The 47,810-nt window shown below is 69.3% G+C and carries 43 protein-coding genes and 1 pseudogene (1 of these 44 only partly in view); 26 read left to right on the forward strand and 18 right to left on the reverse strand.

The features are described 5' to 3' along the window. Together AB0J16_RS14755 and AB0J16_RS14760 are read left to right on the forward strand one after the other, a co-directional pair. A protein-coding gene (locus AB0J16_RS14755) for a DUF4191 domain-containing protein (protein WP_357944837.1) crosses the window boundary here: on the forward strand, positions 1-178 show its 3' portion. It extends 503 nt beyond the left edge of the window; 178 of the gene's 681 nt are visible here — the last part of the coding sequence; its start codon lies off the left edge, out of view; the stop codon is at positions 176-178. 35 nt (positions 179-213) lie between these two features. Next, complete coding sequence (locus AB0J16_RS14760) at positions 214-978, forward strand: methyltransferase domain-containing protein (protein WP_358538736.1); 765 nt, start codon at positions 214-216, stop codon at positions 976-978. A gap of 15 nt (positions 979-993) precedes the next feature. On the opposite strand, the gene AB0J16_RS14765 is transcribed toward AB0J16_RS14760, so the two are convergent. The 4 genes from AB0J16_RS14765 to AB0J16_RS14780 all read right to left on the reverse strand — a co-directional run bounded on the left by AB0J16_RS14765 (position 994) and on the right by AB0J16_RS14780 (position 7,465). Continuing rightward, positions 994-1,932 (reverse strand): hypothetical protein, encoded by a 939-nt coding sequence (locus AB0J16_RS14765; RefSeq protein ID WP_358538739.1) that lies wholly within the window; start codon positions 1,930-1,932, stop codon positions 994-996. Between the two features lie 11 nt (positions 1,933-1,943). Continuing rightward, positions 1,944-2,564, reverse strand: a complete 621-nt coding sequence (locus AB0J16_RS14770; RefSeq protein ID WP_358538741.1) for a TetR family transcriptional regulator — start codon at positions 2,562-2,564, stop codon at positions 1,944-1,946. 59 nt (positions 2,565-2,623) lie between these two features. After that, positions 2,624-6,940, reverse strand: a complete 4,317-nt coding sequence (locus AB0J16_RS14775; RefSeq protein WP_358538743.1) for a GH92 family glycosyl hydrolase — start codon at positions 6,938-6,940, stop codon at positions 2,624-2,626. 63 nt (positions 6,941-7,003) lie between these two features. Then, positions 7,004-7,465, reverse strand: coding sequence for an RDD family protein (locus tag AB0J16_RS14780; protein WP_358538745.1), 462 nt, complete (start codon positions 7,463-7,465; stop codon positions 7,004-7,006). A gap of 87 nt (positions 7,466-7,552) precedes the next feature. Between AB0J16_RS14780 and AB0J16_RS14785 the strand changes: the two genes are divergently transcribed. The 7 genes from AB0J16_RS14785 to AB0J16_RS14815 all read left to right on the forward strand — a co-directional run bounded on the left by AB0J16_RS14785 (position 7,553) and on the right by AB0J16_RS14815 (position 13,414). Beyond that, positions 7,553-8,602, forward strand: a complete 1,050-nt coding sequence (locus AB0J16_RS14785; RefSeq protein WP_358538748.1) for a hypothetical protein — start codon at positions 7,553-7,555, stop codon at positions 8,600-8,602. Positions 8,603-8,697: 95 nt separating this feature from the next. Continuing rightward, positions 8,698-10,122 (forward strand): type I glutamate--ammonia ligase, encoded by a 1,425-nt coding sequence (glnA, locus tag AB0J16_RS14790; protein ID WP_225298326.1) that lies wholly within the window; start codon positions 8,698-8,700, stop codon positions 10,120-10,122. 120 nt (positions 10,123-10,242) lie between these two features. Continuing rightward, on the forward strand, positions 10,243-10,809 hold the full coding sequence (locus AB0J16_RS14795) for a sigma-70 family RNA polymerase sigma factor (RefSeq protein ID WP_358538750.1): 567 nt from the start codon (positions 10,243-10,245) through the stop codon (positions 10,807-10,809). 4 nt (positions 10,810-10,813) lie between these two features. Beyond that, a complete protein-coding gene (locus AB0J16_RS14800) occupies positions 10,814-11,173 on the forward strand; it encodes a hypothetical protein (protein WP_358538752.1) in 360 nt (119 codons plus the stop codon). A gap of 63 nt (positions 11,174-11,236) precedes the next feature. Continuing rightward, positions 11,237-11,983, forward strand: coding sequence for an SDR family oxidoreductase (locus AB0J16_RS14805; protein WP_358538754.1), 747 nt, complete (start codon positions 11,237-11,239; stop codon positions 11,981-11,983). Further along, a complete protein-coding gene (locus tag AB0J16_RS14810; RefSeq protein ID WP_358538757.1) occupies positions 11,980-12,399 on the forward strand; it encodes a hypothetical protein in 420 nt (139 codons plus the stop codon). The genes AB0J16_RS14805 and AB0J16_RS14810 overlap by 4 nt, the downstream gene beginning before the upstream one ends. A gap of 31 nt (positions 12,400-12,430) precedes the next feature. Next, positions 12,431-13,414: a hypothetical protein gene (locus tag AB0J16_RS14815; protein ID WP_358538759.1), complete on the forward strand. Its 984-nt coding sequence runs from the start codon at positions 12,431-12,433 to the stop codon at positions 13,412-13,414. Positions 13,415-13,463: 49 nt separating this feature from the next. Here the strand turns inward: AB0J16_RS14815 and AB0J16_RS14820 are convergent, their stop codons facing one another. Further along, positions 13,464-13,724, reverse strand: a complete 261-nt coding sequence (locus AB0J16_RS14820) for a winged helix-turn-helix domain-containing protein (protein ID WP_358538762.1) — start codon at positions 13,722-13,724, stop codon at positions 13,464-13,466. 93 nt (positions 13,725-13,817) lie between these two features. On the opposite strand from AB0J16_RS14820, the gene AB0J16_RS14825 reads away from it, so the two are divergent. Beyond that, positions 13,818-14,006, forward strand: a complete 189-nt coding sequence (locus AB0J16_RS14825; RefSeq protein ID WP_358538764.1) for a hypothetical protein — start codon at positions 13,818-13,820, stop codon at positions 14,004-14,006. 158 nt (positions 14,007-14,164) lie between these two features. After that, positions 14,165-14,500: a hypothetical protein gene (locus AB0J16_RS14830; RefSeq protein ID WP_358538766.1), complete on the forward strand. Its 336-nt coding sequence runs from the start codon at positions 14,165-14,167 to the stop codon at positions 14,498-14,500. A gap of 96 nt (positions 14,501-14,596) precedes the next feature. On the opposite strand, the gene AB0J16_RS14835 is transcribed toward AB0J16_RS14830, so the two are convergent. Both AB0J16_RS14835 and AB0J16_RS14840 read right to left on the reverse strand, forming a co-directional pair. Continuing rightward, positions 14,597-14,839 carry a hypothetical protein gene (locus AB0J16_RS14835; RefSeq protein WP_358538769.1) on the reverse strand — a complete coding sequence of 81 codons (243 nt, stop codon included), beginning with the start codon at positions 14,837-14,839 and terminating at the stop codon, positions 14,597-14,599. A gap of 1,570 nt (positions 14,840-16,409) precedes the next feature. Beyond that, positions 16,410-17,804, reverse strand: a complete 1,395-nt coding sequence (locus AB0J16_RS14840; protein WP_358538771.1) for an MFS transporter — start codon at positions 17,802-17,804, stop codon at positions 16,410-16,412. Positions 17,805-17,888: 84 nt separating this feature from the next. On the opposite strand from AB0J16_RS14840, the gene AB0J16_RS14845 reads away from it, so the two are divergent. Continuing rightward, a complete protein-coding gene (locus AB0J16_RS14845) occupies positions 17,889-18,836 on the forward strand; it encodes a LysR family transcriptional regulator (RefSeq protein WP_358538774.1) in 948 nt (315 codons plus the stop codon). 33 nt (positions 18,837-18,869) lie between these two features. Here the strand turns inward: AB0J16_RS14845 and AB0J16_RS14850 are convergent, their stop codons facing one another. The 3 genes from AB0J16_RS14850 to AB0J16_RS14860 all read right to left on the reverse strand — a co-directional run bounded on the left by AB0J16_RS14850 (position 18,870) and on the right by AB0J16_RS14860 (position 23,479). Further along, positions 18,870-19,412: a GNAT family N-acetyltransferase gene (locus AB0J16_RS14850; RefSeq protein ID WP_358538776.1), complete on the reverse strand. Its 543-nt coding sequence runs from the start codon at positions 19,410-19,412 to the stop codon at positions 18,870-18,872. Between the two features lie 21 nt (positions 19,413-19,433). Further along, the gene (locus AB0J16_RS14855) at positions 19,434-20,432 is read right to left on the reverse strand and encodes a hypothetical protein (RefSeq protein WP_358538779.1); all 999 of its coding nucleotides are present in this window, start codon (positions 20,430-20,432) and stop codon (positions 19,434-19,436) included. Positions 20,433-20,539: 107 nt separating this feature from the next. Then, positions 20,540-23,479 (reverse strand): bifunctional [glutamine synthetase] adenylyltransferase/[glutamine synthetase]-adenylyl-L-tyrosine phosphorylase, encoded by a 2,940-nt coding sequence (locus tag AB0J16_RS14860; RefSeq protein WP_358538781.1) that lies wholly within the window; start codon positions 23,477-23,479, stop codon positions 20,540-20,542. A gap of 75 nt (positions 23,480-23,554) precedes the next feature. On the opposite strand from AB0J16_RS14860, the gene AB0J16_RS14865 reads away from it, so the two are divergent. After that, positions 23,555-24,076 carry an HXXEE domain-containing protein gene (locus AB0J16_RS14865; protein ID WP_358538784.1) on the forward strand — a complete coding sequence of 174 codons (522 nt, stop codon included), beginning with the start codon at positions 23,555-23,557 and terminating at the stop codon, positions 24,074-24,076. A gap of 79 nt (positions 24,077-24,155) precedes the next feature. Here AB0J16_RS14865 and AB0J16_RS14870 read toward each other — a convergent pair whose 3' ends face one another. Continuing rightward, positions 24,156-24,866, reverse strand: coding sequence for a type 1 glutamine amidotransferase (locus tag AB0J16_RS14870; RefSeq protein WP_358538786.1), 711 nt, complete (start codon positions 24,864-24,866; stop codon positions 24,156-24,158). A gap of 54 nt (positions 24,867-24,920) precedes the next feature. On the opposite strand from AB0J16_RS14870, the gene AB0J16_RS14875 reads away from it, so the two are divergent. Both AB0J16_RS14875 and AB0J16_RS14880 read left to right on the forward strand, forming a co-directional pair. Continuing rightward, positions 24,921-28,337 (forward strand): serine/threonine-protein kinase, encoded by a 3,417-nt coding sequence (locus AB0J16_RS14875; protein WP_358538788.1) that lies wholly within the window; start codon positions 24,921-24,923, stop codon positions 28,335-28,337. A 9-nt stretch (positions 28,338-28,346) separates the two neighbouring features. Further along, complete coding sequence (locus AB0J16_RS14880; RefSeq protein ID WP_358538790.1) at positions 28,347-29,192, forward strand: alpha/beta hydrolase; 846 nt, start codon at positions 28,347-28,349, stop codon at positions 29,190-29,192. A gap of 24 nt (positions 29,193-29,216) precedes the next feature. Here AB0J16_RS14880 and AB0J16_RS14885 read toward each other — a convergent pair whose 3' ends face one another. Then, a complete protein-coding gene (locus tag AB0J16_RS14885) occupies positions 29,217-29,936 on the reverse strand; it encodes a hypothetical protein (protein WP_358444275.1) in 720 nt (239 codons plus the stop codon). Positions 29,937-30,169: 233 nt separating this feature from the next. Between AB0J16_RS14885 and AB0J16_RS14890 the strand changes: the two genes are divergently transcribed. From AB0J16_RS14890 to AB0J16_RS14900, 3 genes are all read left to right on the forward strand, one after another. Beyond that, positions 30,170-31,426 carry a serine hydrolase domain-containing protein gene (locus AB0J16_RS14890; RefSeq protein ID WP_358538855.1) on the forward strand — a complete coding sequence of 419 codons (1,257 nt, stop codon included), beginning with the start codon at positions 30,170-30,172 and terminating at the stop codon, positions 31,424-31,426. Between the two features lie 160 nt (positions 31,427-31,586). After that, positions 31,587-31,934: a hypothetical protein gene (locus AB0J16_RS14895; RefSeq protein ID WP_358538793.1), complete on the forward strand. Its 348-nt coding sequence runs from the start codon at positions 31,587-31,589 to the stop codon at positions 31,932-31,934. A gap of 183 nt (positions 31,935-32,117) precedes the next feature. After that, positions 32,118-34,451, forward strand: a complete 2,334-nt coding sequence (locus tag AB0J16_RS14900) for a hypothetical protein (protein ID WP_358538795.1) — start codon at positions 32,118-32,120, stop codon at positions 34,449-34,451. A gap of 97 nt (positions 34,452-34,548) precedes the next feature. Here AB0J16_RS14900 and AB0J16_RS14905 read toward each other — a convergent pair whose 3' ends face one another. Beyond that, a complete protein-coding gene (locus tag AB0J16_RS14905; RefSeq protein WP_358538797.1) occupies positions 34,549-35,028 on the reverse strand; it encodes a peptidoglycan-binding protein in 480 nt (159 codons plus the stop codon). Positions 35,029-35,282: 254 nt separating this feature from the next. Next, positions 35,283-36,644, reverse strand: coding sequence for a type I glutamate--ammonia ligase (gene glnA / locus AB0J16_RS14910; protein ID WP_358538799.1), 1,362 nt, complete (start codon positions 36,642-36,644; stop codon positions 35,283-35,285). A gap of 152 nt (positions 36,645-36,796) precedes the next feature. Here glnA (AB0J16_RS14910) and AB0J16_RS14915 point away from each other — a divergent pair, with 152 nt between their 5' ends. Next, complete coding sequence (locus tag AB0J16_RS14915; RefSeq protein ID WP_358538801.1) at positions 36,797-37,342, forward strand: hypothetical protein; 546 nt, start codon at positions 36,797-36,799, stop codon at positions 37,340-37,342. Continuing rightward, complete coding sequence (locus tag AB0J16_RS14920; RefSeq protein WP_358538803.1) at positions 37,339-38,319, forward strand: terpene synthase family protein; 981 nt, start codon at positions 37,339-37,341, stop codon at positions 38,317-38,319. Before AB0J16_RS14915 ends, AB0J16_RS14920 begins: the two co-directional genes overlap by 4 nt. Here the strand turns inward: AB0J16_RS14920 and AB0J16_RS14925 are convergent. Then, entirely contained in the window at positions 38,310-39,362 is a 1,053-nt protein-coding gene (locus tag AB0J16_RS14925) for a DUF5937 family protein (RefSeq protein WP_358538805.1), read from the reverse strand. The two genes, AB0J16_RS14920 and AB0J16_RS14925, sit on opposite strands and share 10 nt — an antisense overlap. A 61-nt stretch (positions 39,363-39,423) precedes the next feature. Between AB0J16_RS14925 and AB0J16_RS14930 the strand changes: the two genes are divergently transcribed. Next, positions 39,424-40,635 (forward strand): MFS transporter, encoded by a 1,212-nt coding sequence (locus AB0J16_RS14930; RefSeq protein WP_358538807.1) that lies wholly within the window; start codon positions 39,424-39,426, stop codon positions 40,633-40,635. A 58-nt stretch (positions 40,636-40,693) separates the two neighbouring features. Next, positions 40,694-42,466 carry an NAD+ synthase gene (locus tag AB0J16_RS14935; protein ID WP_358538810.1) on the forward strand — a complete coding sequence of 591 codons (1,773 nt, stop codon included), beginning with the start codon at positions 40,694-40,696 and terminating at the stop codon, positions 42,464-42,466. A 559-nt stretch (positions 42,467-43,025) separates the two neighbouring features. Here AB0J16_RS14935 and AB0J16_RS14940 read toward each other — a convergent pair. Both AB0J16_RS14940 and AB0J16_RS14945 read right to left on the reverse strand, forming a co-directional pair. Next, positions 43,026-43,916, reverse strand: a complete 891-nt coding sequence (locus tag AB0J16_RS14940) for an aldo/keto reductase (RefSeq protein WP_358538813.1) — start codon at positions 43,914-43,916, stop codon at positions 43,026-43,028. A gap of 170 nt (positions 43,917-44,086) precedes the next feature. Further along, positions 44,087-44,782, reverse strand: a complete 696-nt coding sequence (locus tag AB0J16_RS14945) for a hypothetical protein (RefSeq protein WP_358538815.1) — start codon at positions 44,780-44,782, stop codon at positions 44,087-44,089. Between the two features lie 399 nt (positions 44,783-45,181). Here AB0J16_RS14945 and AB0J16_RS14950 point away from each other — a divergent pair, with 399 nt between their 5' ends. Continuing rightward, complete coding sequence (locus tag AB0J16_RS14950; RefSeq protein WP_358538858.1) at positions 45,182-46,171, forward strand: S66 peptidase family protein; 990 nt, start codon at positions 45,182-45,184, stop codon at positions 46,169-46,171. Here the strand turns inward: AB0J16_RS14950 and AB0J16_RS14955 are convergent. Next, positions 46,125-46,592 carry an ATP-binding protein gene (locus tag AB0J16_RS14955; protein WP_358538819.1) on the reverse strand — a complete coding sequence of 156 codons (468 nt, stop codon included), beginning with the start codon at positions 46,590-46,592 and terminating at the stop codon, positions 46,125-46,127. The two genes, AB0J16_RS14950 and AB0J16_RS14955, sit on opposite strands and share 47 nt — an antisense overlap. A gap of 211 nt (positions 46,593-46,803) precedes the next feature. Between AB0J16_RS14955 and AB0J16_RS14960 the strand changes: the two are divergent. The 3 genes and pseudogenes from AB0J16_RS14960 to AB0J16_RS14970 all read left to right on the forward strand — a co-directional run. After that, positions 46,804-46,926 (forward strand): annotated as a pseudogene (locus AB0J16_RS14960) (helix-turn-helix transcriptional regulator); the annotation flags it as partial. Positions 46,927-47,038: 112 nt separating this feature from the next. Next, entirely contained in the window at positions 47,039-47,626 is a 588-nt protein-coding gene (locus tag AB0J16_RS14965; RefSeq protein ID WP_358538821.1) for a DUF5753 domain-containing protein, read from the forward strand. Next, positions 47,613-47,753: a DUF397 domain-containing protein gene (locus AB0J16_RS14970; protein ID WP_358538823.1), complete on the forward strand. Its 141-nt coding sequence runs from the start codon at positions 47,613-47,615 to the stop codon at positions 47,751-47,753. The genes AB0J16_RS14965 and AB0J16_RS14970 overlap by 14 nt, the downstream gene beginning before the upstream one ends. Positions 47,754-47,810 lie beyond the last annotated feature (57 nt).

Here is a 47,810-nt window from a genome sequence, read left to right on the forward strand (position 1 = left end):
GGGGCAGGTGCCGCTGGGCAAGCTCCAGCGCCACATCATGAAGCTGCCGCGCAACCTGAAGAAGCCCTCGGTCAACGAGGTCAAGGACCGCCTGCGCTCGCTCCCCAAGAACATGCCGATGCCCAAGGGCCCGATGCCCAAGGGTGCCCGGGTTCCGCGCGGCCCCAAGATGCGCTAGTGCCGTCAGGGAGCGCACTGTCCGGGGATGAGTCGATGATGTCGGACTCCTCGCGGGCCAACCGCGGCTGGTGGGACGGCAACGCCGACGACTACCAGGTCGAACACGGCGAATTCCTGCGCGACACCGGCTTCGTGTGGTGCCCGGAGGGCGTCGACGAGGCCGAGGCGCACCTGCTGGGCGACGTACGCGGCCGGCGGGTGCTGGAGATGGGCTGTGGCGCGGCTCAGTGCGCGCGGTGGCTGGTCGGGCAGGGGGCCGAGGTCGCCGCGTTCGACCTGTCGCACCGGCAGTTGCGCCACTCGCAGCGGATCGACCTCGACACCGGCCTGCACGTCCCTGTGGTGCAGGCCGACGCCGAGGTGCTCCCGTTCGCCGGCGGGTCGTTCGATCTGGCGTGCTCGGCGTTCGGGGCGCTGCCGTTCGTGGCCGATCCGCTGGCGGTCTTCCGTGAGGTGGGCCGGGTGCTGAGGCCGGGCGGGCGGTTCGTGTTCTCGGTCAGCCATCCGATCCGGTGGGCGTTCCCCGACGACCCGGGGCCGCGCGGGCTGACCTCTGACCGGTCCTACTTCGACCGTTCGCCCTATGTCGAGACGGACGAGTACGGCACAACCACCTACGTCGAGCACCATCGGACGATGGGCGACTGGATCGGCCTGATCGTCGCCTCAGGACTGACCGTGACGGGCCTGCTGGAGCCCGAATGGCCGGCGGGCCACGACCGGGTGTGGGGCGGCTGGAGCCCGCTGCGCGGCAACCACATACCGGGCACCGCCATCTTCACCTGCGCCCGCGACTGACTCACCGCACGGAGTTCAGTGGCGGGCGTACCGGGCCGCCATCGCGTGGAAGGCCGCCTTGGGCTCCCAGCGGGTGCCGTCGAGCATTCGGACCACCCCGTACGCGCCGAGGTCGGCGTCGCCGAGCCGGTTGTAGGAGGCGAAGGTGAACCACAGGGCCGTGTCGACCCCCTCCTGCTCGAAGACGTCGAGCAGCTCGTTCAGGTAGCGGACCTGCTCGCCCTCGTCGCGTTCCGAGCCGTCGGGCACGTCCCAGGCCATACCCCCGCGCTCCCCCGCCCCCGTATAGGCGCAGGTGCCGAACTCGGTCACCACGACGGGCTTGCCGTGCTTGAAGTGCCCGCGCAGCTCCTCCACGAAGCTCCCGGCGTTGTACGCGGCCCGGTAGGCGTCCACCCCGACCAGGTCGAACGGCGTCCAGTCGACGAACTCCCACGGTCCGGAGGCGTACGTGATCCGGCCCCCGAACAGCGGCCGCACCGTCTCGGCGGCCTCCCCCAGGAAGCCGTTGAAGCGCCCCATGATCGCTCCCAGCGACTGCCACCACTCCATGTCGGCCGACATCATCGCCCGCATGCGCTCCATGTAGTCGGCACCGGGCATGAACCCGTCGCAGAAGGCGCTGGTCTCGCAGCCGGCGACCAGCACCACCTCGGCGCCGCCGCGCCGGACGGCCTCGGCTCGTTCGGCGCAGTCGGCGTAGAGGGGGATCACCTGCTCCGGCGTGAGGTCGACGGGGAACGGCGCGAACCAGACCTCCAGCCCGGCCGCGGCGGCCTGCTCGGCCGCCACGCTCAGCCGCTCCGGGTCGCCGCCGGACACGCGTACGGCCGCGCAGTGCAGCTCGTCGGCGATCACCCGCATCTCGCGCCCGACCGTCTCGGCGTCGAACGCCGTCCGGGACAGGCTCTCGCCCGGCAGAAACCCGGTGTCATAGTTGATGCCTTTTTTCACGAAATATCCCCTTATTCTCCGGTGAAGCCGTGCTCTAGGAGGTCGAAGGCGAGCTCGACGTCGTCCGCCAGCCGGCCGGCCGCCTCGGCGATGGGCGTCCCCTCGACGAGCCGCTGAAAGAACCCCTCCTGCACCGTCGTGAGCACGGCCGTGACCTGCGCGGCCATGAGCTGGTCCCGCAGCTCGCACGCCCCGTCCGGCACTCCCCGCGCACTGGCCAGAGCGGCGGCCAGCTCGTATCGCTGCCCCGCCTGGGTCTGGTGCAGCCCCGCCATCAGCGCCGGGCTGGCCGAGATCACCCAGGCCCGGGTGAGCAGGCCCTCGACGTCGACCCCCTCCGTGTCCTCGGCGGCGAACGCCCGGTAGTGCTCGCGCAGCGCCTCGAGCGGCGCCTGTCCCGGCCGCCGCTCGTTGACGATCTTCGCCGTGTCCTCCTTGACCACGTCGAGGACGAGGCTCTCCTTAGTCGGGAAGTAGGTGAACAACGTGACCTTCGCGACCCCGGCCGCCTCAGCGATCTCGTTGACCGTCACGGCCTCGTAGCCCCGCTTGGCGAACATTCGCAGCGCCACCTCGGCGATGCGCCGCCGGGTCTGCTCCTTCTTCTTCTCCCTGAGTCCGGCCATCATCATGGGGACAGCATAAACCTTACCGGGTTCAATATCGAACCCGGTAAGGTTTTGTTATCGCGCTAGAGACCCTCGCACTGGCCGGCCGACGGTCCCAAGACCGTGTTGGACAGACCGTTCGCGGTCGGTGCCGGGGAATTGCCCGTGCAGGTCAGCGGCCCCTTGACCGTGCTGGCGGCGATCAGCGGCCCGCTGTCGCCGACCAGCGTCACCGGTCCGCCCACCACCGATTTCTCCACGGACAGTTCCTTCACCGAGGTCGCCGTGAGCGGCCCGCCCACGGAGGTGTCCACCAGGACCAGCCGCCCGGCGCCCACCGCGGTGACCGGTCCGCCGACCGTGGCGGCCCGCGCGATCAGCGAGGCGCCCTGCCGGAGGACGACGGGGCCGGTCACGTCCGCGCCCGCCGCCAGGCAGGTCACGCCGGAGCCGACCGTGAGGGGGCCGCTGTGGGTGCCGGTGACGGTTCGCGTGCAAGCCGGATCCGGTACTGCCAGCAGCTCCAGCTCGGCCAGCGTGCCGGAGACGGTGAGGCGGTACTGGGCGTACCGCCCGGGGCGGGCGATCTTGAACGGCCGGGTCTGCCTCGCCTGGTCGAACCTCTGGCCGTCCCGCTGGTCGATGACCGTCCAGGCCGTACCGTCGTAGGAGCCCTCAAGCTTCCACGACGTGGGTCCGGTGGCCGCCGAGGTGAGGGTGTAGAAGCTCACCTCGTCCCGCGCTCCCGCCTGAAGAGTGATATTTCCGGAAATGGTGGTTGTGGTTGCCGAGGTGTCGTCCGACAGCGCCGCCGGGCCCCCGGTGACCGGGATGTCGCGCATCGGGCGCGGCATCTCGCCGTCGGGCGTGATCGACTCCGGCGGCTCGCCCCACGTGGACGGCTTGGACCCCATCGCGAAGTCCAGTACGGCCCCACCGGCCAGCACGTCGTGCGGCAGCGCGGTCGACGTCCACGCCTTGCCGTTCACCTTGAGGCCCTGGATGTAGACGTTCTCGGCACTGTTGGCCGGGGCATTGATCACCAGGTCCTTGCCGCTGGGCAGATGCACGGTGGCCTTGGTGAACAGCGGCGAGCCGATCGCGTAGTCCTGGCTGCCGGCCTGGAGCGGGTAGAAGCCGAGGGCGCTGAAGACGTACCAGGCGGACATCTCGCCGTTGTCCTCGTCGCCCGGATAGCCCTGGCCGATCTCGCTGCCCAGATAGAGCCGCGACAGCGCCTCCCTGACCTTGGCCTGCGCCTTCCACGGCTGCCCCGCGTGGTCGTACATGTAAATGATGTGGTGCGAGGGCTGGTTGCTGTGGCCGTACTGGCCCATGCGGACGTCCCTGGCCTCGCGCATCTCGTGGATCACGCCGTTGTACGAACCGGGGAACGTGGCCGTCTCCTGGTCGGCGAAGAAGGCGTCGAGCTTCTTGGCCAGGCCCGCGCGCCCGCCGTACAGGGCGGCGAGTCCGGTGCCGTCCTGGGGCGCGTGGAAGGCCATGTTCCAGCCGTCGGTCTCGGTGTAGTCGTAGCCCCAGACGCGGGGGTCGTAGTCGGCCTTGGTACGGCGCCACTTGCCCGTGGAGTCGCGGCCCTGGAAGAAGCCCACCTCCGGGTCGAACATGTTGACGTAGTTCAGGGCCCTGTTACGGAAATATTCGGACTCCTCCAGGTAGCGGGCCTTCTCCGCGCCGGTGGCGTCCTTGGCCAGGGCCGCGGCCATGGTCGAGATGCCGAAGTCGTTGATATATCCGTCCATGGCCCAGGACAGGCCCTCGCCTACCTCGTTCAGGGCGGTGTACCCGCGGAAGATCGAGGTCTGCAGGCCCTTGCGCCCGACGGCCGGGTTCGCCGGCACCACGGTGGCGTTCTTCACCGCCGCCGCGTACGCCGACTTGGCGTCGAAGCCGCGCACACCCTTGCTGTAGGCGTCGGCGAACGCCACGTCCGAGCTGGTGCCCACCATGAGGTCGGCGTAGCCGGGCGAGGACCACCGGGCGATCCAGCCGGCGTCGCGATACTGCTGGACGAACCCGTCGATCAGCTCGCCCGCCTCGGGGGCCAGCAGCGAGTAGGCGGGCCAGGTCGTCCGGTAGGTGTCCCAGAAGCCGTTGTTGACGTAGATCTTGCCGTCCACGATCTTGGCCCCGGTCTGGGTGGGGGTGTCCGGGCCGCTCCTGGCCGATACCGGGCTGGCGTACTTGTAGGCGGGCGCGGCGGCCGTACCGGTGTTCTCGAAGCCCGAGTTCGGATAGAGGAACAGCCGGTACAGGTTCGAGTACAGCGTCGTGAGCTGGTCGGGCGTGGCGCCCTCGACCTCGACCGTGCCCAGCTTGTCCGCCCAGGCGCGCTGGGCCCGCGCCTTGACCTCCTCGAACGTGCCGTTCTCCAGCTCCAGGTTGCGCTTGGCCTGCGCCACGCCGAGGAAGGAGGTGGCGATGCGCATCGTGACCTGCTTGGCGGAGAAGGCGGCATAGCCCGTCACGTTGTCGCGGCCGGCGCCGGTCAGCTTGCCGCCGCCGGTGGGCTGCTGGTCGAAGACCGCGTAGACGTACATCCGGGTGGCGCCCGCTGACAGGCCGCTGCGCGTGTCGGTGAAGCCGGTGACGACGCCCTGGTCGATGGTCAGCCCGCCGTCGTTGTTGTAGTTGTCGAAGATCAGGCTGCCGCCGTCGCCGGGGAAGGTGAAGCGGAACACGGCCGCGTGGTCGGCGGGCGCGATCTCCGTACGGATGCCGTTGAGCAGGTCGACCCCGTAGTAGTACGGCCTGGCGGTCTCACCCGAGTGCAGGAACGGCGTGGCCCTGGCGACCCGGTCGGGGTTCGGCTTGGCCAGCAGCGACGGCATGACCTGGAAGGACTGCCGGTCCCCCATCCAAGGGCTCGGCTCGTGGCTGGCGGCGAACGCCTGGATGGTCGGGACGTTGTCGGCGTTGCCGTTGCGGTGATACTCGTACAGCCACGAGTTCGACCCGGAGCCGGTCATCGGCGTCCAGAAGTTGAACCCGTGCGGCACGGCCGTGGCCGGGAAGTTGTTGCCCCGCGAGAAGCCGCCGGTCGACTGGGTGCCGCGCGTCGTCACCACGTGGTCGGCCAGGCTCTTGACCTGCTGCGGCTTGGCGTTGACGAGCGTTATGTCGTCCACCCAGCCCTTGAACGGCAGCGGCCCGGCCGGCGCGTCGTAGGCGATCAGGATGCGCTTGATCCGCTTGCCCTTGGCGACGTCGCCGATGCGGGAGCGCTGGAAGTTCCACTGGTCGGCGTAGAGGGTCTTGGACTCGCCCTGCGCCCGTGGCGTCAGCCCGATCCCGTGCTGATCCTCGGCCTTGAGGTCACTGAGGTACGTGCCGTCGGCGAAGGCCAGGTCCACACTCGCGTACGTGCTGGGGTAGCTCAGCGCGGCACCGGTGAACTCGGGGAACAGCACGTACGACAGCTCGGTGTCGGCCGTGACCTCGATGTCGGTCTCGAACACCTTGTTGGCCGAGTGGCCGCCGCCGCTGGTGGTCGTGCTGCCGGAGTAGCGCAGCGCCTTGAGGCCCGTGTAGCCGGCGCGGGGCTTGGCGGTGTAGCCGCTGCCGGGGCCGGGGCCGATCAGGCTGCGCATGTCGGAGGGCGGCTTCGGGGCGGTGTCGCCGTCCGAGAGCTGCAGCTCGGCGAGCTGGACGATCGTGCCCGAGCCGATCCGCGTGACGTTGAGCCGGTAGTAGAGGTAGGAGGCCGGGTGCGCGACGTCGAACTCGCGGGTCTTCAGCCGGGCGTCGAACACCTCTCCCGCCCGCGTGTCCACGGCCGTCCAGCTCTGCCCGTCCGCCGAGCCCTCAAGCGCCCAGTCGCGCGGGTCGCGCTGGGCGGCGTCGTTGGCGGAGGCCATGGCGTACCGGGTGACCGCGATGGGCTTGGACAGCTTCACCGACACCCAGCCCGTGCCGGTGAACGCCAGCCACTTGGTGTTGACGTCCCCGTCGAACAGGTTCTCCTTCACCTCGCCCGAAGGGGTGTTCTCGCCGCTGGCCGCGATGTCGACGACCTCGTCGGTGACGTTGCCCGGGATGCCGCCGGTGGTGGCGCCGGTGATCCCCTCGGCCTTCCTGCCCTCGTCGACCGCGTTGAGCCAGGTCGGCTGCGGGTCGCCGGTCTCGAGGGAGGAGTAGAAGAGCGCCCCTGGCGGGGCGGTACGTACGGCGGCTTCCCGTTTGGCGCCCGGAGTCGGCGTCACCTCCTCGATGGGCGCCGGCTGCGTGGGCGCCGCCGAAGGCGCGTCCGACGGCAGCGGTGACGGAGCTGGATCGGTCACTGTTGGTGACGTCGGCGGATCGGCCGTCGCCACCCCGGATAACCCGGCGAATCCCAGTACAGCCGCGGTCGCCACGACCGCAAGACGTGCTCTCCGCATGTCGCCCTCCTGACAACGTTGTCAACAGCAGACTCCGCGAAGACAACGTTGTCAATGGACGTTTCACATACGCACGACGACCGTGTTGGAGGCGCGGTCGTGCAGCCCCCGGTGGTCGCGATCCCAGATGAGCGCGGGCACGGCCAGGCAGAGCAGCACCGTGCGTGCCAGCACGGGCACCAGCCGGGGGCTGCCGCCGTCCATCGCGGCCACCCTGATCCCCGCGAGCCGGTGCCCGAACGTCTGCCCCATGAACCCGACGAGCAGGATGTACTGGATCGCGAACACCGCCACGGGCGCCCACGGCGACTCCGCCGGGTTCATCCGCAGCACGAGCTGGACCACGACCCAGGTGCAGATCATCCAGTCGATGACCAGCCCGGCGATGCGCCGCCCCCACCCGGCGACGGCGCCGCTCCCCTGCTCCGGCAGCCCCAGGCGCTCACCCGGATAGCCGAGATCGACACCCGCCGCCCTCACACCGCCCAGCCAGGTCTGCGTCCACCGAGGCTCGTTCCCGCTCATACCTCAACGGTATCCGGCCAGGGGGTCGGTCGGGATCGTGACCCAACCGCGCCACAAAGATCACCTTTCTCCCTCATCATGTACGCCATGCCGAACGGGGATGACTTAGACGCGCGCTTCAACGAGCTCGTCGCGCAGATCGATGAGGACGAGCGGCGCAGGATGCGCGCGGCGGCCAGCAGGGGAGCCAGGGCGCCGCGCTCGGACAAGGCCACCCGGCCACGGCGAGCGGGGCGGGGCCTGCTCGCGGCCGGTCTGGTGGCCGCGGTGATCGGCGGCGCGACCGTGATCGTCGCCGCCCGGCCCGACCTGCTGACACCACAGGCGGGAAGCCCGGGACCGGTCCCGGAGGAGACCCAACCGGTCATGGCGGCCCCGGAGGCGACCGGCGCCGAGATCGCGGCCCCGAAGCCGACCGCGGTGGACCCGTTCACGGGCTCCCCCGCCGAGAAGTACGCGGAGGGGGCGGCCGGCTTCGTCCTGCCCAAGGCCAAGGCGCTCGGCGGGCTGTCGAAGAAGGACGTGGCGAAGGCGCTGGAACGTACCCGCAAGCTCATGACCGCGGCCTTCCTCGACCGCAAGACGCTCATGGGCGGCAAGCCGAAGGCGTTCATGAAGCTGCTCGATCGCGAGCAGCGCGTCTGGTTCCAGAAGTACCTGGACCAGAAGAAGAGGGGCAAGGACGACTTCGACAGCCGTGGCTGGGTGACCAGCTTCGCCCCGAAGACCGCCGAGCTCTCCACCGGCGTCATCAAGGTCAACGGCAAGACGACAGTGGCCAAGGCCAAGAAGTACGGCCAAAGAGGCGCCGAGGTGAAGCTGAACTACCTCGTGGTCTATGCCGTGAACCGCCCCGGCCAGCCCACCACGACGATCCGCCTCGTCACCCACCGCGTCGGCAGCGTGTTCGTCTACCGCGAGGCGGGAGAGCTCGTTCTGTGGTTGAAGGACTGGGTCAGGACCAGCACTCCCGCGCGATGCGACGTGAACGACTTCTTCATCCACCCCTCCTACGACGACTCCGCTCCGGACGCGGTGGAACCGAGCGGCCCGCCGTCAAACCCCTACGATCTGGACGAGGAAAAGCACGGCAAAAAAGACGGTGAGGACAGCTGCTGGGCTTCGGACCCGACCTGAGTCCGCTTAACATGTGCGAAACAATCGAGACACCGATCGGAAACGGCCGCGACCTAACCTCGGCCTGATAGTCATGTCCCCAGGGAGGTTCGAGAGTGTTCAACTCCGCCGACGACGTCCTGAAGTTCATCAGTGACGAAGGGGTGCAGTTCGTCGATGTCAGGTTCACCGACCTGCCGGGGACGACGCACCACTTCACCTTCCCGGTAGAGAACTTCGGCGCCAGTGTCTTCACCGACGGGCTCATGTTCGACGGCTCGTCGATCCGCGGCTTCCAGGCCATCCACGAGTCGGACATGCTGCTGCTGCCCGACCCGTCCAGCGCCGTGCTCGACCCGTTCCGCCAGCACAAGACGCTCAACATAAACTTCTTCGTGCACGACCCGCTGACCGGCGAGGCCTACAGCCGCGACCCGCGCAACGTCGCCCGCAAGGCGGAGGAATACCTCAAGGGCACCGGCATCGCCGACACCGTCTACTTCGGGCCCGAGGCGGAGTTCTACATCTTCGACGACGTCCGCTTCGAGACGCGGCAGAACGCCGGCTATTACTACATCGACTCCATCGAGGGCGCCTGGAACACCGGCAAGGCCACCGAAGGCGGCAACCTCGGCTACAAGCCCCGTTACAAGGGCGGATACTTCCCGGTCCCGCCGATGGACCACTTCACGGACCTGCGCTCGGAGATGGTGCGCAACCTCATCGAGGCCGGCATCGACGTCGAGATGCAGCACCACGAGGTCGGCACGGCAGGCCAGGCGGAGATCGACTTCAGGTTCGGCACGCTGCTCAAGACGGCCGACAACCTGATGCTCTACAAGTACGTCATCAAGAGCACCGCCCTCGAATACGGCCACACGGTCACGTTCATGCCCAAGCCGATCTTCGGCGACAACGGCTCCGGCATGCACTGCCACCAGTCGCTGTGGAAGGACGGCTCGCCGCTCTTCTACGACGAGGTCGGCTACGCGGGCCTGTCCGACACGGCCCGCTACTACATCGGCGGCCTGCTCAGGCACGCGCCGTCGCTGCTGGCCTTCACCAACCCGACGGTCAACTCCTACCACCGTCTGGTGCCCGGCTACGAGGCCCCGGTCAACCTGGTCTACTCCCAGCGCAACCGCTCGGCCTGCGTCCGCATCCCGATCACGGGCTCCAACCCGAAGGCCAAGCGCATCGAGTTCCGCGTGCCGGACCCGTCGTGCAACCCGTACTTCGCCTTCTCGGCGATGCTGATGGCCGGCCTCGACGGCATCCGCAACAAGATCGAGCCGCCGGAGCCCGTCGACAAGGACCTCTACGAGCTGCCTCCGGAGGAGGCCCGCCAGGTGCCGCAGGTGCCCGGCTCGCTCCCCGAGGTCCTGGCCGCGCTGGAGGCCGACCACGACTACCTGCTGGAGGGCGGCGTCTTCACGCCTGACCTGATCGAGACGTGGGTGGCCTACAAGCGCGAGAACGAGGTCGACCCGATCCGGCTGCGCCCGCACCCGCACGAGTTCGAGCTTTACTACGACATCTAGAAGCCCGACCAGAACAGCCCGGAACCGACAGTCGGTTCCGGGCTGTTCCGCGTACAGAGGCTGTTCCGCGTACAGAGGTCGAATATCGGCCCGGCTCGGTGGCCTGGAAGGCTGGCGGGCGTGACTGGTGACGCGGTTGAGGAGTTCGAGCGGCACCGCTCGAACCTGTTCGGGCTGGCCTACCGGATGCTGGGTTCGGCCGAGGAGGCCGAGGACGTGGTCCAGGACACCTTCCTTCGCTGGCACCACCGTGCGGCTGTCGAATCGCCGTGGGCCTGGCTGGCCAAGGTGGCGACCAACCTGTGCGTGAACCGGTTGACGTCGGCGCGTGCGCGCCGGGTGAGCTATGTCGGTCCGTGGCTGCCTGAGCCGGTGCTGACCGCGGACGGGGCTCTGGGACCGCTGGACAGTGCCGAACAGCGAGACTTCGTCTCACTGGCCTTCCTGACCTTGCTGGAACGGCTCAACCCCGTGGAGCGCGCGGTGTTCGTGCTCCGTGAGGCCTTCGACTACAGCCATCGCCAGGTGGCCGAGGTCATCGACTCCTCCGAGGCGAACTCCCGGCAGCTGTACCGGCGCGCTCGCCTGCGACTCGCCGACGCTCCTGGGAGCGCCGAGCGCTCGCCTGCGACTCGCCGACGCTCCTGGGAGCGCCGAGCGCCCGATGGACCGGGCTCACCACCGTGAGCTGGTGAAAGGCTTCCTGGCGGCCGCGGAGGAGGGGGATCTTCCAGAGCTGGAGAAGCTGCTGGCCCACGACGTGACCGTGTGGGTGGACGGCGGCGGCAGGATCAGCGCCGCCAGGCGACCTGTCTTCGGCGCCAACCGGGTGGCGCGCTATCTGGTCGGCGCATCGCGCACCACCGGTCAGCGGATCCGGCTGTCGATCGCGGAGCTGAACGGCGCTCCCGGCCTGCTGGCCCTGGCCGGTGAGGAGCTGATCGGCGTGCTGGTGCCGGAGACGGCGGGCGGCCTGATCAGCGAGATTCGCATCATCGCCAATCCCGCCAAACTTCGGTTGTCACGTCGGGAAGGTCTGTCCGGTTCTTAATGGGTGCACCTGACAGCCGCGCGCGGCCATCAGCCTCGCGCTCTTCCACGAGAGTTGCCACCCATGACAGATCCGATCCTGGTGACGGGCGGTACCGGCCGGCTCGGCCGTAGGTTGGTTCCACGACTTCTGGCCGCCGGCCACGCCGTACGCGTGCTGAGCCGCAAGCCGCCGCGCGACGAGATGATGTGCCGCGGCGACCTGATCACCGGTGAGGGACTTGAGGATGCGGTCTCCGATACCGGCACGATCATCCACTGCGCGACCGGTAATGGCCACGCGGATCAGGACGCCACCCGCAATCTCGTCCAGACTGCCATGCGAACCGGTCGCCCCCACCTGATCTACGTGTCCATCGTCGGCATCGATCGAGTTGATATCTCCTACTATCGGGCGAAGCTGGCGTGTGAGCGGCTCCTGGAAGAGTCCGGGCTCCCGTTGACGATCCAGCGCGCCACCCAGTTCCACGAGCTCATCGCCTGGATGTGCGCGATCCAACGACGGCTGCCGATGATCATGATGCCCGCCGGGGTCAGCTTTCAGCCCGTCGACACCGGCGAGGTGGCCGCCCGCTTGACCGACCTGGCCGAGGCCTCACCGGCGGGCCGGGCGCCGGACATGGGTGGGCCTGAGGTGCGTACCGCGGCCGATCTGGCCCGCGCCTATGCTCACGCGCGGTCCAGCCGCCGGCCGGTGGTGCCGATGCCGCTGCCGGGAATCGGTGGGTTGCGCGGCTTCCGGGAAGGGAGACACCTGGCTCCCGACCATGCCGTCGGGCAGATCACCTTCGAGCGGTTCCTCACCGCATGAGCGCGCGCATCTGGCTCCGCGCGGGCCTGGCGTTCCTGGCCGCGACACAGTTCGCCGTGGGCTGCTGGGCGCTGTTCTTCCCCCGCTCGTTCTTCGACATCCCGTTCGTGGGGATGCGCATGCCGTACAACGCGCATCTGATGATGGACTACGGCGCGATGAGCCTGGCGACGGCGGTGCCGCTGGGGGTGAGCTTCTTCGTCGTACGGCGCGGCATGGTGCGCACGGCGCTTGCCGTGTACGTGATGTTCGCCGTGCCGCACCTGGCGATCCACGTGCGACTGCTGCACCATCTGACGCCTGGAGAGCGCGTGCCGTTACTGCTCGCGCTTTCGGCGGCGGCCGTGATCCCGCTGGCCTTGTGGCCGCTCACCAACAGGCTCCAACCGGTGCGCGAAGCGCCGCATTCGACTTGAACCGATCACCGTATGCGATCATCGAACGCTTATGGGCAAACTGACATGGTTTCCACTGCCGTTCGGGCTCGTCGTGGTCGTCGTCAACTTCTTCGCCGTCCGCGATGTGAAGGGGCGCCTTCCCACCGGCCCCGTCGAGGCGAACGAGCACATAGTGCCCCAGGCGATCGACGCCTTCATCCCCTTCGCTCAGGGGCGGATCGCCCTGCTCGGGGCCTTCTTCATCGCCGCCACCATGCTGTTCGGCCTCGTCGAGTTCGGATTGAGCCGCCGGCCCGCGGGCCTCATGCTCGGGACAGGCCTGCTGAGCGCCGCCTACATGGCCGCGATGCCAGTCGTCTACGTCCTCAACCCGGTCACCGGCTACGACGCGGAGTTTCTCGACCCGTCGGGCGGATACGCCACGATGCCCTTCGACATGGGCGCGCTGTCGCCGCCGTGGTACCTGCCGCTGCTCGGCTTGATCCTCGTCACCGCCGCGATCGCCCAACTCCTCGCGGTGCGCGGCGTCGTGCGCCGCGACACGGCCCTTCCACCTTCTTCCCCCTGGAACGCGTGGCTCCTCATGCTCCCGTTGGCGTTCCTCCTGGCCTTCGCCGCGGCCAACCTCGTGTCCGACCAGATCGCCCGCAGCGCGGCCCATCCCGGGTCCTTCTGGGAGGCCGACTACGCGCTACGCCTCATGTTGCAGATGTGGGCCTTCGCCGTCGTGCCCGCCGCCGGTCTGGCCCTGCACGGGATCCTCCTGCGCAGGCACGGCGTTCGCCCGCGCTCCCTGCTGCTCGTCGGCGTCTTCACGGTCGTCTACCTGTTGACGCTGCCACTCGTGGCTTGGGGCAATCTGCTGATGTACGCGGACGAGCAGTCAGGCTTCTCCGAGCACCTTCCCGGCTGGCGGGAGGAGGTCACCAACGGCATCCTCGCCGCCGCCGCCCTGGTCCAGCTCGCCACCGTCCCGCTGCTGGCTCGGCGCGGGAAAACCCAGATGACCGGCGCAGCCGCCGCCAGTAAGTGATCACCGTGTTGCGATGAATGCGCCGCAGTAGTTCCGGGCCGTTTCACGCCTAATGAGCCAGGCGATCCTCTGGGCGCGTGATGTAGGTCCCCTTCGCGGGCAACGTGACCACGAGTCCACGATCAGGGAATTCCTGTACAGCCCGCCTGATCGTGCCGAGCGCGACGCCGTACTCCTCGGCGAGGTCGCGCTCTCCGGGCAGCCTCGCGCCCGGCGAGAGTTCACCGGCCGTGATACGCGCGGCGATGTGGTCGGCTACCTGGACGTAGACGTAGCTGGGCCCAGCCGCTTCGGGGTCGAAAGCGGGCACGTTGCTGCTCAGCCGATCACCATAGAACTGTCCTGAGCGCGACCAGACGAGCGCACCGGATCACGTCGCAAGAGATCACCGCGGGGCGTGTGCATGACGGTAGATGCCCGCACCCTCGACGAGCTGGCCGACGCGCTCGACGACCAGGCGGCTGGTGGTCTGGCGTGGGTGCGTGTCACCGATCGCCTTGGACGACACCCTGTCGTGAAGGGGACGCACCGATTCCGCACTTGTGAGGCCGAGGAGCTGTGGTTGAAGATCCTGCTCGGTCAGGCCCGATAGACCGGCACGGCGGACACCTGGCCCACTCTTCGAGGCCGCGTCCCGGCAACCCCCCAGATCACGGGGGATGTGGACGACCGGAATGCTGCCGACGATAGGAGTCAGCCGAACGAGTCGAAGCCGACTCGCCAAGAGCTCGTCAAGAGAAGGAACCCCCCATGTCCCAAGAGACCGTCGGCGCCATCCCGACCATCGAAGCCGACGCCCACGCACCCGCCGACCGGACGGGTATCGCCGCCGACGAGGCTCACGGCCGCAACGAACACTTCAGCGCCGCAGGGGAGGTCATCCTCCGCGCGGCGCTGGCCGGGGTCACGCCGTTCACCCCGGTCACCGTCTCCATCACCGAGATCGACGCCAACGGTCACCCCTTCATCGGCGGCGCCCGCATGACCGTGCACAACGTCCGCGCCTTCGAGGACGGCGTCGACACCCGGGTCAGCATCGAGTTCGACCGGCCGCTGCAGGTCAGACTCAGCTACCTCTGGTCCTGACCGCACTCAAACTCTGGGAAAGGCCATCGGCTGCCCCCTGCAGCCGATGGCCATGCCGTTCGATCCCGGTCGGTACCCGCGTTCCGAGCGGGGCCTTCAGCCGGTCGAGTTCCTGTCCGTGCCGCGCGATGATCGCCCGATGAGCGTCAGCGCGCACATCACGGTTCCGGTGAGCGCGCCGACGATCAGCAGGATCACCAGCGGGTTGACGTATCCGGGTACCAGATCGGTCGTGGTTCCATCCCACCAATGGCACAGATGCCTGAGCGGAAACCATGTCCATGAGATGGACGGATCACCCAAAGGCTTGCCGACACGGTATTCGCTGGTGGGAGCCAACTCGAGAAATCGCCCAGCCCAGAATCCGTGCGCTTGACGTGCTCCTCACCCTGAAGAGGCGAGGATTCCTGTGCTGCTTACGCAGCAGTCCATGCCGTAGGCAGCACGAGCTGTGGAACAGGATGCTTGACGCTTCACCGACCCGCCTACCGGCAAGTCTCCACGTCCTGTCACCGCCCGCCCGGCGGCCTCGTCGTACCGATGAATCCAGAAAGTGATCTCACAGCCAGCTTGGTTATCGCTTGCCCGTTCGATCACAGAAACCTTACTGTAAGTGATCGAGACACCGCAAGCAGTTCCGATCACTGCACGCTCACGCCCCAAAGGGCACTCACGCGCAGGCCCACACCATCCCGCCTGAAGACGGGAGCACTGGCCCGCATCTCAGTAGACGATGAGCGCGCCGACAGTGGAGAGGAAGGCGACAGCGAACCAACGGGAAGCTCTCACAAATGCCCAACTTTATCCAACGCATCTCGCAGAACTACTGGAAACGGGATTTATGATCCCGGCCGACCGACTTTCCCGGCGCCACTTCCCGCGCACCCCGTACTGTCAAGACATGGGCACGACAGACGACGATGACGAGCAGAAAGAACACAGGCGCCGCAGCGCCTGTTTCGGCGAGGGTGGTAACTGGGAAGAGCGGAACGGGAAAAGCGGCAAAGAGCGCAAGTGGACCAAATACCGCGCTTGCGGGGGGAGCCGTTGGCAATGACCCACCCCCTCACCTGCCCCGAATGTCAAGGCACCGGCGCAGATCGGAGCATTCCCGGGTATGTGCTCAAATGCATGTGCTGCTACGGCAGAGGCGTCGTAAGCAATCCTGACGATCCAAAAGACAACCCTCGACCCGCGCCGACGGCACCACTCCCCGCGTGGCTGCATCCGGCGCTGGAGGGAACAGGGTTGTGCGGCTACTGTGTCGGCTCCGGCCTGGTCGCCCACGTCAACAAGGAGACCAGCCGTCTCACAGAAACACCCTGCCCAGTATGCGCGCCGGCGACGCCGCCCATCACCTTCTGAGCCGGATCTCTCCGAGGTCCTCGCCCGCCGTGGAGGCCGACCACGACGACCTGCTTGAGGGCAGCGTCTTCACGCCCCCTGAGCAGTCATACATATGTGCATGTTATGGGTGTACATGATGACTGACCGCGTGGAACCCGAGGAGACCTCAGTCACCGTGTCCGAACTGACGCGCAATGTCGCAGCCCTGATACGGCGAATGGAGCCGCACTCATAGCATTGTTCGAAGAATATGGGCCGGACCCCCAATGGGCCGAGTTGATCGAGGAGAGCCGGGAAGTCGTGTGGGGTGGCCGATGAAGGCCGCAAAGGTCCCTTTGAGCGCAAATGTCCTCTTCTCCCTAGAAAAGGGATTGCCTCTGGCGAAGGTGGTCGATCCGGACGACGACGTCGCCGTTTGGGTCGTGACCATCGGAGAACTCCAGCTTGGCCTGGAACGATCCGCCCGGCGTCCTGCCTGCGGTTCAGCAGTGACGGGACGTTGCCGGCGTTGACCGGCAACGTCGGTGCCAAGGGCGTCGCCCTGGTGGATGCGTCCGACAGCTCACTGCGACGGGATCGGGACAGGTTGTCGCGCTCGATCTACCGTCTGTCGGGCGCGGGACGCGACACCGTAGCAGGCGCAGGTCAGTGCGGTCAGGATGGCGGCCACCGGCAGAGGGTGGGACAGGCCGCCGAGTACGGCCACGCCGAGCGTCGCGCCGACCTGGCGGGAGGCGTTGAGGACGCCGCCCGCCGTGCCCGCCGTACCGGCCGGTGCGCTGGTGAGGATGCCGGCCATCAGTGCGGGCAGTACGAACGACAGCCCGAAGCCCATCACGACCAGCCATGGCGCCAGGTAGTCGGTGAGCGAGACACCGGCCAGGCCGGTCGCCAGCAGGGCGAGGCCGCCGAGGATCGGGGAGCGGGGGCCGTAGCGGGCCACCAGACGGCCGGTGAGCAGCGGGTTCACCGTCATCGGTAGCGTGAGCGGCAGGAAGGCGAGCCCCGTGGCCAGCGGGGTCAGGTGGCGGGTGTCCTGCAGGAAGAGGGTCAGGACGAACAGGGCGCCGGAGAAGGCGAAGTTCGCCACCATGCCCGCGAGCAGTTCCGGCCAGGTCACCGCGAGCAAGCCGCCGGGCAGGACCGGAGGCAGGACGGGGGCGTGACTGCGGCGCCCTGCGAACAGCCCGCGGCGCCCCACGACGGGTGGGCGGCGGCCCGCGCGCACCTCTCCTCGCTCCACGAATGCCGGGCGGCGATCCGCGAGCACCTTTCGTCGCTCCACGATCACCAGCACGGCGAGGGCGACCACGGCCGACACCCCGGCGACAGGCGACGAGTCGATCAGGGCTTCGGCGAGCAGGCCGAGGACCACGCAGGCCAGCGCCTGCACCCACCAGTCGATGAGCCGATGCCCCCGGGGTGAGCGCACCCTTCGCATGGCCAGCAGGCTGATCAGGGCGATGGGCGGGTTGAGCAGGAAGACGGCCCGCCAGCCGTACTGGTCGACCAGGAGGCCGCCCAGCAGGGGGCCCGCGGCCAGGGCGGTGCCGGTGATGGCGGCCCACAGGCCGGTGGCGCGGGCGCGGGCGGCCGGGTCGGGGAAGAGTTCGGGCAGGAGGGCGAGTGAGCCGCCCGTACAGAGCGCTCCCGCCACGCCGAGCAGGGCGCGCGCCGCGACCAGCGCGCCGAGATGGGGCGCCGCGGCGCTCAGCAGTGAGATCACGCCGAAGACCGCCACACCGATCTTGAAGATCCGGGCGGCGCCGTACCGGTCGGCGACCGCTCCCCCGGTGAGCAGGGACGCGGCGAAGGCGACGGTGTAGGCGTTCACCACCCATTGCTGTCCGGCCAGTGAGCCGCCGAGGGAGGTACGGAGGTCGGGCAGGGCGATCGTGAGCACGGTCGTGTCGAGGATCACCAAGAAGTAGGCCAGGGAGAAACCGAACATCTTCATGCCCCGAAGCCTGCTAAAGCAGCATATTTCCCCTCAACAGGCGCGGCCGCAGGGGGCGTTCGGGAAAACCGTATGCTTGGCCGAATGGATCTGCGTCAGTTGCGGGGGTTTGTGGCGGTAGCGGGGGCGGGCACCGTCACCGGCGCCGCGAACAACCTCGGTCTCGCCCCTGCCTCGGTGTCCGAACAGGTGCGCAGGCTGGAAGACAGCCTCGGCGTCGCGCTCTTCGAGCGCACGCCCCAGGGCATGCGCCTGACCGGCCCAGGGGCCACCCTGCTCACCCGCGCGCAGGGCCTGCTCGACCATGCGGACGAGGTACGGCGGGCGGTGACGGGCGAACGCCGCCAGGTCCGGATCGGGGCGCTGGAGATGTTGGCCGCGGCCAAACTACCGGTCATCGTCCGCCGCCTGTCGCAGCGCCACCCCGACCTGGACGTGGAGGTGCGCTCATACACCAGGCAGGCGTTGCTTTCCGAGGTGGCCTGTGGCGAGCTGGACGCGGCGCTCCTGCTCGATTCCGGTCCGCGGATCGGCGGGCTGGGGTTCGCCCCGCCGCTCGACCTGGACTTTCTGGACGTGGACGAGGTCAAGCTGCTGCTGGTCGCGGCTCCGGATGGTGATCGGGAGACGCTGCTGGTGAGCGCGCCGGGGTGTTCGATCCGGCTGGCGGCCGATCAGCTCTTCGGCACGCAGGTGCCGCGCAGGGAGCTGACCAGCATCGCCATGGCACGTGAGTGGGCCAGGCAGGGGTTCGGCAGGGCGCTGCTGCCCGACTTCGCGCTGGAGGCGCACTTGACCGCCGGCACACTGGTCCCGCTCGACTTCGCGACAGAGACGGACCGCCCCTCCGGCACACTCACCCCGCTCGACTTCGCGTCGGAGACGGACCCCGCCCCTGGCACGCTGAGCCCGCTCGGCTCCGCGCCGGAGATGGGCCCCGCCTCCGACGCGCCGACCCTGGCTCTGCGGCTGGTCTGGCTGCGCAGCCGCGAGGCCGCCCTGCGCGACGTGCTCTACGCGATGAGCGCCTGACCCCCGACCAGACCACCCATAAGCCGGTACGTACTACGCCATGAGCGCCTGACCGCGCCTGAGCCGGTACAGGACGTGCGGCCGTTGCGGGCTGTCCGCCGGAACCCGCGGGTGATAGAAGTCGTCAGCTATGTCACGGGTCATGCCCAGCCGTTCCATGACCTTGCGCGAGCGGGTGTTCCCCACGGTCGTGATGGAGACGATCTCGTCCAGCCCCGCCACGTCGAACCCATACCGTACGGCCTCCCGGGCCGCCTCGATCGCGTACCCGTGCCCCCACGCCGCCTTGGCCAGCCGCCAGCCCACCTCGACCGCCGGGGTGAACGGCGCCTCGAACGTCTGCAGGACCAGCCCGGTGAACCCGATGAACTCGCCGCTCTCGCGCACCTCCAGCGCCCACAGCCCGTACCCGTGGGCCTCGAAGCCCGCCTCGATCCTGTCGACGAAGCCGTCGCTCTCCGACCTGGTCATCAGGGCCGGGAAGTGCTCCATGACCTCGGCGTCGGCGTTCATCGCCGCGAACGGTTCCCTGTCGTCGTCGCGCCATCTGCGCATGATGAGCCGTTCTGTCTCCATCGGCTCAACACTAGCCCAGATCTAACGACGGCCACGGAGGCCGGTGAGGCGGCGGAGCAGGTCCCACCAGAACGACGCGCCGAACAGCAACGCCACGAACGTCAGCGCATAGCCGGGCCAGTGGCTGAGCGTGGTGAGGCGGTCCCACCAGGCGGCGCCGTTCCAGTGGATGCTCGGGTCGCCCTCGGCCGGGATCGCGATGTTGACGATCGCATGGTCGAACACCATGACCAGCGCGGGCTGGCTCAGCGTCTCAGTGATGCACGGCATCGGGTTGGACTGCGCGCACCGCTCCTTGAGCTCGCTGTAGGCGTCGGGCCCCGCCTCGGCCACGGCCGTCACCGAGGCGCGGAAGGCGTTGTCGCGCAGCAGGGTCTTGGCGTACTCGAACCCGTCCATCGTGAACAGCAGCACCACCACCACGCCGAGCAGGGCGACCACCCACTTGACGTAGCGCTTGTAGAGCATCGACAGCCGCTGCATCTCGCCGTCGAACCACGTCTCCACACCCTGCCGGAAGCGGTCCATGTCGCGCTGCGCGGTGTCCCACACGCCCTTGAGATGGCCGTAGAGCGGGCTGCCCATCGCCTTGAGCTTGGCCAGCAGCCCCTCGACACCGTCCTTCTCGCCGGCGGCCATCTCCATCAGGGCCACCGCGAAGCGCTCCGGCGGGATGTTGGCGATGCTGGTGCGGCCCCGCTTCGGGTGGTCGATCTCCTGGACCCGCTGGTAGAGCAGCTGCGTCACGGCGTCGTCGGCCTTGGTCTCCTGCTCGGGCGCCTGGGCCGCCTCGACCGGGGCCGGCTGGTCGCTGTGGGCGGGCCGTGGATCACGGATGAACGGCAGCCGCGCGAACACGTCGGCCACCTTGGCCGGCAACCACGACTTCCCCTGCGCGTCGCTGCCGTCCATGGTGTCGCGCAGATAGGCCCACAGGAACTTGCTGCGGATGCCCAGCAGCCGTACGAAAGCCTCGTTCAGCCCGCTCACCAGCAGCGACAGCAGGAGGAACGCCAGCACCAGACCTAACGCGAGATCAACGTAAATGGAAAGCAAAATGGATCACCCCGCGCCTTGATACACCCGCCAGGGCCCGCCCGCACGGCCCGCAACCAACCTGTTACGGGTCAGGAACCGTAGAAGACCCGGTCGACCACTTGGCGGGCCCGCCGGGTCACCCGGCGGTAGTCGTCGAGGAAGTCCTCCGAGCCCTCCGGCGGATAACCGAGGATGCGCGCGATGAGCCTGCGCTCCCTGACGTCGGCCGGGACGCTGTCGCCGGGACGGCCCTTGACCAGCATGAGCGCGTCCCTGACGCGCGAGGCGAAGCGCCAGGCCGCCGCCAGTACGGCCGCGTCGGGGGCCGCGAGCAGGCCCTCCCCCTCAGCCGCGCGCAGCGCCTCCAAGGTACGGGTGGTCCGCAGCGCGGGGTGTCCGGCCGCGAAGCGGAGCTGCAGCAGCTGCGCCACCCACTCGACGTCCGACAGGCCACCGGGGCCCAGCTTGGTGTGCAGGGCGGGATCGGCGCCGCGTGGCAGCCGCTCCGCCTCCATGCGGGCCTTGAGCCGCCTGATCTCGCGTACGACGTCGTCGGACAGGCCTTCGGGCGGGTAACGCAGGTCGTCGATCACGGCGACGAACGCGGCGCCCAGCGCGGCGTCACCGGCCGAGAAGCGGGCCCGCAGCAGCGCCTGCGCCTCCCAAGGGGACGACCAGCGCGCGTAATAGGCCTGGTAGGAGGCCAGCGTACGGACGAGCGGGCCCTGCCTGCCCTCGGGGCGCAGGTCGGGGTCGATGAGCAGCGGCGGGTCGGGGGCGGGGAGGGCGAGCAGGCGGCGCAGCTCGTTGGCGACCGCGTACGCGGCGTCGGTGGCGTCGCGTTCGGAGGCGCCGGGCACGGGCGAGTGTACGAACATCACGTCGGCGTCGCTGGCGTAGGAGGACTCCATGCCGCCGAGCCGTCCCATGGCGATCACCGCGAACCTGGTCGGCAGCGCCCCCCGCCGCTCCACCTCGACCTTGCCGATCGCCACGTCCAGCGCGGCCTGGATGGTCACGTCGTTCAGCGACGACAGCGCCACCCCCACCTGCTCAATGCTCATAAGTCCGGAAATGTCGGCCACGGCCGTACGGAACAGCTCCCTGCGCCGCAGCGCACGTACCGCCGCCACCGCCGACTCCATGTCCGACCCGTGCCTCGACACGGCGGCCGAGGCCTCCTTCAGCAGCGCGTCCGGCGAGCGCGCGGCCAGGTCCTCGTCGGAGCCCAGCAGCCCGACGGCGTCGGGCGCGTTCAGCAGCAGCCCGGTCGCGTAGCGGCTGCTGCCGAGCACCCGCGCCATCCGCGCCGCCACGGCCGTCTCGTCGCGCAGCAGCCGCAGGTACCACGGCGTGGTGCCGAGCTTGTCGCTCACCTGGCGGAAGCCGAGCAGCCCGGCGTCCGGGTCGGGCGTGTCGGCGAACCAGCCGAGCATGACCGGCAGCAGCGTCCGCTGGATCGCCGCCCGCCGCGAGACGCCCGTGGTCAGTGCGGCGATGTGGCGCAGGGCGCCGTTGGGGTCGACGTAGCCGAGCGCCGCCAGCCGGGCGGCCGCCGCGATGGTGGACAGCCGGGCCTCCGACTCGGGCAGCCGGGCCACGGCCTGCAGCAGCGGCCGGTAGAACAGCTTCTCGTGCAGCCGCCGCGCCTCCCTCGCGTGGCGCCGCCACCTGGCGGTGAACTCCCCCACCGGGTCGGCGTGCATGCCGAGCGCGCGCCCCAGCCGCCGTAGGTCGTCGGGGTCCGACGGCAGGACGTGCGTACGGCGCAGCCGGTGCAGCTGCAGCAGGTGCTCGACCTGGCGCAGGAAGGTGTACGCCTCGGCCAGCCCGCGTGAGTCGTCACGGCCCACGTAGCCGCCGCGGGAGAGCGCGGCCAGGGCCGGCAGGGTGGCCTTGCGCCGCAGCAGCGGATCCTGCCGCCCGTGCACCAGCTGCAGCAGCTGCACCGCGAACTCGATGTCACGCAGCCCGCCGGGGCCGAGCTTGATCTGCCGCTCGCCCTCGGCCCGTACGTGGGACTCGACGCGGCGGCGCATGGCCTGCACGTCCTCGACGAAGTGCTCCCGGGTCGCGGCCGACCAGACGAACTCGTTGACCGCCTCGACATAGGCCGAGCCCAGCACCAGGTCGCCCGCCACCGGCCGCGCCTTGAGCAGCGCCTGGAACTCCCAGGTCTTGGCCCAGCGCCGGTAGTAGGCCAGATGGCTGGCCAGCGTGCGGACCAGCGGCCCCGCGCGGCCCTCGGGCCGCAGCCCGGCGTCGACCTCCCACAGCGCGCCCTCGGGAGTGGTCGCCGTGCAGGCCCGCATCATGGCCTGGGCCAGGCGGGTGGCACCGCGCAGGGCCGCCGTCTCGTCGGCGCCTTCGCGCGGCTCGGCCACGAAGATCACGTCAACGTCGCTGATGTAGTTGAGCTCCCTGGCGCCCTGCTTGCCCATGCCGACCACCGCCAGCCGTACGTCGCTCGCGTCGACCTCGGCCCGCGCGATGGCCAGCGCGGCCTCCAGCGCCGCGCCCGCGAGGTCGGACAGCTCGGCGGTGACGTCGGGCAGCCCGATCTGCCCGGTGAGGTCGCGGGCGGCCAGATGCAGCAGCCGCCCGCGGTAGGCGACCCGCAGCGCCACCAGCGCGCCGGGATCCGACGCGGTGGGCTCGTCCTGCTCCGGCTCGGCGCCGACGGCGCGCAGCAACTCGGCCCGCGCGTCTCCCAGCTCGGGCAGGGCCAGCAGCCCCACCTGCTCGGGATGGCGTACGAGGTGCTCCCCCAAGGCGGCGCTCACCCCGAGCACCGCGAGCACCCTGCCCTGGAGGTCTTCGTCGGCGCGCAGCGTGTCGAGCACGCGGGGCTCACGCTCGGCCAGGCGGGTCAGTGAGGCGAGCGCCAGATCGGGGTCGGACACGGCTACCAGTCCTTTGAGCAGGTCGTCCAGCTCTGCCCCCGACTGTCGTACCAGGGTCGCGGCCCGCGCGCCGTCGGCGAAGCCGAGCTTGGCCAGGCGGGCGGCGGTGGACTCGATCCTCGGCACCACCCCATCTTGACAGCCCGCCACCCCTGAAGCCTAAAGTGGAACGCAACGTTGCGTTGTGTTTTGGGGGTCGGAATGGACGGCGTGCCGGCGACGGTGACGTGGGGGCTGCTCGCGGCCTGGGCGGCGCACGACGCGGAGGAACTGGCCACGATGGCCCGCTGGACCCGCGAGCACCGGCCCGAGCTGGAGCGGCGCTACCCACGGGTCCCGTGGCAGCGGCTGGAGATGTCCCAGCGGCAGGTGAACGTGGCGATCGGGCTCATGGGCGGCGTCATGGCCGGGGCGTCGGCCATGGGGGCGCGCACCGGAGGACGCAGCCCGGTGTTCCAGGCGGTGCTGGCCGGGTTCGGGCTGCACGGGGTGGGGCATCTGGTGCAGTCGGCGCTCGCGCGCGGCTACACGCCCGGCGTGGTGACAGCGCCGGTGGTGGTGATCCCGTTCACGGTGTGGGCGTGGCGGCGACTCAAGGCGTCAGGGGTGCCGACGGCGGGCGCCGGGTCGGCCCTGGCCGGGCTGGCCGCGCTGCCGCTCGTCCTGGGCGGCGTCCACGCACTCGCCCACGCGCTCACCCGGCCCCGTACCGGCCGCCGGTAACCCATCCGGCACGGCGGCCGGTGCGCGCGGACGTCAGCCGACGCAGACCAGGAACAGCCAGCGCGCGTCAGGGAACGACTCAGGACATGCCCTGAACCGGCTCGAGGTCCGCCCCCGCCCTGTCGGCGACCAGGCGCCCGAACGCCTCGGCCAACGGCCGCCAGGTGGCGATGAGCGCCTCCTCGGCCGCGCCGACCGCCGCGTTCAGCTCGCCGGCCGCGCCGAGGCCCGAGGCCGTGGTCCACGAGGTGAAGATCTCCGGCGTGGCCTCGGGGTGGAACTGCACCGCCCAGGCCGCCGTGCCGAGCCGGTACGCCTGGTTCGGGTACGGTGTGCCCGTCATCAGCGGCACCGCCCCGTCGGGCAGCTGGGCTATCACGTCCTGGTGGAACTGGACGGCGACGGCCGTAGAGACACCGGACAGCAGCGGATCGGCGGCCGCGGCGGGCAGCGCGACCACCTCGCAGACGCCCACCTCCAGCCCCTCGCCGCCCCGCTCCACGGTGCCGCCGCAGGCCAGGGTCATCAGCTGCGCGCCGAGGCAGATGGCCAGCGTGGGCGTACCGTCCTCGACGGAGCGGGCCAGCAGGTCACGGGTGGCGGGCAGCCACGGGCAGCGATCGTCCTCCCACGCCGCCGTCTCCCCACCGAGCACGATCAGCCCGTCGGCGGCGCGCTCGGGAACCTCCTCGCCCAAGTACGGGCGTACGACGTCGCAGACCGGCCCCAGCCAGTCGCCCAGGTAGCCGAGAGTCGCGTCTGCCTCGTGCTCAATGACCGTAATCCTCATAAGGAGTAATTTATCCGCCCAAACTTTCTCCAAGCCGCATGCATCCAACTGCCCGTGGACAAGTTGATCGACGGGGATCCCCAGCGGCTGGGCAACTACTGGCTGGCCGGGCGGCTAGGCACGGGCGGCCAGGGCGTGGTCTACGAGGGCTACGCAGAGGACGGCCGCCGGGTGGCGATCAAGGTGCTGCACGGCGACCAGTCGGCGCAACTGGCCAGGGAGGCGACCGCGGCGCGCCGGGTGGCCGCGTTCTGCACCGCGAGCGTCCTGGAAGCCGAACTGGAGGGGCCCAGGCCGTACATCGTCAGCGAGTACGTCCAGGGCCCCAGCCTGCGCAAGGCCGTCACGGAGGGACGTCGCTTCGGCGGCGGCGAGCTGCACCGGCTGGCCACGGCCGTGGCGACCGCGCTGACCGCCATCCACGACGCCGGGGTGATCCACCGCGACCTGAAGCCCGACAACGTGCTGCTCGGTCCCGACGGGCCGCGGGTGATCGACTTCGGCGTGGCGCGGACCGCGGAGATGTCGCTCACCGCGACGGGCCTGGTGACGGGCACGCCCACGTACATGGCGCCCGAGGTATTCGGCGGGCAGCGGGCCGGGACGCCCGCCGACGTGTTCGCCTGGGGCGCGATCATGGTCTACGCGGCGAGCGGCACCGACCCGTTCGAAGCCGAGAACCTGGGCGCGGTCATGCATCGGGTGCTGTCGGCCCGGCCCGACCTGGGCGTCCTGCCCGCCACGCTGCGCCCGCTGGTGGCCGCGGCGCTCAGCAAGGACCCGCTGGAGCGCCCGTCCGCGCGCGAGCTGCTGCTGGCCCTGGTGAGCGCCGAGGGCGGCCTCGACACCGGCCTGCTGCTCGCCGCCGGCGGCAGGGAGGCCGCGCGGGTGGGCGCCCCCGCCCACGATCCCGCGCTGGGCACGCTGGCCGAGGAGGCGTACGCGCTGCTGTCCGCTGAGGAGCGCGAACTCGCGCCCGAGGTCTTCCTCCGGCTGATCACGGTGAGCGAGCAGGGCGGCCTCGCGGTACGGCGGGCCGAGCTGGCCGAACTCGTCGAGGGCCGGCCGCTGCCCGAGGTCTCGTCGGTCACCCGGATCCTGGAGGTGTTCGGCTACCTGCTGTCCAGGGAAGGCGAGGAGGTCTGGCTGGCCCGCCCCGCCCTGCCCCTCGCCTGGCCGCGCTTTCGCCGCTGGGTCGAGGCCAACCGGGACGGCCTGGCCGTACACAAGGAGATCCTGACCGCCGCGCAGCGGTGGGCTCGGGCCGGGCGCAGGGACGGCGACCTGTTGCAGGGCAGCAGTCTGGAGAACGCGCTGCGGTGGGCGGCCACCGCCCGCAGGAACATCACCCTGTCCACCGCCGAACGCGACTTCCTCGACGCGGGCGCCGGTCTGACCAGGCGCAGGAGCAGGCGGACCAGACTCGTCTCCATCAGCCTGGCGGCCCTGCTGGTGATCTCGCTGCTCGCGACCGGCCTGGCCGTCCAGCAGAGCGCGCTCGCCGATGAGCGGGCCGATCGGATCGCCGCGCAGCGCGACCAGGCGGAGGCGGCGCGGCTGGCGCAGTTCGCGGGCACGCTGCGCAAGAGCGACCCGAGGGCGGCGATGCTGCTGAGCGTGGCCGCCTGGCGGCTGGACCGAACCCCGCAGACCAGGGCCGCGCTGACCGCTTCGCTGGCGCAGCGCGAGGTCGCCGCCTTCAGGGACCCCGCCGCCTCGGGTGACGCGCTGCGGTTGCTGAGCCACGACGGCAGGACGCTGGCCAGCGTGAGCGACGACGCGGTCAGGCTCTGGGACGTACGCACCGGCAAGCGGAGCGGCGGCATCGGCCGGCTCGGCCTGGCGGGCGAGCGGCCGCTGACCGCCGCCCTCTCCCCCACCGGCCGGAACCTGCTGGTGGTCACCAACAAGCGGGCGCGGGTATGGGACCTGCGCACCGGCAAGGCCGCCGGGACGTGGACGTTCGGCCATGACGTGGGCGACGACACGGGCACACCGGTCGGCGTCCGGTACGGGACGACCGACCGGTACGCGCTGATCATCCTCGACCAGTACGAATACACCTGGGACCTGCGGACCGGCACCCGGGCGAAGAGCCCGCTCGCCACTCGCCCGGTCGTCTCACCCGACGGCAAGTCGGCGGTGCGGCTCGTGGGCGGAAAGCTGCGGATCACGTACCGCCCGGGCGGACAGACGGAGAATCTCGGGAACGAAGTGGACATCTGGAACGGCGGCGCGGTGACCTTCAGCGCCGACGGGCGGCTGCTCGCCTCGGCGACCGGGCAGGACATCCAGGTCTGGCGGGCATACGACCGGCTGCTCACCACGCTGACCCTGCCCGGCGGCACTGAGGACGATTCCGTGCCGCTGCCTCAGGTCGGCTTCGACGGCCACACCCTGCGCTATCTCAGCGAGGACCGCGTCCTCACCGTGGACCTGAGCGACTTCGCGGTGCGCGCGCCGAAACAGGCGCCCTCGTGGTCGTGGGCGAAGTTCGGTCCCGGCGCGCGGCAGGTCCTGAGCTCCGAGGACGGCTACCAGGTCTTCCTCGCCGACCCGCGCGGGTCACTCGGCGCCCCGGTGATGAAGAGGCCCGATTCCGACCCGGCGGACGCCGCGGCGATCAGCCCCGACGGGCGGCTGGCCGCGGTGGGCGGCATCAGCGGGTTCACGGTCCTCGACAGCGGCACGCGGCGCACGCTCGCGCAGGCGGCGCCCCGCGGCGACCTGGCGGAATACGAGACCACTTTCCTGGCCTTCAGCCCCGACGGCACGAAGCTGGCCACCGGGCTGGAGTACAGCGACCAGGACGTGTCCCGCCGCTACGCGGTGAGCGTCTGGGACTGGAAATCGAAGCGCCAGCTGTGGTCGGCGAAGGTGGGCAAGGTACGTGACGCCGACTTCTCCCCCGACGGCAAAGTACTGGCGGTGGGGTCCAGCGAGCAGTACCTGTTCGACGCGGCGTCGGGCCGGCGGCTGGGCAAGCCGTTCGGGGGCACCGGCCAGGGCACGACCGTCACCGACGTGGTCTTCACCCACGACGGCAGGTCACTGGCGGTGGCGGACTCCCGCGGTCGCGTGAGCGTCTACGACACCGCCACCGGGAAGCGGGCCCGCCAGGCCGCCCTGGGCCGGCTCGAGGGCGGGGACGTCGCGGTCAGGTCACCCAGCGAGGACGTGCTGGCGCTGGTCACGCGCGACCACCGTTTACGGCTCGTCGACCTGGCCGCCGGCGCGGACCTGGGCACTCTCGACGACGGCGACAGCAGCAACGGCGACCTTTACGGCCCGGCGTTCACCGTCGACGGCTCGGGAGTGCTCACCCTGGACGAGGCAGGAGCCCTACGCGAGCGGCCGGTCGAGCCGGGCAGGATGGTGGCCGCGATCTGCGCCCGCGCCGGCCGGTCGCTGAGCCCCGGCGAGTGGCGAAGCTTCGTGCCAGGACTGCCCTACCAGAAGGTTTGTCCTTAAGATCCGGCTATGAGACTCGACGAGGTCGACGGCCTGCGGGTCGCCACGTTCGGCACGGGACCACGCCTGATCATCGCGGTGCACGGGATCACCGCCTCGCTGATGGCCTGGGGCGCGGTGGCGCGGCTGCTGCCCGCCGACTGGTCTCTGGTCGCGATGGACCTGCGCGGTCGCGGGCACAGCGCCGCGCTGCCCGGCCCGTACGGGCTGACCCGGCACGCGGAAGACGTGCTGCGCGTGGCCGACCACGTGGGCGCGGGCCCCGAGGCCGTGCTGGCCGGGCACTCCATGGGCGCCTACGTCGCCGCGCTGGCCGGTGCCGAACGCGACTTCGCCCGCGTGGTGCTCGTCGACGGCGGCCTCCCGCTGCCGCTGCCCGAGGGCGCCGATCCTGACGAGGTCCTGGAGGCCACCCTGGGACCGGCCGTGGAACGGCTGCGCCGGACATTCCCGACACCGGAGGCGTACGTCGGCTTCTTCATGGCGCACCCGGCCTTCCTCGACAACTGGAACGCCGACGCCGAGGCGTACGTGCGCTATGACCTGACCGGCACCGAGGGCGCACTGCGCTCGCGCGTGGCCGGTGAGGCGGTGCGCGAGGACGGGCGGTGGATGCTCACCGAGTCCGAGCGCATCGGCGCGGCGCTGAGCGCGATCAAGGCACCGCTCTCGCTGATCAGGGCGCCGCGCGGGCTGCTCAACCAGGACACCGGCATGCTGCCCGACGCGCTGGCGGCCACGTGGACCGCCCGCCTGCCGGGGCTCGCCGACGAGGTGATCCCCGACTGCAACCACTACACGATCATGTTCGACGAGCGCTGCGCGTCGGTCGTCGCCGACCGGCTCACGTCCTGAACCCTCCCTGGGCAGGGATGCGTCTCAGGCTTCGCGGGGAGCGATCCAGGTGGCGCGGGCAGCGGCCACGAGGGTGCCGTCGACCTCGTAGATCGCGCTCTCGCCGAACAGCTTGCGCCCCTCGCGGCCGGTCGCGCGGGCCACGACGGAGTATGCCCCGCCCGCGTACAGCCGCCGATGGATCTGTACGGCCAGCCGCCCGAGCAGCGCCGACTCGCCGGGCCCGAAGTGGGCCCAGCCGGTGATGCAGTCGAGCGCCGCCCCCACCACGGAGGCGGGCACACCGTCCTCGTCGGCCACCGTGAACGGCACCCGCCACCCGGCGGCCACCAGGTCGGTCCCCTCGACCGGGCCGGGGAAGATCCGCAGCCCGTCACCCGGCTCGCGCAGCCCGCACGCGAAGCACTCGGGGAAGGCGTGGCCCCGCCAGCCGGGGAAGCCGGCCTCGGCGCGAGCGGCGTCGTTGAACGGCACGAACTCGGGCGCCGTCAGGTCCTCGGCCACCGGGATGGCCTCGACCAGCAGCTTGTCGCCTTCGTGGAGGGACACCGTGTTGGCGACGTGCTCCAGGCACAGGTCGGTCTCCAGCGGGGTGGGCGCGTGCAGCGTGACCTCGACCGCCGATCTGTCGCCGCCCAAGGCCTCCGCCATGGTGCCGGCTATCCAGCCGCCGTTGGCGACTCCAGCCGGGCCCCTGAAACGCTCAGGAACGGTCAGCACGGTCTGCAGGGCAGCCGTCGTCATGCCACACCCTCCAACATCGCCCAAATGGCGAAATATCCGAAAAGTCGTTTTGGAACGAGCCGATTTCAACGGACGATCAGTTTCCCACACCCTGACGGGGTCTTTGCCCACCGCATAACCCTCGCGGGGCCGTAGAACTTCCCAGCGGGAGACCCGGGCTGCGCCGGATCCTCCATGTCCGTAAGATACGGGCCCAACTTTGCACGGATGTTACCTAGGAGTCAGAAGTGACAATGCTCACTCGCCGGATGCTCACTCGTAGGAGCCTGCTCAAAGCGGGGGCCATTGCCGTACCCGCCGCCGCGATGACGGCTCGGCCGGCGCTCGCCGCACCCGTTCCGGTGGTGGAGACGTCGGGGACCGCTCCCGCGTCCTTGGCCGGGTTCGACAACGTGATCAAGACCTTTGTGAAGGAACGCGAGATCTCCTGCGCCCAGCTGGCGGTCATGAAGAGCGGAAAGATCGTCCTGGCCCGCGGTTATCGCTACAGCACCGGCGCCCAGGCGATCCCCGCCGTCACCCCGACGTCGTTGTTCCGCATCGCCAGCCTGAGCAAGAACATCACCTCCGCCGCCATCATGCGGCTGGTGCAGGACGGCAAACTGAGCCTTTCGGCCAAGGTGACCACGCTGCTCGGCCTCACCCCCGCCGACACCCGGATGAACCAGGTCACCGTGCTCCGGCTGATGCAGCACCTGGGCGGCTGGGACCGCGACACCTCCAAGCAGGACCAGCTCTGGCTGGACCACACGATCTCGGCCGCGCTGGACGTACCGCTGCCGATCGGCCACGCCGAGATCATCAAGTACGCCACGGGCCGGCAGCTCGACTTCGCCCCCGGCTCGAAGATGGTCTACAGCAACTACGGCTACATGCTGCTCGGCCGGATCATCGAGAAGGTGTCGGGCATGTCGTACGAGACGTACGTCAAGACGAAGCTGCTCAAGCCCCTCGGCATCACCCGGATGCGCCTCGGCAAGAGCCTCAGGACCGAGGCCGCGGCCGGCGAGGTGATGTACCAGTCCCAGTACACGAACAAGACCGTCATGGACGAGTCGGGCACCGTCGTGCCGTACCCGTACGGCGGCTTCAACATGCCCAACCAGGACGCCAACGGCGGCTGGCTGGCCTCGGCCGTGGACCTCGTCCGCTGGACGCTCGCCTTCGACCGGCCGGGCACGGTGCTGAGCACGGCGTCGATCGCCAAGCTGTTCGCCAAGCCGGAGACTGGCGTCACCTCCTCCGGCTCCTGGTACGGCGGCGGCTGGTGGGTCCGGCAGGTGACCGGGCACCTCAACACCTGGCACAACGGCTCGATGCCGGGCACGTTCTCGTACCTGGCGCGGCTGCAGAACGGCTGGAGCTACGCGGCGGTGTTCAACCGGCGCGAGGAGACGGGGACGCCGGACTTCGACGTGATCGACGGCCAGATGAACGCCGTCAAGATCACCACCTGGCCGACGACGGACCTGACCTCGAAGTACTTCTGACCTGACGACGCGGCGCCCCTCGGCCAATCGAGGGGGCCGCGGCCGGTCGGCCCCACGAGGCCGTGGCCTGCGACTGAAGTATCCAGACGGGGGTAGTTCAGCAGGTGATGTGGACTGCGACGTCTCCCCGCCAGTGCCTCGCGCGTGTTGGAGGGAAGCCATGAAATTCATCATCGCCGCCGCCGGGTTGTGGCTGCTCCCCATGTTCGGAACGATCCCCGCCTGGGACGGCGACCGCCACCAGGTCAGCGAATCCCAGTACGAGGTCCTGCTGCATCAATGCAGGTACGCCAACACATCGCAGGCACGTTCGGAGTGCCGCGCGGCGGTCAGGGCGAACTACCGCGTCGGGGAGGTCGATTCCTCGCTGGATTGCCGCACCTATTCCAGCGTGACGGTGTGCGGCATGTTGCGGCTGAGCGCGAACGAACGCGCGTGCGTGCGGGACTCCGTGGCCAAGCACCTGTCCTATCGCCGAGCCGAAGTGGAGTGCTACGCGTTCCAGTGACCGCCGCGCCATCCACCCGGGCCGACGCTCGGGACTCAGTGATGCGCCGGTTCCGCGAGGGAGAGGAGATGTCCGCCGCGTAGATGATCACGATTTGGCGAAGCCCGCCGTACCTTGGCGATCACGATCATTAGATTCTGATCGAGCGCGAGAGGATCGAGCGCAAGAGGAGGGACAGCGACGATGCCGCTCGATCTCACCTCGTTGACCGAGGCCGGTCCGACGCTCCCGCACGGCCCGCTCGACGGGTCATGGCCGCCGGCACTGCTGCGGGCCTGCCGCCGGGCACTCCCGCGGCTCCGCACGCTGCCCGGCCCCGAACGGCTCGAGTTCCTGCGCGCGACCGCCGCCGCCGAGGAACCGGAGGCCCTGGCGGCATTGGACTCGGCAGAGCTGGGGACACGGACCCTGGAGCCGGGGACTTGGACCCTGGCGTGGGAGACCGGCGAACGACCCACGGCCTTCCACGTGTGCCCGGCCCGGCACGACGGCCCGGTCTGGGCGGTGGCGGTGGGCGAGTTCGAGGACCGCACGTTCGTGGCCAGCGGCGGCGACGACCACGTGGTACGACTTCGCGCCATGTTCGACCGGCCCAGGCCGAACCTGAAGAGCCAGCCCAGGCCGAACCTGGAGGGCCGTTCCGAGCTGGACCTGGAGGGTCATACGGCGAGCGTCCGCGCCCTGGCGTTCGGCGTGGTGGACGGCCGCCCAATACTTGCCGGCGGCGACGACGGCGGCACGATCCGTACCTGGAATCCGCTCACCGGCGCGAGCGGATTCACCCGCGACCTGATCGGCGGTTACCCGACAGCCCTGACCTTCGTCGAGGCCGAGGGCGGGCGGACGCTGCTCGCCGTGGCCATCGGCTTCCACAACCGCGGCTACCCGGAGGACGACGAGGACGGGCGCGTCGACCTGCTGGATCCGGCCACCGGCGAGCTCGTGCGCGCACTGCGCGCGGAGGAGCGGGACGCGGTACTCGACCTCGGTGTGGCGAAGCTGGGTGAGCGGACGGTGCTGGCCGCTCTGTCCCCGTACGAGCTGCACGTGTGGGACGTCGCCACCGGCGAGCGACTGGCGACGGCCGAACTGGACGACATCTGGGCGGACATGGAGCAGGACGGCCTCACTCCGCCCCTACTGATGGGCGAGTCGAACGGGCGGCCCGAAGCCGGTGTGGTGGTCCGCGTCGAACACCCGCCGGGCTACACGGTGCAAAGCCGCGAGCTGGTCTACCTGAAACTGGACGACCTCCGCGACAAATCCCGCGACCGAGGGTTCGACCGCGACCAGGGACCGGTGGCCATGACCACCCACGCCGGGCGGAACGTCATGCTCGTGGCGAACCACACCGACACCGGCAAGGAGTGGGAACGGCCCGCGAAGGCGGTGATCAGGCACCCGGGCCACAAGACGGACATCGACCTGGACGCCGACACCCGCCTGATCACGACCGCCGCCTTCGGGAGCCTGGCGGGACGTCTCTGCCTGGCCACGGGTGGGCTCGACGGGACGGTGCAGGTGTGGGACGCGCAGACGCCGCATCAGCACCGGCGGACCGGCTACGGCGGGTCGGGGCTGGCGCTGTTCACCACGGCGCGGGGCGCGCCCGCCCTGGCCGTCGGCACGCACAGCGACACCGTGCTCCTGGTGGACGCGACGAATGGGAAGAAGATCGGCTCGTTGGGCTGCCGCCAGAGCGGCCGTGGCCACGACTGCGACATATCGCCCTACGACCACTGCTGCCGAGGCTTGGCGGCCGGGCAGGTGACCGGTCGGCCGTACATCGCGAGCAGTGGCTGTGCCGCGTACGGCACCATGCTGTGGCAGCCGCTGAGCAAGATCCGCGGGATCGCGCGGAAGGACGACGCCGAGGGCGGCCGGGTCACCTTCGGCGGCCTGGACCACTCCTCACCCACCGCTCTGGCCTTCGGCGAGGTCGACGGCCGGGCGCTGCTCGCCGCCGGCGCCGAGGTGTGGGACCCGGTCACGCAGGAGTGCGTGGCCAAGCTGCCCAGGTGGGGGTTCGCGCTGAGCGAGAGTGCCTTCGGCCGGGCCGGGGATCAGCCGGTGCTGGCCACGCGGCGCGACAGCGAGGTGGACCTGTGGAACCCGCTGACCGGCCGGCACATCCGGACGCTCGGCGTGGACGACGCCGGTGCGGGCCTGGCCATGGGCCGGATCGCCGACCGCGATGTACTCGCCGTCGGCAGCGGGAGGTATGTGCACCTATGGGATGCTGCCGCCGGCGAGCGCCGGGAGTGGATCGCGCACACCTCGACCGTCACCTGCCTGAGCCTGGTCGAGCACGACGATCGGGTCCTGCTGGTGACCGGGACCGAGGACGGCACGGTGACGCTGTGGGACGCCGCCGCCCCGCGGCGCCGGGTGGCGGTGCTGGGCGCGTTCGCCCGCCCGGTACGCTCCGTGGCCGTGGCGACCATCCGCGGAAAACCGCACGTGTACGGCCAGTCCCACTACGGCCGCGTACTCGCCTGGCGCGTCGACACCGTTTGACAATGCGAGCGGCCCCTCACCGCATTTTGCCGGTGAGGGGCCGCCTTACCAGGACGAGGTCCGAACTAAACGAAGCTCCGACTTTCGGCAAGCGAGTTCAGATCGTCTCTACCCAGGTATTGGTCCAGGTGTTCCGCCCGACGCGACCGTCGACCACGAGCGCGTGCTCTTTCTGGAATTGGCGGCAGATTTCTTCGCTCTTTGGCCCGTAGCTCCCGTCGACCATGAGGGGCCAGCCGCGCTTGTTAATCTCGTCCTGCCACTGCCGCACATCCTCGCCGTTCATGATCGGCGGCTGCTTGAGGACGCGACCGGGGAACGGCGGAGCCACCGCGCTCGGGGCCGTCCACGTCTTGTCCCACGTCGTCTCGTCGACGACGCCGGTGACCTGGAGGTGCTTCTCGGCCTGGAAGTTCTTGCAGAGACGCTCGCTTTCCGTTCCATAGATCCCGTCTACTTTGATGTGCCAGCCGCGGTCCTGCATCCGCTGCTGCCATTTCTTTACGGCTTCGCCCTGCTGAGGCTTTTTGATGACGCCGGGAAATGGCGGTGCCTGCAAAGTCGGCGTAATGGTCACGAGTCGTCCTCCGTCGAGTCGTCGGCAAGGGCGGCGTTGGCCCAGCTTTCCGGGACAGGGTCATGACCCGTAATTCGCCGCCCTGATCCAGGTTTCCGGCAGGTGGATACCCGGCACCCTCGGCGGTACTCTGGGGAAGCCGACGATTTAACTCGTTCTGGAAAATGTCGATACGACCTGTTGACGCCAGGCACAGATACCGTCTGGCTCGAAGCTCGGGCGGCGCGTGTCACGAGGCACCCGCCGCCCCGCGCTTACAGGACCGGCAGGTAGCGGCCAAGCTCGAACTCGGTGACGTGGCGGCGGTATTCGCGCCACTCCGTCCGCTTGTTGCGCAGGAAGAAGTCGAAGACGTGCTCGCCCAGCGTCTCGGCCACCAGCTCGCTCTGCTCCATGACCGCGATGGCCTCGTCCAGCGACTGCGGCAGCGGCTGGATGCCCAGGGCGCGCCGCTCGGCGCTGGTGAGCGTCCACACGTTGTCCTCGGCGGCGGCCGGGAGCTCGTAGCCCTCCTCGATGCCCTTCAGGCCGGCCGAGAGGATCAGCGCGAAGGCCAGGTAGGGGTTGCAGGCCGAGTCGAGCGAGCGGAACTCGATGCGCGTCGAGCCGCCCTTGTGCGGCTTGTACATCGGCACGCGCACCAGCGCGGACCGGTTGTTGTGGCCCCAGCAGACGTAGGACGGCGCCTCGCCGCCCTGGCCCGCGATGGCCTCCGCGCCGCCCCAGAGACGCTTGTAGGAGTTGACCCACTGGTTGGTGATGGCCGTGATCTCGGCGGCGTGCTTGAGCAGCCCGGCGATGAACGAGCGGCCGGTCTTGGAGAGCTGGTAGTCGGCACCGGCCTCGTAGAAGGCGTTGCGGTCGCCCTCGAACAGCGACATGTGGGTGTGCATGCCGGAGCCCGGGTGCTCGGTGAACGGCTTGGGCATGAAGGAGGCCCAGATGCCCTGCTCCAGCGCCACCTCCTTCATCACCAGCCGGAAGGTCATGATGTTGTCGGCCGTCGTTAGCGCGTCGGCGTAGCGCAGGTCGATCTCCTGCTGGCCGGGCGCGCCCTCGTGGTGGCTGAACTCGACCGAGATGCCCATCGACTCCAGCATCATGATCGCCTGGCGCCTGAAGTCGTGGCCCGAACTGTGCGGGGTGTGGTCGAAGTAGCCGCCGGAGTCGATCGGCTCGGGGCGCTGACCCGGCTCGGGCCGGTTCTTCAGCAGGAAGAACTCGATCTCCGGGTGGGTGTAGAAGGTGAAGCCCATGTCGGCGCACTTGGCGAGCGTGCGCTTGAGCACCCAGCGCGGGTCGGCGTGCGACGGCGAGCCGTCCGGCATGAGGATGTCGCAGAAGATGCGGCCCGCGCCCGGCGTCTCGCTGCGCCACGGCAGGATCTGGAACGTCGCCGGGTCCGGCTTGGCCAGCATGTCGGCCTCGTAGACCCGGGCGAAGCCCTCGATGGCCGAGCCGTCGAAGCCGATGCCCTCGGCGAAGGCGCCTTCGAGCTCGGCCGGGGCTATCGCCACCGACTTCAGGAAGCCGAGAACGTCGGTGAACCAGAGCCGGATGAACCGGATGTCGCGTTCCTCGAGCGTGCGGAGCACGAACTCCTGCTGGCGGTCCAAAGCATCCCCTAGCGAAGACAGTACTGAGTTCCCTATCAGGATGCCGTGTCCGTGTTTCGCACACGTTACGTGGGGTCTCGGTGCGAGCCTCGCTGACAAAGAGCCCGGCCGGACCTATCGTGATCACGCAGTCAGTCTCGGGGGAGGCATTGGTGGCTATCGACCTGCTCAATCACAAGCTTGACAGGGCTTTCGACCACATCGACGCGGGCGGCGAGGGCGTCATCGAGCGGGTGGACCTGCTGGGGTTGGGTGCACGGCTCCTGGTGGGATTCGGAGAGTCCCCAACCTCGGTCACCGGCAGCGATCTCGTCGCCGGTTTCGATGGGATCTGGTCGACTCTGTCCGAAGTGCTCGGCCGGGACGCCGACTGCCAGATCTTGCGGGAGGAGTTCCGCGAAGGCATGACGGCGGCGTTCGTCGAGGGCGACCTGTACGACCCGGTGTTCCGGCCCGCCACGGCGGCCGTGGCCAGCCTCTGCGACGACGACGGCGACGGCCTGATCGGGCCCCGCGAGTTCCGTATGCTGCTGAGCGCCTTCGGCACCGCCTACGACGACGTGGACGAGGCGTTCGACCGGCTCGACCGGGTGGGCAGGGGTGTGCTGACCGTGGACGAGCTGATCGTGGCCGCCCGGCAGTATTACGTCAGCGACGACCCGAGCGCCGCGGGCAACTGGCTCTTTGGTCCCCTATGAGTACCGACGTGATCACCTCGGTACGCACCGCCCTGAGGTCCATGCTCCAGTGGAAGCCGCTGGCTCCCGGGCCGCGCCGCGGGGCGCCCGCCGCCACCACGCTGCTGGTGCTCACCGAGCGGGTGCCCGCCATGGCGGAGCCCTGCCGCATGCATCCGGCCGTGTACGCGATCGAGGCGGCCGTCCTTGACTGGGCCCGGCGGACCGATCTCCACGCCGGTCCCGGTGTGGGGTTCCACCGCATGGCGGGCCGCGCGTTCGCCGAGTTCGACGCTGCCGCGGCGGCGCTGTTCGCGCAGTGGCTGACCTGGCTGTTCAACCTCGACGACGAGCTCGACGAGGGGCCGGGCCGGCTGGAGGTCTTCCAGGGCCTGCTGGCGGGCGGCGCGGCCCACCCGCTGGAGGCGGCCTTCGCCGACCTGTGGCGGGTGACCAGCGCCCGGATGAGCGACCTGTGGCGGACCAGGTTCGCGGCCAATCTGCGGCGTCAGCACGACGCCTGCCGCATCGAGGCCGAGAACCGCGCCACGGGCCGCGTACCGACCCTGGAGCAGTATCCGGCGCTGCGCAGGGGGACCGTCGGCCCGTACCTCTACGACCTCGTGGAGCCGTGCTTGCGCGTGGAGGTGCCCGCGTGGGTGCACGCCTGCGAGCCGTGGCAGCGGCTCGTCGACGCCTGCACCGACGTGACCGCCTGGTGCAACGACGTGGCCTCACTGCCCAAGGAACGCGGCGACGGGCACAACCTCGTCGTGGTCGTGATGCACCAGCTCGGCCTGGACCAGCCGGAGGCCACGGCCTGGGTGCTCGACCGGATCGCCGAGCGCTGCCAGGACATGCGCGAGGCGGCCCGGAGCCTGCCGCTCGACACGCTCACGCCCAGGCTGGCGCGCGACGTGAGCAAGGTGGCGTGCGCCTACCTGGCCGCGCCGCGTGCCCACCTCGACTGGCTCCTGGAGTCGACCCGCTACACCTGACGACCGGCCATGGCGGGCATGGGGACGGGCGTCACCGGCATCGCGGGCATGGGAGCAAGCGTGGGGGCGGGCGTGCTCGCGGCCAGCGTGTCGCCCGCGGCGGTGCGGCGGTAGACGACCTGCTTGCCGACGCGCATCCCGACGGCCAGCCCGCCACCGCTGAGCACGCCGAGGTGCTGGCTGACCGCGCCGGGCGTGAGCGACATGCGCCCGGCCAGCGCCGAGGTCGTGCTGGGCTCGGCCAGCGCGAGCAGGATCCGCGCCCGGCTGCGCCCGATGAGCGCCGCCAGCGCCTCGGGCGCGGGCGGCGGCCCCTGCTCCCACAGCGTCCCGACGCCCAGCACCGGATAGACCAGCATCGACTGGTACGGAGCCGACATCACGGCCACCGACGGCCAGTAGAACGCGCTCGGCACCAGCACCAGCCCGTCGCCGTGCAGCCCGTCGCCGTGCCTGTCCATCGAGCACCACGGCCGGTCGATGTGCAGCCGCTCCCCCGTCCACGCCACGGCCGGATCGAGCGCCGCGAACAGCTCGCGGGCACCGCCCTGGGCCAGCTGCCGCGACCTGCGCAGCACGTCGCGCTCCAGCAGCCCGTAGACGCGCGGCCAGAACTCGGCGAAGCACGCCTCCCAGTAAGCCCGCAGCGCGTCGGCGACCCGGGCCACGCCCGCCGCCGGATCATCCATGAACCGTTCGATCACCGCCCGGTCCGTTCCCCGTACCTGGGCCGCCTCGGCGCGGGCCCGTTCCGGCGGGGTGAGCCGTACGCGATCCAGCTCGGCGGTGAAGTCCGGCAGCGGTGTGTCGGGCGGCGGTGTGATGAAGTCGGCGAGATAGCCGCTCGGCGGGACGAGCGCGAACAACTCGGTCAGATCCAGTTCCGCGAGGCGGGAGCGCACGCACTTGATCCACGGCAGGTGGATCGACTGCCTGGCCGGGTCCTGCAGCGTACGCAGGCTGGCGACCAGCTCCCACATCGGCGAGAACGCGAACCTGATCCGCGCGACGTCCTCCGGCCGCATCACCCACATCACCGACATACCTTTTAGTGTGCCCTAAATCGTTCGCGGCCACCAAAGGCGAAAGATCAGGCTTAGTCCCGTGACTAGCACTGTGATTGAGAAGCAATCGTTCCTGAGGTCCCAGGTGGGCGGACTCCCCCGGCCGTTCTGGGCCCTGTGGAGCGGCACGCTGGTGAACCGCCTGGGCACCATGGTGATGCCGTTCACCGGCGTCTATCTGACACAGGCCAGAGGCGTCTCGGTGGCGGGCGCGGGGCTCGTGATGGCCGTGTTCGGCGCGGGGTCGCTGATCTCGCAGTTGCTCGGCGGGTGGCTGACCGACCGGATCGGGCGGCGGGCCACGCTGTCCGGCAGCATGATCGCCACCGCGGCCGCGATGCTGGCCCTGGGATACAGCACCTCCCTGGCCGCGATCACGACCTCGATGTTCGTGCTGGGGCTGGTGGTCGACGCCTACCGGCCCGCGTCCAACGCGCTGGTGGCGGACCTGGTCTCGCCGGTGGAGCGGCCCAGGGCGTACGGGCTGCTGTTCTGGGCCATCAACCTCGGCTACGCGGTCGGGATGACGGCGGGCGGGTGGCTGGCCCAGCTCGGATTCGGCTGGCTGTTCTGGATCGACGCCGTCAGCAGCGTGATCTTCGCCGTACTGGTCTGGCGGGCGGTCCCCGAGACCCGCACGGCCGAACGCGAGTCGACGGGCGGGTTCGGCGTGGTGCTGCGCGACCGGGTGATGGTCGCCTTCACGCTCGTCGTGCTGGGACAGGCGCTGGTGTACATGCAGACCGTGACCATGCTGCCGGTCGCGATGGTCAAGCAGGCAGGACTGTCCACCGGGGAGTTCGGGGTGGCGATGGCGCTGAACGGGGTGCTGATCGTCATCGTGCAGCCGCTGGTGTCCGGCTGGATCGGCCGCCTGGACGCCGCCAGGACGCTCGCGCTGGGGCTGGCCATCACGGGGGCCGGGTTCGCGCTGACCGCCTTCGTCACCGATGCCGTCTGGCTGGGCGTCACCATCGCCGTCTGGACGGCCGGCGAGATCATGACGGCGGGCATCGCGGGGACCATCGTCGCGGCGCTGGCGCCCGCGCACCTGCGGGGGCGGTATTCGGGGCTGTTCGGGTTCGCGTGGTCGGTCGCCTCGGTGCTGGCGCCGCTGGCCGGTGGGGCGCTGCTGGACGTGGGGCCGCAGGCCCTGTGGTTCACGGTGGGCGGCGTCGGGCTGCTGTCGGCGGTGGCCATGCTGGCGCTCGGCCCGGCGATCAGGCGGCGCGCCCTCCAGCCGGCTCTGTGAGCGAGCCCACTTTTCGTCGCTTGGACGATAAAAACGGCACCGTACTAGGCTGACCTTTGTGGCACATCTCCGTATCGCGCTGGCACAGACCAACCCGACCGTAGGCGACCTCTCCGGCAACGCCGACCGACTGCTCACGTGGACCCGCGACGCCGCGGACCGCGGCGCGCACCTGGTCGTGTTCACGGAGATGTTCTTGACCGGCTATCCGGTGGAGGACCTGGTCCTGCGCACGTCCTTCGTGGACGCCAGCATCAGGACGCTGGGCGAGGTCGCGCTCAGACTGCGGGAGGAGGGGCTGGGCGAGCTGCCCGTGGTCGTCGGCTACGTCGACCGGGCGGGGCTCGCGCCGCGCATCGGCCAGCCCAAGGGCGCCTCACTCGACGCCGCCGCGGTGCTCTACCGGGGCGAGGTCGTCGTCCGCACGGCCAAGCACCACCTGCCCAACTACGGGGTGTTCGACGAATACCGCTACTTCGTGCGCGGCGACCGGCTGCCGATCTTCCGGCTGCACGGGGTCGACGTGGCGATCGCGGTCTGCGAGGACCTGTGGCAGGAGGGCGGCCCGGTGGCCGTGGTCGGCCAGGCCGGTGCCGGTCTGCTGGTCGCGCCCAACGCCTCGCCGTACGAGAAGGAGAAGGACGACGTACGCCTGGAGCTGTGCGCGCGCCGGGCGCGTGAGGCCGGGTGCGCGCTCGTCTACGTCAACCAGGTCGGCGGTCAGGACGAGCTGGTCTTCGACGGCGACTCGATCGTGGTGGACGCGGCGGGCGAGCTGGTGGCGCGCGCCGGGCAGTTCCGCGAGGAACTGCTCGTGGTGGACCTGGACCTCCCGGTCTCCACCGCCGAGACCGGGTCGTTCCCGTACGACACGGGCGACGGCTCCACCATCACCGTGGACCGCCTGGTGCTGTCGTCCGACCCGGTCGAGCCGCGCGAGCCCGTGCCCGCGCCGGTGGCCGAGCGCCTGGACCCGCACGCGGAGGTCTACTCGGCGCTGGTGCTGGCCGTACGCGACTACGTGGTCAAGAACGGCTTCCAGTCGGTGATCCTGGGCCTGTCCGGCGGCATCGACTCGGCACTGACCGCGACCATCGCCTCCGACGCGATCGGGCCCGATCGCGTCCACGTGGTGCTGATGCCCTCGCGCTACTCCTCCGACCACTCCCTCGGCGACGCCGAGGAGCTGGTACGCAGGCAGGGCATCAACGCCCAGGTGGTGCCGATCGGCGAGATCGTCGACGCCTTCGAGAAGGAGATCGACCTGTCCGGGCTGGCCGCCGAGAACCTTCAGGCCCGCGTCCGCGGCACGATCCTGATGGGCCTGTCCAACGAGCACGGCCATCTGGTGCTGACGACCGGCAACAAGAGCGAGCTGGCGACGGGCTACTCCACACTGTACGGCGACTCGGCGGGCGGCTTCGCCCCGATCAAGGACGTACCGAAGACGATGGTGTGGGAGCTGTCCCGCTGGCGCAACGCCCACGGCGACCCATCGTTCCGCCTCGACGCCGAGCGGCCCATCCCGGAGAACTCGATCACCAAGGAGCCGAGCGCCGAACTGCGGCCCGACCAGCGCGACACCGACTCGCTGCCGCCGTACGAGGTGCTGGACCGGCTGCTGGACGACTACGTCGAGAAGGACATGGGCGTACAGGAGCTCATCACGGCCGGCCACGACCCCGCCCTGGTGACGCGCATCATCCGGCTGGTGGACACGGCGGAGTACAAGCGCCGCCAGTACCCGCCGGGCCCGAAGATCACCCCGAAGAACTTCGGCCGCGACCGCCGCCTCCCCATCACCAACAGGTGGCGCGAAACCACCTCCTAAGGCAAGGTCCTCGTCACGGGGGCGCTGCGCGCTCATGGGCTCGGGCAGCGCCTCCCAGGGGGCTGCCGCCCCCTTCGACCCCCGACAGGCATGGTCCTCGCTGCGCTCGGGCAGCCTCACTGGGGGCTTCGCCCCTTAGCGAGGGGGCTTGCCAGCCCCCTCGCGCTCCCCCGGCCCCAGGCCAGTTGGACACCTCTTTCCACCACCCAGAGCCGTCATGAACGCGCGCTAGTGGACTTCATCGACCTGGTGCGCGACCTCCATCTGGCCAACGCCGGCACCTGATCACCCGCAGCCCCATCAGCCCCGAAAGACTCCTGGGCGGACCCCACTACGCTCTGCGGCTCGCTCACCTCCCGACTCATGCTCACTTTTCGTGATTGCAGTAGCGCCGAGAGCAACGACATGTTGTCATTGGTCTCGCCCCTTCCCTCCGGACGAGAACCCCCGATGCCACCACGTTCCCGTGCCCGCGCCGCCGCACGCCCTCGGACACAGAAAGAGCCGCAGAAAAAGAAGCCAGCCCGAGAAGAGGAGCGCCCACGAAGTAGCCCAGCGCTTACGCCTCCGGGATGACGATCCCCAGGCTGATCGGGTCCCGCTCGTCGGGGTCCGGACCGCTGCGCACACCGGTGTCGAGCGCGTCGACGCGTGCGATCTCCTCTGCTGACAGTTCGAAGTCGAACACATCGAAATTCTCGGCGATGCGGGCGGGGTTGACGGACTTCGGGATGGCGGAACGCCCCTGCTGCAAGTGCCAGCGAAGCATGACCTGCGCCGGCGTCTTCCCATGCGCGACGGCGATCTGGCCCAGCACCGGATCGGAAAGCACGCTTCTGCGATGCTCACCCCAGCCGGGATAGAAGGTGATGCCGCCGATGGGCGACCACGCCTGGGTGAGGATGCCGTGCTCCGCGTCGGCCCGCTGCACCTCCGGCTGAGTGAAGTAGGGATGCAGCTCGATCTGGTTCACCGCGGGCACGACATCGGTGCGTTCGATCAGCTCGGCCAGGTGCCGGGGCATGAAGTTGCTGATCCCGATGGAGCGGACCTTCCCGTCGGACAAGAGCTTCTCCAGCGCTCGATAGGCGGCGATGGTCGCCTCGAATCCCTTCGGCGCCGGTTGATGCAGGATCAGCAGGTCGATCTGCTCCATACCGAGCTTCCCGGCGGCCTTGTCGAAGGCATGCAGAGTCTGGTCGTACCCGTAGTCGCTCACCCAGACCTTGGTCTCGATGAACACCTCCGAGCGGTCCAGCCCTGAACGGCGAATGCCCTCGCCCACCTCACGCTCGTTGCCGTACGCGGCAGCGGTGTCGATGTGCCGGTAGCCCGTCTTCAGCGCGGTCTCGACCGCCGCGGCGGTCTCTTCCGGAGACGACTGGAAGACGCCGAAGCCGAGAGCCGGCATCACGACGCCGTTATTCAGCTGGAGAGAAATAGTGGTCATGTCATCCACCGTAGGAAGCCTCGGCCGCGTGAGGGAGAGCACGCCAGTACCTCCCAGGCCAGGAATAGATGGAGCGCCGAGCTGACAGCTTCTGGCACCACCGGTCACGCCGGGCCCTTTCGCGGCCGTTGGGCCAGGGGCGTAAGGACGCGAAGAGTTCAGCGAGGCAGCTAGTGGAGTGCCGCCTCCGCCTTTTCATAGGCCTCCTGGGCGATCTGGGGGAGCAGTTTGGCGGGATTAGCGCGAGGGCGCGGTTCCTGATTCGGGATCCGGATCTCCAGCAGATAGCGCGAGGTCTGGATCACCTCCACCCAGTGCCAGATGGGGACCTTCCCGCTGCCGGTGATGCGATAGGCCCAGGCTCGTTCGCCCAGCTGTGGAACATCCATCGGCTGGATGTCTCCGGATCCGACGTCCGCATCGGACAGGTGGCGGCATCGCGCGGGCAGACTCGGATCCCCAAGTCGGTTCAGCATGTCCGGGGAGCCGGTGATGATCGCCTCGCTGAAGCCCGCGCCCTCGGGCCGTCGCAGGTGCTGCGTCCCTGGCTTCGGGATGGGCTCGCTGATCATGGTGACGGCCATCTGCACACCTGCGGTGTTGTACTTTTGCAGCACCTCGAACCACATTCCGGCGGTCCACTTGTCACACTCCTCCGGCCCCACGAAAGGGCTGCTGATCTGGCGCTGTGGAATGAAAGTGGACTCCAGGTCGGCGACGGGCAACGCAACGACGGCACCCGGCACGTACGACCATTCCCGCACATCTCGGAAGCGAGTGAGCAGGGCCGCGGCCAGCCGTGGGTCGCCTGCGCCCGAATCAGGGTTGGGAGTTTTGTCGTCCTGCCCTCGTTTCATGATCCGCACATCCAGCCACGCCGACGCGGACGCACTCGGCGAAGGAGACACGGATAACGACGCCGACGCGGTCGCACTCGGCGGAGGAGACGCGGATGTAGCGGTCCGGGCTGCGATGTTGGCCGGTTGTACGCCACACCCAGAGGCGGCCACGCCCAATACTGCGGCGACCCACCTCACCGCCCTGTGACGTGTCATACTCCACCTCCCGAAGCCAGGCGCTCGAAAGGTCGAGGCCGAAGATCAATTATCAACCCTTTCCGGGCTGCGTCCGCGAAAGCGTTGATCTCCTGACCCCCGCTGGCCGACGACGGGCACGCCTCCCGACTGGCCCACCCAATACGAGGCAGAGGCAGCCAACAAATGGGAGCGCCAGATTGCCCCCGCCCCCGTTACACTCCGGCAATGATGGATGTGATCTTCCCTCCCAAGCTGACCGACGGCGACGTCGTACGAGTGGTGGCGCCGGCCGTGTCCCGCGCGTTCGTGATGGAACACGACCACACCGACATCATCAACTCCCGCTTCGCCGAACTCGGCCTGACACTCTCCTATGGCAGCCATGTCGACGAGCGAGACGCGTTCAATTCCTCCAGCATCGCCTCACGCGTCACCGACCTGCACGAGGCATTCGCGGACCCATCGGTAGCGGGGATTCTGACGGTCATCGGCGGCTACAACTCCAATGAGCTGCTGCCGTACCTGGACTGGCAATTGATCCGCGCCAACCCGAAAATCTTGTGCGGATACTCCGATATCACGGCGCTCCAGAACGCCATCCTCGCCCGCACCGGGTTGGTCACCTACTCCGGCCCGCACTGGTCGACATTCGGAATGCGAGACCACCTCGAGCAGACCTTGCGCTGGTTCACCTCGGTCATGTTCGACACCGCTCCGATCAGCCTGACCCCGGCAACCCACTGGAGCGACGATCTCTGGTTCCTCGACCAGGACAAGCGCGAGCTGACACCCAACGAGGGATGGTGGGCGATCCGGCCCGGCGTCGCCGAGGGGCGAATCGTCGGCGGCAATCTGTGCACCCTCAACCTGCTGCAAGGCACCGCCTTCATGCCGTCTCTCGACGACGCGATACTGATCATCGAGGACGACTTCGAGTCGCAGCCGGCGGCCTTCGCCCGCAATCTGACCTCGCTGCTACAACTTCCCGACGCTCCAGGGATTCGAGGACTGGCGATCGGACGGTTCCAGCGCGCCAGCAATATGACCCGCCCATTGCTGGAACAGATCATCGACGCCCAGCCGACACTGACCGGCATCCCCGTCCTCGCCAACATCGACGTCGGCCATACCAACCCCTTGGCCACCTTTCCGGTCGGCGGCCAGGCCCAGCTCACCGTCGCCAACGGCCAGACAAGCCTGACGCTCCTACGTCACTGACCGGGGGCTGGCCGAGGTCGGTCCACACGACACGATGGCCGGCCGTGGTGACGTACGTCCCCCAGCGCCCACCGGACAACTCCTGCACGATGCGCATCCCACGCCCGGACTCGCCATCAAGGGCCAGGTTCTCGGGAAGGTGCGGTTCAGAGGCGAGAGCTCCAGGATCGGCGACCTCGATACGGAGGCAGTCCACGCCCCGGCCGATGCTCTCCGTCACCCACTCGCGGTGCGGTCCCCCCTCCACGTGCGTGCAGGCGTTGGCGACCAGCTCGGTGACGACCTGTTGCGCGTCACCGAGCACCGGATGATCGGCTGCCAGCCACCAGGCGACGGCCGCTCGTGCGTGCCGTGGCGCTTCGAGGCTGCGGCGCAGCCTGGTCGCTCCGATGAGATTTGCGCCTTCTATTCGTACGAGCATGCAAATCACCGACTTTGTCCGTCGTCGCATTGGCTTTCGACATTACAAGATCGAGAGCCTTCCGTATTCGGAATACAGCCCAATCTCTGAATTCGCTTTCCAGAATGCCGCCCGCCAGCTACGTTATGCAGTTGACAATGTGCACACCTAACTCCCACCTCCCAGCCGGGATTGTGTGTGCACCCGTGAACATGAAGGTGGTGATGCGTTCATGGCCGCCGGCGAACTAACCCCAGGAGCGAGTGCGCTCACGCTTTTTGGCGCCGAACTACGAAGATTGCGCCACGAAAAGGGCATAACTCAGGAGCAAATCGCCGACGCGATCCACGTCAGCAAGAGCCTGGTGCCAGATCGAGAACGCCAACCGGACGCCGAGCCGCGAGTTCACCGAGGAAGTAGAGAGATTTCTGGGGCTCACGGGGGAATTGCTCCGGATCTGGCCATTGGTGACGAAGACGGCGAGCCCGGCATGGTTTCGCGAATGGCCGAAGATCGAGGCCGAGGCGCGCACCCTACGGACCTGGCAACCGCTGGTCATTCCCGGGCTTCTGCAGACTCGCGAGTACGCACGGGCTGTCCTGCGGGGGCAGCCGGGTATCTCCGAGGACCAGATCAACGAGACAATGGGAGCTCGCATGGCGCGCCAAGCGGTGTTCGAACGTCCCACCCCTCCCCTCTACTCGGCCCTCATTGACGAGGGCGTTCTCGCCAGGCCTATCGGCGGGCCGGAGGTGATGCGGGAACAACTCGAACATCTGGTGAAACTGTTGAGTCACCCGTGCATCACGCTGCAAGTGGTTCCGATGGCCGTGGTGCCCACGATCGGGCTGCTGGGCGGCTTCGTCATCGCCCAGCTACCCAAAGGGGCAGATGTCCTTTACCTGGACTCAGCAGCTGATGGCGAGGTAACGGATCGCGAAGACAAGGTGCGCACGGTTAGTGTCAGATATGACGCGATCCGGTCATGGGCTCAACCGGTGAACGAGACAGAAGCCGCAATACGCGAGAAGATGGTGACTTATGAACGTCCATGATGACTTGGCCGCTGAACTGGCAGCCGCCACCTGGCGCAAGGCCACCAAGTCCGGCGCCAATGGAGGCGACTGCATCGAGATCGCCCCTCTAGCCTCGATCTTTCTCGACCTTGAGCTGGTCGGTTGAGGGATTCGGCTTGAGGTCGATTGCCCGGCTGTGGTCAGCGTGAGTGCCCGGCTGTCG

The sequence above is a fragment of the Nonomuraea sp. NPDC049750 genome (assembly GCF_040659625.1).
Taxonomy (GTDB): Bacteria; Actinomycetota; Actinomycetes; order Streptosporangiales; family Streptosporangiaceae; genus Nonomuraea.

Bases quoted from the DNA above. Each gene is read 5' to 3' on its own strand.
- AB0J16_RS14845 (WP_358538774.1), top strand. From the start codon at position 17,889: ATGGATCTGCGTCAGTTGCGGGGGTTTGTGGCGGTAGCGGGGGCGGGC.
- AB0J16_RS14865 (WP_358538784.1), top strand. From the start codon at position 23,555: ATGGACGGCGTGCCGGCGACGGTGACGTGGGGGCTGCTCGCGGCCTGG.
- AB0J16_RS14955 (WP_358538819.1), bottom strand. From the start codon at position 46,592: ATGCTCGTACGAATAGAAGGCGCAAATCTCATCGGAGCGACCAGGCTG.
- AB0J16_RS14775 (WP_358538743.1), bottom strand. From the start codon at position 6,940: ATGCGGAGAGCACGTCTTGCGGTCGTGGCGACCGCGGCTGTACTGGGA.
- AB0J16_RS14825 (WP_358538764.1), top strand. From the start codon at position 13,818: ATGACGGTAGATGCCCGCACCCTCGACGAGCTGGCCGACGCGCTCGAC.
- AB0J16_RS14870 (WP_358538786.1), bottom strand. From the start codon at position 24,866: ATGAGGATTACGGTCATTGAGCACGAGGCAGACGCGACTCTCGGCTAC.
- AB0J16_RS14850 (WP_358538776.1), bottom strand. From the start codon at position 19,412: ATGGAGACAGAACGGCTCATCATGCGCAGATGGCGCGACGACGACAGG.
- AB0J16_RS14970 (WP_358538823.1), top strand. From the start codon at position 47,613: ATGAACGTCCATGATGACTTGGCCGCTGAACTGGCAGCCGCCACCTGG.
- AB0J16_RS14840 (WP_358538771.1), bottom strand. From the start codon at position 17,804: ATGAAGATGTTCGGTTTCTCCCTGGCCTACTTCTTGGTGATCCTCGAC.
- AB0J16_RS14770 (WP_358538741.1), bottom strand. From the start codon at position 2,564: ATGATGATGGCCGGACTCAGGGAGAAGAAGAAGGAGCAGACCCGGCGG.
- AB0J16_RS14890 (WP_358538855.1), top strand. From the start codon at position 30,170: ATGCTCACTCGCCGGATGCTCACTCGTAGGAGCCTGCTCAAAGCGGGG.
- AB0J16_RS14785 (WP_358538748.1), top strand. From the start codon at position 7,553: ATGCCGAACGGGGATGACTTAGACGCGCGCTTCAACGAGCTCGTCGCG.
- AB0J16_RS14925 (WP_358538805.1), bottom strand. From the start codon at position 39,362: ATGTCGGTGATGTGGGTGATGCGGCCGGAGGACGTCGCGCGGATCAGG.
- AB0J16_RS14815 (WP_358538759.1), top strand. From the start codon at position 12,431: ATGGGCAAACTGACATGGTTTCCACTGCCGTTCGGGCTCGTCGTGGTC.
- AB0J16_RS14880 (WP_358538790.1), top strand. From the start codon at position 28,347: ATGAGACTCGACGAGGTCGACGGCCTGCGGGTCGCCACGTTCGGCACG.
- AB0J16_RS14760 (WP_358538736.1), top strand. From the start codon at position 214: ATGATGTCGGACTCCTCGCGGGCCAACCGCGGCTGGTGGGACGGCAAC.
- AB0J16_RS14895 (WP_358538793.1), top strand. From the start codon at position 31,587: ATGAAATTCATCATCGCCGCCGCCGGGTTGTGGCTGCTCCCCATGTTC.
- AB0J16_RS14805 (WP_358538754.1), top strand. From the start codon at position 11,237: ATGACAGATCCGATCCTGGTGACGGGCGGTACCGGCCGGCTCGGCCGT.
- AB0J16_RS14885 (WP_358444275.1), bottom strand. From the start codon at position 29,936: ATGACGACGGCTGCCCTGCAGACCGTGCTGACCGTTCCTGAGCGTTTC.
- AB0J16_RS14920 (WP_358538803.1), top strand. From the start codon at position 37,339: ATGAGTACCGACGTGATCACCTCGGTACGCACCGCCCTGAGGTCCATG.
- AB0J16_RS14950 (WP_358538858.1), top strand. From the start codon at position 45,182: ATGGATGTGATCTTCCCTCCCAAGCTGACCGACGGCGACGTCGTACGA.
- AB0J16_RS14810 (WP_358538757.1), top strand. From the start codon at position 11,980: ATGAGCGCGCGCATCTGGCTCCGCGCGGGCCTGGCGTTCCTGGCCGCG.
- AB0J16_RS14900 (WP_358538795.1), top strand. From the start codon at position 32,118: ATGCCGCTCGATCTCACCTCGTTGACCGAGGCCGGTCCGACGCTCCCG.
- AB0J16_RS14830 (WP_358538766.1), top strand. From the start codon at position 14,165: ATGTCCCAAGAGACCGTCGGCGCCATCCCGACCATCGAAGCCGACGCC.
- AB0J16_RS14940 (WP_358538813.1), bottom strand. From the start codon at position 43,916: ATGACCACTATTTCTCTCCAGCTGAATAACGGCGTCGTGATGCCGGCT.
- AB0J16_RS14780 (WP_358538745.1), bottom strand. From the start codon at position 7,465: ATGAGCGGGAACGAGCCTCGGTGGACGCAGACCTGGCTGGGCGGTGTG.